Annotated in this window: 50 protein-coding genes and 4 pseudogenes (2 of these 54 running past the window's edge); 27 read left to right on the top strand and 27 right to left on the bottom strand. The window is 60.6% G+C overall.

Annotated features, from left to right (window positions below; genetic code table 11):
- On the bottom strand, positions 1–359 hold the beginning of the coding sequence (locus MHM37_RS07920) for a patatin-like phospholipase family protein (RefSeq protein ID WP_176558202.1). 658 nt of this gene lie to the left of the window's left edge; only the first 359 of its 1017 coding nucleotides appear in the window; it begins with the start codon at positions 357–359; its stop codon lies off the left edge, out of view.
- 60 nt (positions 360–419) lie between these two features.
- A complete protein-coding gene (locus MHM37_RS07925) occupies positions 420–1292 on the bottom strand; it encodes an alpha/beta hydrolase (RefSeq protein WP_239296219.1) in 873 nt (290 codons plus the stop codon).
- A gap of 80 nt (positions 1293–1372) precedes the next feature.
- Here MHM37_RS07925 and MHM37_RS07930 point away from each other — a divergent pair, with 80 nt between their 5' ends.
- The 3 genes from MHM37_RS07930 (at position 1373) to MHM37_RS07940 (ending at position 3473) form a co-directional block, all read left to right on the top strand.
- Positions 1373–1555 carry a hypothetical protein gene (locus tag MHM37_RS07930; protein WP_139525529.1) on the top strand — a complete coding sequence of 61 codons (183 nt, stop codon included), beginning with the start codon at positions 1373–1375 and terminating at the stop codon, positions 1553–1555.
- 89 nt (positions 1556–1644) lie between these two features.
- Complete coding sequence (umuD, locus tag MHM37_RS07935) at positions 1645–2088, top strand: translesion error-prone DNA polymerase V autoproteolytic subunit (protein ID WP_139525528.1); 444 nt, start codon at positions 1645–1647, stop codon at positions 2086–2088.
- On the top strand, positions 2085–3473 hold the full coding sequence (locus MHM37_RS07940; protein ID WP_139525527.1) for a Y-family DNA polymerase: 1389 nt from the start codon (positions 2085–2087) through the stop codon (positions 3471–3473). The genes umuD and MHM37_RS07940 overlap by 4 nt, the downstream gene beginning before the upstream one ends.
- Here the strand turns inward: MHM37_RS07940 and MHM37_RS07945 are convergent.
- From MHM37_RS07945 to MHM37_RS07985, 9 genes are all read right to left on the bottom strand, one after another.
- Entirely contained in the window at positions 3396–4859 is a 1464-nt protein-coding gene (locus tag MHM37_RS07945; protein WP_239296218.1) for a sodium-dependent transporter, read from the bottom strand. The two genes, MHM37_RS07940 and MHM37_RS07945, sit on opposite strands and share 78 nt — an antisense overlap.
- A 134-nt stretch (positions 4860–4993) precedes the next feature.
- The gene (locus MHM37_RS07950; protein ID WP_239296216.1) at positions 4994–6376 is read right to left on the bottom strand and encodes an L-serine ammonia-lyase; all 1383 of its coding nucleotides are present in this window, start codon (positions 6374–6376) and stop codon (positions 4994–4996) included.
- Between the two features lie 183 nt (positions 6377–6559).
- Entirely contained in the window at positions 6560–7426 is an 867-nt protein-coding gene (purU, locus tag MHM37_RS07955; protein ID WP_239296214.1) for a formyltetrahydrofolate deformylase, read from the bottom strand.
- A gap of 58 nt (positions 7427–7484) precedes the next feature.
- Positions 7485–8117 (bottom strand): sarcosine oxidase subunit gamma family protein, encoded by a 633-nt coding sequence (locus MHM37_RS07960; RefSeq protein WP_139525523.1) that lies wholly within the window; start codon positions 8115–8117, stop codon positions 7485–7487.
- A complete protein-coding gene (locus tag MHM37_RS07965) occupies positions 8110–11160 on the bottom strand; it encodes a sarcosine oxidase subunit alpha family protein (RefSeq protein ID WP_239296212.1) in 3051 nt (1016 codons plus the stop codon). The genes MHM37_RS07960 and MHM37_RS07965 overlap by 8 nt, the downstream gene beginning before the upstream one ends.
- Positions 11157–11498 (bottom strand): sarcosine oxidase subunit delta, encoded by a 342-nt coding sequence (locus MHM37_RS07970; protein WP_139525521.1) that lies wholly within the window; start codon positions 11496–11498, stop codon positions 11157–11159. The genes MHM37_RS07965 and MHM37_RS07970 overlap by 4 nt, the downstream gene beginning before the upstream one ends.
- A gap of 24 nt (positions 11499–11522) precedes the next feature.
- On the bottom strand, positions 11523–12773 hold the full coding sequence (locus MHM37_RS07975) for a sarcosine oxidase subunit beta family protein (protein ID WP_239296210.1): 1251 nt from the start codon (positions 12771–12773) through the stop codon (positions 11523–11525).
- A gap of 47 nt (positions 12774–12820) precedes the next feature.
- Positions 12821–14134, bottom strand: coding sequence for a serine hydroxymethyltransferase (glyA, locus tag MHM37_RS07980; RefSeq protein ID WP_275437300.1), 1314 nt, complete (start codon positions 14132–14134; stop codon positions 12821–12823).
- A gap of 383 nt (positions 14135–14517) precedes the next feature.
- A complete protein-coding gene (locus MHM37_RS07985) occupies positions 14518–15624 on the bottom strand; it encodes a hybrid-cluster NAD(P)-dependent oxidoreductase (RefSeq protein ID WP_153842383.1) in 1107 nt (368 codons plus the stop codon).
- Positions 15625–15985: 361 nt separating this feature from the next.
- On the opposite strand from MHM37_RS07985, the gene MHM37_RS07990 reads away from it, so the two are divergent.
- Positions 15986–17272, top strand: a complete 1287-nt coding sequence (locus MHM37_RS07990) for an aromatic ring-hydroxylating dioxygenase subunit alpha (protein WP_153842382.1) — start codon at positions 15986–15988, stop codon at positions 17270–17272.
- Between the two features lie 215 nt (positions 17273–17487).
- Here MHM37_RS07990 and MHM37_RS07995 read toward each other — a convergent pair.
- From MHM37_RS07995 to MHM37_RS08005, 3 genes and pseudogenes are all read right to left on the bottom strand, one after another.
- Positions 17488–17964 (bottom strand): annotated as a pseudogene (locus MHM37_RS07995) (formaldehyde dehydrogenase, glutathione-independent); the annotation flags it as partial.
- A gap of 89 nt (positions 17965–18053) precedes the next feature.
- Positions 18054–19334 (bottom strand): group II intron reverse transcriptase/maturase, encoded by a 1281-nt coding sequence (ltrA, locus tag MHM37_RS08000; RefSeq protein ID WP_023006382.1) that lies wholly within the window; start codon positions 19332–19334, stop codon positions 18054–18056.
- Positions 19335–19947: 613 nt separating this feature from the next.
- A pseudogene (locus MHM37_RS08005) lies at positions 19948–20661 on the bottom strand (alcohol dehydrogenase catalytic domain-containing protein); the annotation flags it as partial.
- A 243-nt stretch (positions 20662–20904) separates the two neighbouring features.
- On the opposite strand from MHM37_RS08005, the gene MHM37_RS08010 reads away from it, so the two are divergent.
- The 3 genes from MHM37_RS08010 (at position 20905) to MHM37_RS08020 (ending at position 25383) form a co-directional block, all read left to right on the top strand.
- Positions 20905–22485 (top strand): BCCT family transporter, encoded by a 1581-nt coding sequence (locus tag MHM37_RS08010; RefSeq protein ID WP_239296208.1) that lies wholly within the window; start codon positions 20905–20907, stop codon positions 22483–22485.
- 166 nt (positions 22486–22651) lie between these two features.
- Positions 22652–24397, top strand: coding sequence for a sodium:solute symporter family protein (locus MHM37_RS08015; protein WP_239296206.1), 1746 nt, complete (start codon positions 22652–22654; stop codon positions 24395–24397).
- Between the two features lie 98 nt (positions 24398–24495).
- Positions 24496–25383 (top strand): DMT family transporter, encoded by an 888-nt coding sequence (locus MHM37_RS08020; protein ID WP_239296205.1) that lies wholly within the window; start codon positions 24496–24498, stop codon positions 25381–25383.
- A gap of 77 nt (positions 25384–25460) precedes the next feature.
- Here the strand turns inward: MHM37_RS08020 and MHM37_RS08025 are convergent, their stop codons facing one another.
- The 7 genes from MHM37_RS08025 to MHM37_RS08055 form a co-directional block, all read right to left on the bottom strand.
- Positions 25461–26291, bottom strand: a complete 831-nt coding sequence (locus tag MHM37_RS08025; RefSeq protein WP_239296204.1) for an electron transfer flavoprotein subunit beta — start codon at positions 26289–26291, stop codon at positions 25461–25463.
- Positions 26281–27549 (bottom strand): electron transfer flavoprotein subunit alpha/FixB family protein, encoded by a 1269-nt coding sequence (locus MHM37_RS08030; protein ID WP_239296203.1) that lies wholly within the window; start codon positions 27547–27549, stop codon positions 26281–26283. The genes MHM37_RS08025 and MHM37_RS08030 overlap by 11 nt, the downstream gene beginning before the upstream one ends.
- Entirely contained in the window at positions 27546–29549 is a 2004-nt protein-coding gene (locus tag MHM37_RS08035; RefSeq protein ID WP_239296202.1) for a (Fe-S)-binding protein, read from the bottom strand. Before MHM37_RS08035 ends, MHM37_RS08030 begins: the two co-directional genes overlap by 4 nt.
- Before the next feature lie 200 nt (positions 29550–29749).
- Positions 29750–31822: a dimethylglycine demethylation protein DgcA gene (gene dgcA / locus MHM37_RS08040; RefSeq protein ID WP_239296201.1), complete on the bottom strand. Its 2073-nt coding sequence runs from the start codon at positions 31820–31822 to the stop codon at positions 29750–29752.
- A 23-nt stretch (positions 31823–31845) separates the two neighbouring features.
- Entirely contained in the window at positions 31846–32391 is a 546-nt protein-coding gene (locus MHM37_RS08045) for a DUF5943 domain-containing protein (protein ID WP_139525508.1), read from the bottom strand.
- Positions 32392–32570: 179 nt separating this feature from the next.
- Positions 32571–33548 carry a dipeptidase gene (locus tag MHM37_RS08050; protein ID WP_139525507.1) on the bottom strand — a complete coding sequence of 326 codons (978 nt, stop codon included), beginning with the start codon at positions 33546–33548 and terminating at the stop codon, positions 32571–32573.
- 231 nt (positions 33549–33779) lie between these two features.
- The gene (locus tag MHM37_RS08055) at positions 33780–34922 is read right to left on the bottom strand and encodes a GlxA family transcriptional regulator (RefSeq protein WP_239296200.1); all 1143 of its coding nucleotides are present in this window, start codon (positions 34920–34922) and stop codon (positions 33780–33782) included.
- A gap of 599 nt (positions 34923–35521) precedes the next feature.
- Here MHM37_RS08055 and MHM37_RS08060 point away from each other — a divergent pair.
- Positions 35522–36781: a M20/M25/M40 family metallo-hydrolase gene (locus MHM37_RS08060; RefSeq protein ID WP_239296266.1), complete on the top strand. Its 1260-nt coding sequence runs from the start codon at positions 35522–35524 to the stop codon at positions 36779–36781.
- A 389-nt stretch (positions 36782–37170) separates the two neighbouring features.
- Entirely contained in the window at positions 37171–37374 is a 204-nt protein-coding gene (locus tag MHM37_RS08065; RefSeq protein ID WP_139525505.1) for a hypothetical protein, read from the top strand.
- A 419-nt stretch (positions 37375–37793) separates the two neighbouring features.
- Here MHM37_RS08065 and MHM37_RS08070 read toward each other — a convergent pair.
- The 3 genes and pseudogenes from MHM37_RS08070 to MHM37_RS08080 all read right to left on the bottom strand — a co-directional run.
- A pseudogene (locus tag MHM37_RS08070) lies at positions 37794–38375 on the bottom strand (type 1 glutamine amidotransferase domain-containing protein); the annotation flags it as partial.
- Positions 38376–38393: 18 nt separating this feature from the next.
- Positions 38394–39556 (bottom strand): IS3 family transposase gene (locus tag MHM37_RS08075; RefSeq protein WP_239296199.1). Its coding sequence is split into 2 segments (ribosomal slippage): positions 38394–39298 and positions 39298–39556, totalling 1164 coding nucleotides; the frame shifts between segments, so codons are not numbered across the junction.
- A 59-nt stretch (positions 39557–39615) separates the two neighbouring features.
- Positions 39616–39735 (bottom strand): annotated as a pseudogene (locus MHM37_RS08080) (type 1 glutamine amidotransferase domain-containing protein); the annotation flags it as partial.
- Positions 39736–40234: 499 nt separating this feature from the next.
- On the opposite strand from MHM37_RS08080, the gene MHM37_RS08085 reads away from it, so the two are divergent.
- Positions 40235–41014, top strand: a complete 780-nt coding sequence (locus MHM37_RS08085) for a CLCA_X family protein (RefSeq protein ID WP_239296198.1) — start codon at positions 40235–40237, stop codon at positions 41012–41014.
- Positions 41015–41151: 137 nt separating this feature from the next.
- Here MHM37_RS08085 and MHM37_RS08090 read toward each other — a convergent pair whose 3' ends face one another.
- Positions 41152–42033 carry a GGDEF domain-containing protein gene (locus MHM37_RS08090; RefSeq protein ID WP_239296196.1) on the bottom strand — a complete coding sequence of 294 codons (882 nt, stop codon included), beginning with the start codon at positions 42031–42033 and terminating at the stop codon, positions 41152–41154.
- A gap of 1190 nt (positions 42034–43223) precedes the next feature.
- On the opposite strand from MHM37_RS08090, the gene MHM37_RS08095 reads away from it, so the two are divergent.
- Positions 43224–43982 carry a BRO family protein gene (locus MHM37_RS08095; RefSeq protein ID WP_239296195.1) on the top strand — a complete coding sequence of 253 codons (759 nt, stop codon included), beginning with the start codon at positions 43224–43226 and terminating at the stop codon, positions 43980–43982.
- 25 nt (positions 43983–44007) lie between these two features.
- Complete coding sequence (locus tag MHM37_RS08100; protein WP_239296194.1) at positions 44008–44769, top strand: antA/AntB antirepressor family protein; 762 nt, start codon at positions 44008–44010, stop codon at positions 44767–44769.
- Between the two features lie 45 nt (positions 44770–44814).
- On the opposite strand, the gene MHM37_RS08105 is transcribed toward MHM37_RS08100, so the two are convergent.
- A complete protein-coding gene (locus MHM37_RS08105) occupies positions 44815–45885 on the bottom strand; it encodes a phage portal protein (RefSeq protein WP_239296193.1) in 1071 nt (356 codons plus the stop codon).
- Positions 45882–47660, bottom strand: a complete 1779-nt coding sequence (locus MHM37_RS08110; protein ID WP_239296192.1) for a terminase family protein — start codon at positions 47658–47660, stop codon at positions 45882–45884. Before MHM37_RS08110 ends, MHM37_RS08105 begins: the two co-directional genes overlap by 4 nt.
- A gap of 146 nt (positions 47661–47806) precedes the next feature.
- Between MHM37_RS08110 and MHM37_RS08115 the strand changes: the two genes are divergently transcribed.
- From MHM37_RS08115 to MHM37_RS08185, 15 genes are all read left to right on the top strand, one after another.
- Positions 47807–48619: a GPO family capsid scaffolding protein gene (locus tag MHM37_RS08115; RefSeq protein ID WP_239296191.1), complete on the top strand. Its 813-nt coding sequence runs from the start codon at positions 47807–47809 to the stop codon at positions 48617–48619.
- A gap of 9 nt (positions 48620–48628) precedes the next feature.
- A complete protein-coding gene (locus tag MHM37_RS08120; protein WP_239296190.1) occupies positions 48629–49675 on the top strand; it encodes a phage major capsid protein, P2 family in 1047 nt (348 codons plus the stop codon).
- A 9-nt stretch (positions 49676–49684) separates the two neighbouring features.
- The gene (gpM, locus tag MHM37_RS08125; protein ID WP_239296189.1) at positions 49685–50365 is read left to right on the top strand and encodes a phage terminase small subunit; all 681 of its coding nucleotides are present in this window, start codon (positions 49685–49687) and stop codon (positions 50363–50365) included.
- A 147-nt stretch (positions 50366–50512) separates the two neighbouring features.
- Entirely contained in the window at positions 50513–50998 is a 486-nt protein-coding gene (locus MHM37_RS08130) for a head completion/stabilization protein (protein WP_239296188.1), read from the top strand.
- A complete protein-coding gene (locus MHM37_RS08135) occupies positions 50995–51219 on the top strand; it encodes a tail protein X (protein ID WP_239296186.1) in 225 nt (74 codons plus the stop codon). The genes MHM37_RS08130 and MHM37_RS08135 overlap by 4 nt, the downstream gene beginning before the upstream one ends.
- 23 nt (positions 51220–51242) lie before the next feature.
- Positions 51243–51446 (top strand): hypothetical protein, encoded by a 204-nt coding sequence (locus MHM37_RS08140; RefSeq protein ID WP_239296184.1) that lies wholly within the window; start codon positions 51243–51245, stop codon positions 51444–51446.
- Entirely contained in the window at positions 51436–51921 is a 486-nt protein-coding gene (locus MHM37_RS08145; RefSeq protein WP_239296182.1) for a lysozyme, read from the top strand. Before MHM37_RS08140 ends, MHM37_RS08145 begins: the two co-directional genes overlap by 11 nt.
- Positions 51918–52340, top strand: coding sequence for an Rz-like lysis system protein LysB (lysB, locus tag MHM37_RS08150; RefSeq protein ID WP_239296180.1), 423 nt, complete (start codon positions 51918–51920; stop codon positions 52338–52340). Before MHM37_RS08145 ends, lysB begins: the two co-directional genes overlap by 4 nt.
- A 107-nt stretch (positions 52341–52447) precedes the next feature.
- On the top strand, positions 52448–52942 hold the full coding sequence (locus MHM37_RS08155; RefSeq protein WP_239296178.1) for a phage tail protein: 495 nt from the start codon (positions 52448–52450) through the stop codon (positions 52940–52942).
- Positions 52932–53390, top strand: a complete 459-nt coding sequence (locus tag MHM37_RS08160; RefSeq protein ID WP_239296176.1) for a phage virion morphogenesis protein — start codon at positions 52932–52934, stop codon at positions 53388–53390. Before MHM37_RS08155 ends, MHM37_RS08160 begins: the two co-directional genes overlap by 11 nt.
- A 76-nt stretch (positions 53391–53466) precedes the next feature.
- Positions 53467–54018, top strand: a complete 552-nt coding sequence (locus MHM37_RS08165) for a phage baseplate assembly protein V (RefSeq protein ID WP_239296174.1) — start codon at positions 53467–53469, stop codon at positions 54016–54018.
- Positions 54018–54359, top strand: a complete 342-nt coding sequence (locus MHM37_RS08170; RefSeq protein WP_239296172.1) for a GPW/gp25 family protein — start codon at positions 54018–54020, stop codon at positions 54357–54359. The genes MHM37_RS08165 and MHM37_RS08170 overlap by 1 nt, the downstream gene beginning before the upstream one ends.
- Positions 54356–55246, top strand: a complete 891-nt coding sequence (locus MHM37_RS08175; protein WP_239296170.1) for a baseplate J/gp47 family protein — start codon at positions 54356–54358, stop codon at positions 55244–55246. The genes MHM37_RS08170 and MHM37_RS08175 overlap by 4 nt, the downstream gene beginning before the upstream one ends.
- Entirely contained in the window at positions 55239–55775 is a 537-nt protein-coding gene (locus tag MHM37_RS08180) for a phage tail protein I (RefSeq protein ID WP_239296168.1), read from the top strand. The genes MHM37_RS08175 and MHM37_RS08180 overlap by 8 nt, the downstream gene beginning before the upstream one ends.
- 1 nt (position 55776) lies before the next feature.
- A protein-coding gene (locus tag MHM37_RS08185) for a tail fiber protein (protein WP_239296166.1) crosses the window boundary here: on the top strand, positions 55777–57671 show its 5' portion. Its footprint extends 160 nt past the window's final position; only the first 1895 of its 2055 coding nucleotides appear in the window; it begins with the start codon at positions 55777–55779; the stop codon falls past the right edge of the window.

A 57671-nucleotide genomic window follows, 5' to 3' on the forward strand; every position in this document is an offset into this window, starting at 1 on the left:
GTCACCGGAATGGGCAGGTCTTCGATCAGCCGATCGCCCACCAGCTCTTCGAGCTTGCTCATCACTTTGTTGGCGCGCATCGCGCCCATGGGGCTCCAAGTCACGTCGACCAGCTTGAGCACGTCTAGGTAATCGAGGTTACACACCCAGTCGCGATACTCCGGCAGCTTACCCGACGCGTAAATGCCGCCGATCAGCGCGCCCATGGAGCATCCGGCTATCGAAATGATCTCGAAACCTCGGGCTTCTAGCGCCTCGATCACGCCGATGTGTGCATACCCCCTTGCGCCACCGCTACCTAACACCAGAGCGACTTTATTGCCGCCCCCCAGTGCTCTCTGCGTCAATTGGCTAACCACGTTCCGACCCTCCTTGTTGGCCTAGCGACCCATGGGTGTGCGTTGGCTTTTCATGCACCATCAACTGGCCAAGCAGTGTTCACGAGAGATCACGTCGGCCACGCGTTCGACGGCCTGCGGCTCCAAATGCAGATGATGACCGCCTGACAGCACGTGCCGGGCGAGCGTCGGCACTGTTTGCCGCGCCTGAACGGCCCATGCCCGCTCGCCCAAAATACCTCGTTCTCCTTCTATCAATAGCACCGGTGCGCGAATCTCGCTCAGTACGGCCAGCACCTGCTGGGGCGTAAAGCGTACCAGCGAGGGTTTGAGCAGGCGGCTATCGGTACGCATCTGCACCTTACCATCGGCGGTGATTTGAGTATTGCGCTCGACCAAAGGCATCGCGGTGATACTGTCCAACGGCGTGACACCGCCCGCCACCCGGGCCGCCACGGCGCTTTCCAGGTCAGGATAACGCGGCGTGCGTGAAGAACTGCGCCGATGAGCGATGACGCCTTTGCGCAGCTGGCTAACCGTCTCTTCTGGCGGCGTATTGAGCGCGCCCAAGCCGTCCAGCAGCACCAGTTGCGCGACCTTTTCTGGCAAAGCAGCCGCGATCAAACAGGCGACCGCCGCGCCCATGGAGTGCGCCAGCAGTGTGGCCCGTTCGAGGCCTAGGGCGTCCATGGTATCCAGCACATCATGGGTGTAGTCCCAGAGCGCGTAGTCGCTGCCCGCAGGTGCATGGACGGAGTGCCCGTGGCCACGAAAATCGATCGCCACGATGCGAATGCCCAATGTACTCACCAAGTGCGGGGCTAGGCGTGTGAAGCTCGCGGCGTTATCCAGCCAGCCATGCAGCGCCAGCCAAGTGGGCGCGTCACGCTGTCCCCAGCTCAGGGCCGCTAACCGCCCATCGGCCAACGAAAGCGGCTGAGGCGCCGCACTCATTCGAGAAGCGTCCTTCATAAATCAGTGTCTCACAGCGAAAATCCGGCGCGTCAGATGACGCTATGGATGCAAACATTAGGATGCAAACGTTACCATGCTCGACGCAGCGCTTGCGCTGCTTTTACGCGGCCACGGGCCACGACGCCGATTATTTTTTGATGGAGATTGCCATGAAACCTCGCCGCGATACCCGCGTTCGCAACCTTGTGTTCTTTATCACGGTCATTAGTGCCCTGGTCGTGGGGCTGTGGCTGGCCCGCTAAGAGGCGAGCTTGCAATTTTTACCTCGTGGATAAATACTGTTTATTTATACTGTATATAAACACACCATTCATTCTCGAGGATACCGACGATGCCGTCTCAACTCGCCCCCGTTGCGACAGCCTTGCCGTTAACGTCTCAGCCGCTGCCGTTTCCTCCCTTGCGAGGCCGCGCAGGCTTTAGTGGCTTTCCTTCTCCGGCACAAGACTATGAGCCGCGCACCCTCGACCTCAATGCGCGGCTGATCAAACATCCCACCCAGACGTTTTACCTCACCGCCGCTGGCGACAGCATGGAGGGCTGGGGCATCTTCGAGGGAGATTTACTGGTCGTCGACCGCAGCGTAACGCCCCGCTTAGGGCATATCCTCGTGGCCATGTTCGATAACGAAGTGCTGATCAAACGCTACGCGCTGTATCGCGGCACGCCACACCTCTGCTCTGCCCACCCCCACTACCCGCCGCTGCCACTGGAAGACACCGACTGTCAGCACTGGGGCGTGGTGCGTGCCGTCATACACGAGTACCTGCCATGATCGGGCTGGTAGATGCCAATAACTTCTATGTCTCCTGCGAGCGGGTGTTCAACCCAGCGCTAGAAGGCAAGCCGGTTGGCGTGATGTCGAATAACGATGGCTGTGTGATTGCCCGTTCGGCGGAGATGAAAGCCATGGAGATCGCCATGGGCACGCCCGCCTACCAGTTAGAGGGGCTGCGCCGCCGTGGCGTGATTCATCTGCTCTCTTCCAACTACGAGCTGTATGGCGATATGTCGGCAAGGCTGGCCCAGCTACTGCGCGATGCCTGTCCCGAGGTCGCCCCCTACTCCATCGACGAGATGTTCATCTACTTGGACGGCTTCGACGATGCCCAGTGCCAAGCCATCGGTGCAGCACTGCGCCGCCGTATTCGTCGCCATTTAGGGCTGCCCGTGTGCGTGGGCCTTGCGCCGACACACACGCTGGCCAAGCTGGCGAACCACGTAGCGAAAAAGCAGCCGCATTATGAAGGGGTATGTTTACTTCAAGGCGATAGCGCGACTACCCATGTGCTGCTCAAACAGCTCGCCGTTAGCGACGTGTGGGGGGTCGGGCGACGCTTGGCGGAGCGGCTAGCGGTGAGCGGTATTCGCACCGCCTGGGACCTGCGTGAGTGCGACCCGAAACTGCTGCGTAAACGCTTTTCCGTGGTAGTGGCACGCACCGCACTGGAACTACGCGGTACGCCCTGCCTGGAGATGAACGCCGTGGAGCAGCCCCGTCAACGCATCATGACTTCACGCTCGTTCGGTCAAGCCACCGGCGTCAAAGCGGACCTGCACGCGGCGCTGCGCCGCCACGCCCAGCGCAGCGCCGAAAAACTGCGCCAGCAGGGCAGCCTGGCCCGCGCGGTGATGCTGTTTTTGAATACCAACCGCCACCGCAAAGATCAGCCGCAGCGCTCGCCCAGCGCGATGATTCCACTCGACGCGCCTACCGACGATACCCGTATCCTCTTGGAGGCCGTTCGCGAAGGGCTCGACCAGATGTACCTGCCCGGCTTTCAGTTCATGAAAGCGGGCGTGATGCTGCTGGATTTGGTGGATGCGCAGCAGTATCAACTCTCGCTGCTACAGCCTGCCGCCAAAGCACACCCGCACTTGATGAAGACGGTCGACGCCATCAACCAGAAGATGGGGCAAGGTACGCTACGCTTTGGTATGACCGATGCCGACGCACCTTGGCAGCTGCGCTGTGCGCATCGCTCCAAGCGCTATACCACGTGTTGGGATGAGTTAATGGAGGCAGGCACTCACCCTGGCGCCATCGCTGAGGCCAGGGCGAGACGAGAAGCGCAGCAGCGCTTAGCGGGAAGAAAGCGCTCGGCGAAGACGCGGGCTAATGGCTTCGCCCACCACGGCCACGAGCACCAACAGCGCTAGCAGCACCGGCCAGTGGGCCGCAAACGACACCTGGTACAGCCCGAGAGCATCGACGAAGATCACCAGAATGCCCAGCGGGCTCACATAGCGCACCATGGCCAGCCACAGTGCATAGGGCAGTGGCGCAAGACCCAGCTCGTCGCGGAAGGTCTCGCTGTTCAGCACGAAGCCCGCCAGCAGCACCATACCCAGGCCACCCAACGGCATCATCCAGCGCGAGGTGAGGTAGTCCAACCAGTCGAAGAAGTGCTTGCCCGCCAGCGTCCAGTCTGCGCCCAGGTTGAACGACAGCATCGCCAGCGTGCTGATCAGCCACAGCACGATGCCGGTGGCCAAAGCTGCCGACCGACGGCTCATGCCTTTGTTATCGCACAGCCAAGAGACCGTCGCTTCCACCATGGAGATCGACGAGGTGAGCGCGGCCATGGAGAGCATCAAGAAGAACAGCACGCCAAACAGCGACCCCAGCGGCATGGCCTGAAACGCCAACGGCAGGCTCATGAAGAGCAGGCCCGGGCCTTCGCCGGGGTTCATGCCGTTGGCGAAAATCACCGGGAAGATCGCCAGCCCCGCCATCAGCGCCACCACGGTATCGGCCACGGCCACGCTCAAAGTGGTGCGGCCAATGGAGGCACCTTTGGGCAGGTAGCTGCCGTACGTCAGAATCGCTCCCGACGCCAGCGAGAGGGTAAAAAACGCGTGGCCCAGCGCCGCCAGCATCCCTTCGCTGGAGAGGCTGCCCGCCTTGAAGGAGAACAGGAACGCGACCGCATCGCCGAAGCCGCCAGAAAATATCCCGAAGGCGATCAGCAGCAAGAGCATCAGCACGAGGCCAGGCATCATCCAGCTGACGTTTTTCTCGATACCCTCTTGAACGCCTTTACCGACGATGAACATGGTCAGCAGCGTGACCAGGGTGCTCCAGCCGCCGAGCGCAAAGGGGTTCGCGTTGTTGGCGCCGAACACGGCCGCCATGTCGTCCACGCTGGACCCCGCCAAACCGCCGGTGAGCATCTTCCATAGGTAGGAGAACGACCAGCCCGCCACCACGACGTAGAACGACAGAATCATGAAACCGCAGAGCATGGCCATCCAGCCCAGCAGCGACCAGGCCGACGACCCTCCAGATTCGGTGACCACGCGACGTATGGCATCGATGGGGCTACCACGGCCACGACGACCGAAGGCGATTTCCGTCATCATGACCGGCACGCCCACCGCCAAAATACACGCCAAGTAGACCAACACGAAGGCCCCGCCACCGTACTCGCCGGTGATGTAGGGGAATTTCCAAATATTGCCCAGCCCCACCGCCGAGCCGGTGGCCGCCAGCATAAAGCCCCAGCGGCCCAGCCACTGAATGCGAGGTTGTCCCGAAGACGCCATGACCATCTACCCTGTCGGAAAAAAGCGCCTATCCTAGTGGATTTTGTCGCGAATGCCCACGATGCCTGTGCAATACGCCTTTAACGCTCTTTCCCCAGCCCTTTCTCCGACCCTTTCTCTAGCCTTTTGCGGTATCAGCATTCGATGGCATTGACGGCCAGCCCGCCTTTGGAGGTTTCCTTATATTTATCGAGCATGTCTTTACCCGTATCACGCATGGTGCGGATCACTTTATCCAGCGAGATGAAGTGCGAGCCATCGCCCCGCAGCGCCATCTGCGCGGCATTGATGGCCTTGACCGTGGCAATCGCATTGCGCTCGATACAGGGGACTTGCACCAGCCCGCCGACGGGATCGCAGGTCAGCCCCAAGTTGTGCTCCAAGCCAATTTCGGCGGCGTGTTCGACCTGCTCGGGCGTTGCCCCCATCACGTCGGCCAGGCCAGCGGCCGCCATGGCACAGGCGGAGCCCACCTCACCCTGGCAGCCCACTTCAGCCCCAGAGATCGACGCATTCTTCTTGCAGAGAATGCCGATGGCGCCCGCGGCCAGCAGAAAGTCCACCACCTGCTTTTCACAGGCGTTGGCCTGAAACTTCATGTAGTAGTGGAGAACGGCGGGGATGATACCCGCCGCGCCGTTGGTAGGCGCCGTGACCATGCGCCCGCCAGCCGCGTTCTCCTCGTTGACCGCCAGAGCGAAGATGTTCACCCACTCCATGGCCGAGAAGGTCGAGGCAATCAGGCAGTCGTTCTGCTCTGCGGTTTGCAGACGCTGATAGAGCAGCTTTGCCCTACGCTTCACTTTCAGGCCGCCCGGTAGAATGCCTTCGTGGGTCAGCCCGTTGTCGATGCACTCACACATCACTTGCCAGATACGCCATAGCTCGTTTCTGATTTCCTCTTCGCTGCGCCACACCTTCTCGTTCTCCAGCATCAGCTGGCTGACCCGCAGCCCGTGATGCTTGCAGAGCGACAAGAGCTCATCGGCGGTATCGAAGTTATAGGGCAGCACGAGGCCCTCGAGGTCGTCCAGCGGCTTGTCTACCTGGGACTGCTCCACGACGAAGCCGCCCCCCACCGAGTAGTAGGTATTGTCGTAGAGCAACGCGCCTTCCGACGTGTACGCAGCCAGCCGCATGGCGTTAGGATGGTGCGGCAGGCTCTCTTCGTGGAAATGAATGTCCGCGTCCCAGTCGAAGGGCACCTCTTTCTGACGACCTAGACTCAACGACCGAGATGCTTTCAAGCGCTCGATCGACGGCTCGATCACTGCAGGATCGATCGTGTCGGGCCTCTCACCCAGCAACCCCATGATGATGGCGTGATCGGTCGCGTGCCCGACCCCCGTGGCTGAGAGCGATCCGTAGAGATGTACGTCCAGATGCCCGACGTCGTTGAGCAGCTGTCGATCTCTTAGCTGGGTCACGTACGTATAGGCGGCCAGCATGGGCCCGACGGTATGCGAACTGGAGGGACCGACTCCAATCTTAAAGAGGTCGAAAACACTGATAGGCATTGGAGCACCTCTTTACCTATGCACGGGAGGACATCAGGCCGTGCCTGATACCTAGGATGAGTGAACGAACGATGGTTAAAACGACGGTCGGTGTCGAACGGCGTGTACGCCGTTCGACGTCTTGATTGGGCAAGGTGTCACTGGCAAGCCAAGACGGGGGCTCGGCGAGCGCCCGTCAACGTATCAGTTACCGAACACCACCGTGCGACCCGAGTAGAAAAACACGCGGCGCTCCAAGTGGTAGCTAATCGCCCTTGCCAGGGTCAAACACTCGATATCACGCCCCTTGGCCACCAGGTCTTCGGGATAGTGCGTATGATCGACCGGCTCGACCCCTTGGGCGATGATCGGGCCCTCGTCGAGGTCGTTGTTGATATAGTGCGCCGTGGCACCCACCAGCTTGACGCCTTTTTCGTAGGCCTGGTGGTAGGGTTTGGCCCCTTTGAAGCCGGGCAGCAGCGAGTGATGGATATTGATGGCGCGTCCCGCCAGCAACTCGCACATGGTGGGAGACAGCACTTGCATGTAGCGGGCCAGCACCACGAGTTCGGCGTCGGTCTCGGCGATGATGTCGCGTATCTGGGCTTCCTGCTGTAGCTTCGTTTCGGGCGTGATCGGCAGATAGTAGTAGGGCAAGCCGTGCCACGCCGCCAGCGGCTCCAGGTCAGGATGGTTGGAGACCACGGCTTTGATATCCAGCGCCAGCTGCCCCGTGCGATAGCGGTAAAGCAGATCGTTCAGGCAGTGATCGGCTTTGGAGACCATGATGACGGCCCCAGTGCGCTTGCCCGGCGCGGTCAGTTCGAACTGCATGTCGAATTCCCGCGCCCTGGCCAGGAAATCAGCGTCGAAGCGCGCTTCGTCGAACGCATCGCACTCCGGACGAAACTCGGCGCGGATGAAGAAGCGTCCACCCAACCGATCATCGAACGAGTTCAACTCGGTGATGTAGCACTGCTGCTCTTTCAAAAAGCGCGTCACGACGTCGACCGTTCCCAAACGGCTCGGGCACTGGGCGGCAAGAATCCAGGTATCGCTCATTCGGCTCATAATGTGTCTCTCGATGGGGCAGACGATCACCGCCGGAACACCGTTCCGGCGGGTCCGCTCATTGTTCTACGTGAACGCCATACTCGGCGGCTGCATCCAGCAACCAGCGGTAGGAGTAGTCGGCGAAGCTACGGCGTATCACGAGCTCCCAGCACTCTTCACTGGGGCGACGTAGATTGACGGTCGCCTTGGCGAAGACGGTCGTCACCCCCTTGCCGACAGGAAAATGGCTGGGATGGACGTCGTAGACCACCGTTTTCATCAACAGCTCTCGGGCCGCCTCGCCGGTGAGTTCGAGCAGGGTCTGCCCGCCGCTGACGTCGCTGATGGCGAAGTGCGCATCCGCCAGACGCTCGCGCAGCTTGGTTTCCAGCGGATACTCCTCGCCACCGGGCACGATCACCAGCCACTCGTCCGGGGAGAGCCACTGAATGGAGCGCTCGCCGCTGGCATCGTGCACTAGCGCCTGCGGGCGCCCCGGCAAGCCAATGCCTAGCACGTCGCGCACCGCTTCGTCGAGCACGATGGCACCTCCGCGCAGCACCAGATGGCCGAGCATTGCACGTTCGCGTATTTTCAGCCGATAACTGCTGCCCCGTGGGGCGCCGCTGCGCCGGTAGCTGTAGGCGAGCGGAGACTCCACTGGGACAGCGGTATCGGTACGGGTGTCAAAAGTGGCCGCATTAGACATTCTGGCGCTCTCCCTTCGGGTCGTAGAAAACGGAGCTGACGATTTCGGCTTCGTGGGTTTGGCCGTCGGCCATGGGGAGATAGACCGTCTCTCCCATCTTCCTAAGGCCGCCTTTGACCACGGCAAGGGCAAACCCTGCGCCCAGCGTCGGACTGTAGTAGCTGGAGGTCACGTGCCCTGCCATGGGCATGGGGATCGCGTGATTCGGATCGAACACGATCTGCGCCCCTTCTTCGAGGACGACCTTGGGATCCTTCGGCCTGAGCCCCACCAGCTGCTTACGATTCTCACGCTTGGTGTCGCTACGCGTCAGCGCCCGCTTGCCAATCCAGGAAAACGGCTTGTCGTAGCCGACGCACCAGTGCATGCCCAGATCTTCTGGCGTCACCGAGCCATCGGTCTCCTGCCCCACGATGATGAAGCCCTTTTCAGCGCGCAGCACGTGCATGGTTTCGGTGCCGTAGGGCGTCAGGCCATACTTTTCACCATGTTTGAACAGCGTTTGCCATACGTGCATGGCGTAGTTGGCCTGGACGTTGATCTCGAAGGTCAGCTCGCCGGTGAAGGAGATGCGGAATACCCGCGCCGGTACGTCGGCCACCTTGCCAGAGCGCCACTCCATGAACTTGAAGCCGTCCCGATCGAGATCGATGTCGGTGATCTCGGAGAGCAGCTTGCGCGCCTCGGGACCGGTGACGGTCATCGTGGCCCAGTGGTCGGTCACCGAGGTGAAGTAGACGTCCAGCTCCGGCCACTCGGTTTGATGCCACAGCTCCAGCCACTCGAGAATGGCCGCCGCGCCGCCGGTCGTGGTGGTCATCAGGAAATGGTTCTCGGCCAGACAGCTCGTGACGCCGTCGTCGGTCACCATCCCGTCGTCTTTACACATCAAGCCGTAGCGGCACTTGCCCACCGCCAGTTTTTCCCATTTGTTGGTATAGACCCGCGCCAGAAACTCACGGGCGTCGGGGCCTTGAATGTCGATCTTGCCCAGCGTCGAGGCGTCGAGGATGCCGACCTTTTCGCGCACCGCCAGGCACTCACGCGCCACGGCCTCATGCATCGTTTCGGTTTTGCCATTGACCTTCTGCGGGTAGTACCACGGCCGCTTCCACTGGCCGACGTCCTCGAATTCGGCGCCGCGCTCGACGTGCCACTGATGCAGCGCCGTGTAGCGCTCAGGATCGAAGAGTTCGCGGCAGTGTCGACCGACGATGGCGCCAAACGTCACCGGGGTATAGTTGGGACGGAAGACCGTGGTGCCGACCTCAGGAATCGAGCGTCTCAGGCAGCGGGCCGCAATCGCCATGCCGTTGATGTTACCCAGCTTGCCCTGGTCGGTACCGAAGCCCATGGCGGTGTAGCGCTTGACATGCTCGATGGACTCGAAGCCCTCGCGGGTCGCCAGCTCGATACCGGCCGCCGTCACGTCGTTCTGCAGATCGACGAACTGCTTCGGCGCACGCGTCGTCGCTTTCTCGTGGGGCACTTGGAACAGCGCCACCGCCTGGCCCTGCTGCAACGGCTCGACGCTGGGCGCATTGACGACCTGGGTGGTTTTACCCATGGCCGCCGCTGCCTTGATGCCCGCTTCGATGCCCGCCGCGAGCACGTCACCCAAGGCATAGGTGCCGTTGGCACCGCCGCAGGCCTGGACGCCTTTCACGAGCCCCGGCACGAAACCGATGATCTCGTCACGCCAGGTCGGCCGCGCGCCCGTATGAGACGCCAAGTGAATCACGGGGCTGTACCCGCCGGAGCTGGCGATGGTATCGCAAGCTAGCTCTTGCACCGCGCCGTTCACCTTGAACGCGTCGATATCGATAGGGGCGACGCGCGCCGCGGTGACCCGGTTGCTGCCTTTGGCCTCGATCACGGCACTGCCGGTGACGATCTTGATACCCTGGGCGCGAGCAGCGTCGATCCAATCGCCCTTCGGTGCTTCGCGAGCATCGACGATCGCTACCACGTCATGGCCCGCCTCTTTCCAATCGAGAGCCGCGCGATAGCCGTAGTCATTGCTGGTGGAGAGCACCAAACGGCGACCGGGCACCACGCCATAGCGACGGATATAGGTGGACACGGCCCCGGCCAGCAGGTTGCCGGGAATGTCGTTACCGGCATAGACCAGCGGCCGCTCATGGGCGCCCGTGGCCAAGATGACCTGACCGGCGCGTACGCGATGCATGCGCGAGCGCACCGGGCGATGGCCGTGGACCACCGGCGCGGTCTCCCCCAGATGCTCGGTACGCCGCTCGTGCAGCGTGACGAAGTTATGGTCGTGGTAGCCGTTCGCCGTGGTGCGCGGGAGCAGCGTGACGTTGTCACAGCCCGCCAGTTCGTCGAGTACCTGGGCGACCCACTGATCGGCGGGGTTGCCTGCCAGCATCTCACGGGTATCCAGCAGCGATCCGCCCATTTCCTCTTGCTCGTCGGCGACGATCACTCGCGCACCGCTGCGTGCCGCTGCCAGGGCGGCCGACAGGCCTGCCGCACCGGCGCCCACCACCAGCACGTCGCAGTGCTGGTGGAGGTGGTCGTAGCTGTCCGGATCGTTCTCCAGGGGGCTGCGGCCCAGTCCCGCCGCCTTGCGGATGTACTTTTCATACGTCATCCACATCGACGCCGGGGCCATGAAAGTCTTGTAGTAGAAGCCGGGCGGCATGAACTGACCGCCGATCTTGCCCACCAGCCCCATCATGTCGCGCTGCACGTTCGGCCAGCCGTTGGTGCTGCGGGCGGTCAAGCCGTCGAACAGCGCCTGCTGGGTCGCACGCACGTTAGGCACCTGGGCCGCTTCGCTGCTGCCTAGCTGCACGATGGCATTGGGCTCTTCGGCTCCCGCCGCCACGATGCCGCGGGGCCGTGAGTATTTGAAGCTGCGATTGACGATATCGACACCGTTGGCCAACAGGGCTGACGCCAGGGTATCTCCTGCCTGGCCTTGATAACGCTGGCCATTGAAGGTGAAGCTCAGCGTGCGTGAGCGATCGATACGGCCGCCAGTGTCAAGGCGGTAGGCTTGTTGCTTGGACTGGCTCATGCCCGCACTCCTTCTGGACGACTCTCCGCGACCGCTTCGCGAGGCGCTGTCTGGCTCTCGGCCGTGATCGACGGCTGCTCACCCATCTTGTAGGTCTCGAGAATTTCGTAGCTCACCGTGTGACGCGTGACGTTGAAGAACTTACGGCACCCCACTGCATGCACCCACATTTCGTGGTGCACGCCGCGCGGATTGTCGCGGAAGAACAGATAGTCTCCCCACTCTTCGTCGCTGCACTCCTCGGGCTGTTTGGGACGCTCGATGTGCGCCTGACCCTTGGGGTGAAACTCCTCTTCTTCACGGTGTTCGCCGCAGTAAGGGCAATAGATATAGAACATGCGAATTCTCCTCGCTTACAAACCCTAGTGGGCCACACCGGCAGCGCCGTGTTCGTCGATCAGTGCACCGCTGTGGAAGCGGAACATGGAGAACGGCTCGGCAATCGGATGCATCTCCCCTTTGGCGAGGCTGGCAGCGAAAACGTGCCCCGACCCCGTGGTCGCTTTGAAGCCGCCGGTGCCCCAACCGCAGTTGAAGTAGAGGCCTTTGACCGGCGTCTTGGAAATGATCGGGCAGGCGTCCGGACAGGTATCCACGATACCGCCCCACTGACGGTTCATGCGCACCCGAGAGAAGATCGGGAACATCTCGACGATCGCTTGGAGCGTATGCTCCACGGTCGGGTAGCTGCCGCGCTGGCCGTAGCCGTTGTAGCCGTCGATACCCGCACCGATCACCAAATCCCCCTTGTCGGATTGGCTGACATAGCCGTGGACGTGGTTGGACATCACGACGGTGTCGAGAATCGGCTTGATCGGCTCGGAGACCAACGCCTGCAGCGGATGGGACTCCAGCGGCAAGTTGAAGCCCGCCATCTTGGCCAACACGCTGGAGTTACCGGCGGCCACGCAGCCCACGGTCTTGGCCTCGATGTCACCACGATTGGTGTGCACGCCGTAGATCTTGCCGTCACGGATCTTGAAGCCGGTGACTTCGGTCTGCTGAAGGATGTCCACGCCGTGAGCATCGGCACCCCGGGCGTAGCCCCAGGCCACGGCATCGTGGCGAGCCACACCGGCACGCGGCTGCCAGGAGGCACCCATGACCGGATAGCGGGCGTTCTTGGAGCAGTCCATGATGGGCACCAGCGCTTGCACGCCCTTGGCATCCAATACTTCACCGTCGATACCGTTGAGGCGGTTGGCATTCACCCGGCGCTGGATATCGCGCATGTCCTGCAGCGTGTGCCCCAGGTTGAGCACGCCCCGCTGCGAGAACATGACGTTGTAGTTGAGATCCTGGGAGAGCCCTTCCCACAGTTTCATGGCGTGTTCGTAAAGCGCCGCCGCCTCGTCCCACAAGTAGTTGGAACGCACGATGGTGGTATTACGCGCGGTATTGCCACCGCCCAACCAGCCTTTTTCGATCACCGCGACGTTCTTGACGCCGAACTCTTTGGCTAAGTAGTAAGCCGTGGCCAAACCATGGCCGCCGCCACCGACGATAATCACATCGTACTGTTTCTTGGGCGTGGGATTGCGCCATTGGCGCTCCCAGTTCTCATGCTGGCTCAGCGCGTGCTTGACCAGGCCGAAGCCGGAATAGCGTTGCATAGTGGTCTCCTTAGTTCAGCCGCGCCGGGCCCTGCCGGCAAGCCGATTCAAGCAATGGATTCGACGGATTCAGTAACGGCAGCGCCATACACCGGGTGACGAGCACCCACCTCGGCCACGTTGGCACGCACCCGGCTTTCGATATGAGTGGTATCCACGCCGGCGGCCAGCTCATCGAGAATGTCGCAAATCCATTCCGCAAGTTCGGCACACTCGTCGGCATCGAATCCGCGCGTAGTGACTGCGGGCGTGCCAATACGCAAGCCAGAGGTCACGAAGGGGCTTTGCGGATCGTTGGGAACGGTGTTTTTATTGACCGTAATGTGCGCACGACCCAAGGCCGCATCCGCGTCTTTACCGGTGATGCCCTGGCGAATCAGCGACACGAGGAAGAGATGGTCGTCGGTGCCGCCAGACACCACGTCGTAGCCGCGCTCGACGAATACGGCCGCCATCGCTTTGGCGTTATCGATCACCTTCTGCTGGTAGCGCACGAAGTCCTGATTCATCGCCTCTTTGAAGGCCACGGCCTTGGCCGCGATCACGTGCATGAGTGGGCCGCCTTGCTGGCCGGGAAAGACGGCGCCATTGAGCTTCTTGTAGAGTGACTCGTCACCGTCTGCCGAGAGAATCAGCCCGCCGCGGGGGCCGCGCAGCGTCTTGTGGGTCGTCGTGGTCACGACGTGAGCGTAGGGCACGGGACTGGGATACAAACCCGCCGCGACCAGACCCGCCACGTGGGCCATATCGACCATCAGGTAAGCGCCCACTTCGTCGGCGATGGCGCGAAAACGCCGCCAGTCCACCACGCGGGAGTAGGCCGAGAAGCCTGCGATGATCATCTTGGGGCGGTGCTCGCGGGCCAAACGCTCCATCTCTTCGTAATCGATCTCGCCGGTCTCCGGTTTGAGACCATACTGCACGGCGTTGTAGTGCTTGCCGGAGAAGTTGGGCGCGGCACCGTGGGTCAGGTGGCCGCCGTGGGCCAGGCTCATGCCCAGCACGGTATCACCCGGAGAGACCAGGGCCATGAAGACCGCGGCGTTGGCCTGGGCGCCGGAGTGCGGCTGAACGTTGGCGTAGTTGGCGCTGAACAGATCACAGGCACGCTCGATGGCGAGCGCTTCGACTTTGTCGACGTATTCGCAGCCACCGTAGTAGCGGCGGCCCGGATACCCCTCCGCGTACTTATTGGTGAGCTGAGACCCCTGGGCCTCCATGACGACCTTGCTGGTGTAGTTTTCGGAGGCGATCAATTCGATATGCGCTTCCTGGCGTGCCGTTTCTTCGGTCATGGCTTCGGCGAGCAGCGTATCGTACTGGGCTAATCGGGCACGGGGGGAAAAATTATTCTGAAGCATCATCGCCTCCTCATTCGTCACTTGTTATTCACTATCATGCAGTGCGTTCAATACTGATGAGCCTTTGGCCACCATGGGCTAGAGCGCTATCACGTGTTGTTACGGCGATACTATCGCTGGTTGGTACCGCCAAGATGCTTACCGACGTCACCAGGGGATGCATTTGCGACATGCTCGGCATTTAGCCAGACGAGCTGCATCGGCCCCTACACATCGTCTTGTCCAGCGCCTTTTACGCAGTGGGCATCCCCACCTCGAACGTCGCCAACACGCCAATTACCGGCCACTCCCCGCCATCGCCAGGCTCGTAAAACAAGCAAAACGCCCCGAACGGTCAGTAGCCGTTCAGGGCGTTAGAAGCACATCAAAGCGTCGCGCGATGGCTAGAAATCGACCACCAAGTTGCCTTTCGGGCGACTGCAGCACGACAAGATATAACCCTCTTCGACATCCTCCTCGGTGATGCCGCCGTTATGCTCCATCTCGACGTCACCGGACTTGAGCGCCACCCGACAGGTGCCGCAAATACCCATACCGCACGCCTTGGGTATGTGCAGACCGAGCTTCGCGGCCGCTTCATGAACCGTCTCACTGGGTTGGATACGAACGCTTTTCCCGGAGCTGGCGAACTCGATACTGTGTAGCTCGCTGGTGTCGATCTGCTCGGCCGCGACCTCGGCCTGCTCGGCAAGCTCGAGCACCTCTTCGCGCACCTCCACCGGCGTGGCACCGAACGACTCTTCGTGGTAGTGGTTCATGTCGAAGCCGTTGGCACGAAGAATATTCTTGATGGCATTCATGTAGGGCGTCGGGCCACAGCAGAAAATCTCTCGCTCCATGAAGTCCGGCACGATGAGTTCGAACAGCGGCTTGGTCAGGTAGCCACGGTAACCGGCCCAGGCTTCACCGATATCGTCTTTGTTCTCACAAATGATGTGCAGCTTGAATTCAGGAATGCGCGAGAACATGTGCACCAGCTCGCGATGGTAGATGACATCGCGAGGCGCGCGGGCGCTGTGTACGAACTCGACGTCGACGCTGGCGTTGGTATCGAACAGCCAGCGGGTCATGGACATTAGCGGGGTGATACCCACACCGCCGGAGAGGAACAGGACTTTCTCGGCGGGAAAATCGATGGAGTTGAAGTTACCGACCGGCCCGTGCACCACCAACTCATCACCCACCCTCAGGTTGGCGTGCAGCCAGTTGGAGACCTTGCCACCCGGCACCTGCTTGACGGTGATGGAAAAACTATAGGGAATGGAGGGCGAGCTGGAGATCGTATACGAGCGCATGACGGGCTGGCCGTCGATCTCTAGCTCAAGCGTGACGAACTGACCGGGCTTGAAGAAGAACATCACCGGCTGCTCGGCCATGAAACAGAACGTACGCACATCCTGCGTTTCCTGTATCACCTTGACGCAGCGCACCTGGTGACGGCCGTTGGTCCAGGTTTGGGTCGTGACCGGATTGAAAAAATTGGTTGTCATTATCGCCTCTGCCTGACCGGCCTTCATCGCTGTGCATCACCGGATCGTGTCGCTGCACGACCAGTACCGTTGACGAGCATTCTGGGGATGCCCAACCCAGCAGACTTACCTGACAGCGACGCGCACTTACCTCGCGCCACTCTCTCTCGTTTAGAAATCACTTTTTTAGTCGCCACTGCGTCACCGTATGTCGCGGCTGGATAACTCGCCCACGGTCGTCTGCAACACAATCAGCCACAGACATCGCACCACAGTCGAACAAAACGCCAGGTTACGCAGCACAACAACAAGACAAACGATCTTGACTAACGGCCGACTCGCAGCCCTCAACAGGAAAGCGGTGGTTCACGAGGATACTGGTATGCAAAAAAGTGTGTTGAACATGATGGAAGACCCGCTGGCAGCGGCGCGCGAGGCAACGGCCCAAATGCTGCGAACCCGCGAAACGACCTATTCGCTCCCGCAGCCGTTTTACAACGATGCCCGGCTGTTTGCGCTCGACATGCAAGAAGTGTTCGAGAAAGAGTGGCTGTTTGCGGGCATGACCTGCGAAATTCCCGCCAAGGGCAACTTCATGACCCTGGACATCGGCGATAACCCAATCGTCATCGTCCGTGGCGACGGCGGCACCATTCACGCCTTTCACAACGTCTGCCGCCATCGCGGCTCGCGTCTGTGTTTGAAAGAAAAAGGCAAGGTCGCCAAGCTGGTCTGCCCCTACCACCAGTGGACGTACGAGCTCGACGGCCGCCTGCTGTTCGCAGGCAGCGAAATGGGCAGCCAGTTCGATCTCAAACAGTTCGGCCTCAAGCCGGTCCACGCAGAGACGGCGGGCGGTTTCATCTTCATCAACTTGAGCGAACAACCGCCCGCGTTCGATGAGTTCCTCGCCACCCTGGATCACTACCTCGAACCCTACCAGATGGATAACGTCAAGGTGGCCGTCGAGTCCACCATCGTCGAGCAGGCCAACTGGAAGCTGGTGATCGAAAACAACCGTGAATGCTACCACTGCAACGGGTCGCACCCTGAGCTACTCAACTCGCTGCAGGAGTTCGACGATACCGACGACCCCCGCGCCACCCCCGCCTACAAGGCGCTGGTGGCCAAAAAGCAGGCGGACTGGGATGCCGAGCGCGTTCCTTATCAGCTAAAGCGGCATGGCAAGCGCAATCGCCTCACCCGCACACCGCTGCTGGACGGTATCGTCTCCATGACCATGGATGGCAAACCGGGTAGCCAGAAGCTGATGGGACGCCTACAAAGCCCCGACATGGGCTCGCTGCGCATTCTGCATCTCCCGAACTCCTGGAACCACTTCATGGGCGATCACGCGGTGGTGTTCCGCGTGCTGCCCATTGGCCCTCAGCAAACCATGGTGACCACCAAGTGGCTGGTGCACAAAGATGCGGTAGAGGGGGTCGACTACGATCCCGAGCGGCTGCGCCAAGTATGGGATGCCACCAACGACCAGGATCGCCAGCTGGCGGAAGAGAACCAGCGTGGTATCAATTCCAAGGCCTACCAGCCCGGCCCGTACTCGGAAACCTACGAATTCGGCGTGATCGACTTCGTCAACTGGTATGCCGCGCGCATGCTAGAGAATCTCGAAAACGACCAGCCGTCGCTCAAGCTCGCCCAGGGTTGATCAATAGGCGTGAGCCACACGGCACCCAGCAGCTGGCCCGCAAACGCGGGCCAGCTTTTTGATGGGCACTCAACAACTCTCTCAACAACTCTCTCAACGGCCTCGATACGCGCTAAGGAAAGAGTGCCGGGCTCACACCATCCACGACAAAAACGGCACTCCGTGGAGTGCCGTTCGTGATCGTTGCCTTAGCCGATGCTATGGCGTTGCTGCGATCAAGCCACGCTGCCGTGGGGATCGATGACGAATTTCTTGGCCGCACCGCCATCGAAATCGGCATAGCCCTGGGGCGCCTGATCCAGATCGATCATCTGTACGTTGACCGCATCGGCGATCTTGACCTTACCGAAAAGGATCGCCTGCATCAGCGGACGGTGATACTGCATCACCGGGCACTGCCCCGTATGGAAGCTGTGGGACTTGGCCCAGCCGAGGCCAAAGCGCATGCTCAACGCGCCCTGCTTGGCCGCCTCGTCAGCCGCGCCTGGATCTTCGGTCACGTACAGACCGGGAATACCGATCTGCCCGCCCGCACGAGTCAACGACATGGCCGAGTTGAGCACCGTGGCGGGCGCCTCTTTGCCGTGATTACAGCCGCAGGCGTGGGCTTCGAACCCCACGCAGTCGACGAAGGCATCGACCTCTCGCTCGCCGAGAATCGCCTCGATCTTGTCGGCCATGTCACCGTCTTGGGGTCGGGTAGACCGGACGATTGCTCGTTCCGGCCCCCCACAGATCCGAGCGTGCGCGATTGACGCACTCGGCTCCTCAACCGTCAGGTTCACACGAAGGACGCTCGGTGCACGATTCTCGCTCGCGGTAACGGGAGTGTCAGCAACAGTTGCCTTGCCTTCTCCCACGGGAACCATCCTCTCTGTGATCGCCTCCTGAGCCACTTGATCCAGGTTGTCTGAACCCTGTATTGGAAGCGTTGCAGAGACTCGATGTTGTGGGTTATCCCGTAGTACGCATAGTGCCCCATAACCTTTCGACAGAGTTGGCGGTGCTGATCACGCAGGGGCAGGTGGCGGTTGGCTCGGCACCACAGCGAAATTCGCTTCAGGCCTCGCTTGAACCGGTCCTTGGCCGTTTTCTGCTTGATGATCCAGCGTCCACGCAGGGACTTCCCCCAGTAATAGGTAAAGCCCAGGAAGTCGAAGGTCTCGGCCCGTAGCTCGCGATGTGGCCGAAACCGTACCAGCCGAGTCTTGGTCGGGTGCAGGGTAAGGCCGAAGCGCGCAAAGCGCTTGGCCAGTACCTCCAGCACCTTGCGGGCATCAGCTTCGTTGCTGAAGGCGAGCACGGCATCATCGGCGAAGCGCACCGAGAATGCTCGTCCGCGCAGGCGTGGTTTGACGTCTTGCTCAAACCACTCATCCAGCACGTAGTGGAGGTAGACATTCGCCAGCAAGGGGGAAATCACACCCCCTTGTGGGCTGCCTATCTCGCCCTTCTGCCATTGCCCGGCGTCCAATACCCCGGCCTTGAGCCACTTGCCGATCAGGCGGAGGATCACGCCGTCCTTCACTCGTTGCTGCAGAAACGCACGCAGGTGCTGGTGGTCGATCGTGTCGAAGAAGGCTTTGATGTCCAGATCAATGACCCAGCCTCCGCCCATCGACATCAGGCCATTCCTCACCGTTCCGATGGCCTGATGCGCCGAGCGCCCCGGCCGGAAACCATACGAGCACTCGTGAAAATCATGCTCATAGAGCGGCTCCAGCAGGGCCACCACGGCACGTTGCAGGACCTTGTCTTCGAAGGTAGGAATGCCAATCGGCCGTGTGGAGCGCCCGTCTCCCTTGGGAATATTGACGCGCCGCACCGGCGGCGCCCGGTAGCGACCGCTCTTGGCCGCTTCCAGCAGACGCTGGACGTTAGCCTCGAAGTCGCGCGCGAAGTCGTCCGCCGTCTGGCCGTCGATCCCGACGGCGCCGTCACGGCGCGTCATCAGGTAGGCCGTCCTCAGCCACTGGGCGTCGATATGATGCGCCAGTGACGTGAAGGCACGCTGCGGAAAGCGCTCTGCCAGCGCTGCTATCCGCACTTGTTTCGTGGACATGACCTCAGGTTCCTGTGCACCTGTCATGTTGCCCTCGTGCAGTTCTGATGATTGGCCGCCCCTTCCCTCCAGCGGGTCCCGTCGAGTAGGTTCCCCGCCTTCTTCGGTACTATGAGCGACTCCGACTCCCGCCCTTCCATCCGGCTGGCTCCTTATGGTCGCCTGGCCGTACCCCCTGAGTGCCTGTTGTTTGCTTCCGGTACCGTCAGGCACGACAGCACCGGACCGGGAGCTTTCGCCGCAGGCAGCCCCATGCCTGTACCTTTGTCGTTCAGAGGAGAAGGACGGGCCTCCCAGGTTCCTGGGAAACCCCTGTATGGACATGCCCTGCTCTTCGACCCCGGCGGCCCTTCCCTGCCAAGCCATACGGCAGGGTCGTGTTGCCTTCCAGCATTTGAAAACTGTCGGCGACTGCCACTACCACAATTTCGGGGCTCTATCACACGGCCTATCCACTCGCTGTGTACGCTTCGCAGCGGCGGTTACCCGACACCACGCAACACTCGCTGCCGGCTGGTGGCTAGCCTTGGCCGGGTGGGACTTTCACCCACTGGGTTTCACGACATCCTTTCCACCTTCTCGGTTTCCCGGATGTCCAGGCTTTGCCTGGCGCACTCAAATCGATGGTTTCACAACCGAAGCTGCGGGCCTGAGCCAAGCGCTCTTCGATCATGTCGCCAACGATCACGCAGGCCGCGCCCAGCAGCTGAGCGGATACCGCAGCGGCGAGCCCCACCGGTCCCGCGCCCGCGATATAGACGGTACTGCCCGGGCCGACGCCGGCCGTTACGCAGCCGTGAAAACCGGTAGGGAAGATATCGGAGAGCAGCGTCAGATCCTTGATCTTCTCCATGGCCTGATCGGCATCCGGGAACTTCAACAGGTTGAAGTCGGCATAGGGCACCATGACGTACTCCGTCTGGCCGCCTACCCAACCGCCCATGTCCACGTAGCCATAGGCAGCGCCTGGACGCGACGGATTGACGTTGAGGCAGATGCCGGTCTTGCCGGATTTACAGTTACGACAGCGGCCGCAAGCGATGTTGAACGGCACAGACACCAAGTCGCCCGGCTTGATGAACTCGACGTCGCGACCGGTCTCGATCACCAGCCCGGTGATTTCGTGTCCCAACACCAGGCCCGTAGGCGCCGTAGTGCGCCCCCTAACCATGTGCTGGTCACTGCCACAGATGTTGGTGGTCACGACTTTAAGAATGACACCGTGCTCACATTTGCGATTCCCCAGCGCAAGCTCAGGATATGCAATAGATTCGACGGCGACTTCACCTGGGCCCTTATAGACGACTCCGCGATTGGCTGCACTCATGGATGACTCCTGTCGCTGCTTGTTGTTGTGCATAGCGTGAATGGCGCTTTTTCACACTATCCCTTCGCCACCCCGAGACTTGCTCCAAAAAGGCATCCACATGTCTATTCGAGACATGCCCGTCAGGATGAATAGGTAGAGGTCGCTTTCGAGATACTTCCCGCTGCGAACACGCTCAACAATTTCTGACGTCGGCGGTGCCTATCCTGCTCGACGCACTACAACAACCTAAAAGGAAACGCGATGAACAACGACGATGATCCCGTTCTGTCGCCTGGACAGGACAACACACAGATACTGGGGTTGGACTTCCATAACCCCGTCTTCCCACTCTCCGCTCTCGCCATCCTGCTCTTCATTATCTATGCGCTGGTCTATCCAGACGCAGCGAACGCACAATTGGGTCTCGCCAAGAACTGGTCGATCGAGCATTTCGACTGGCTCTTCATGGTGGCGGGTAACGTTTTCGTGGTCTTCTGCCTGATACTGATCTGCTTACCCCTCGGCCGAATTCGCTTGGGCGGCAAAGATGCCAAACCGGAGTACTCACGCACCTCCTGGTTTGCCATGTTGTTCGCAGCGGGCATGGGGATCGGCCTGATGTTCTGGAGCGTCGCCGAACCGGTGGCCTATTACACCGACTGGTACGGCACCCCCCTCAACGCGCCCGCAGGCACGCCGGAGGGCGCCAGCGCCGCCATGGGCGCGACCATGTTCCACTGGGGACTACATCCGTGGGCCATCTATGCCGTCGTCGCGCTTTCGCTGGCGTTTTTTGCCTATAACAAAGGACTGCCGCTGACGCTGCGCTCCGCCTTTTACCCCATTCTGGGCGAGCGTACCCGCGGCTGGGCTGGCCATGTCATCGACATTCTCGCCGTACTGGCCACCATCTTCGGATTGGCGACCTCGCTCGGGTTTGGCGCGACCCAGGCGGCAGGCGGCCTCACTTACCTGTTCGACGTGCCCAATACCATTGGCACCCAGCTGGCGATCATCGTCGTGGTCACGGTCATCGCGCTGATCTCGGTATGGCGGGGCATCGATGGCGGTGTCAAGCTGTTTTCCAACATCAACATGGTCATTGCGGCGGCGCTACTGCTGTTCGTGGTCGTCGCGGGCCCGACCCTGATGATCCTGACGGGTATCGGCACCACCGCAGTGGACTACGCCAGCTATCTTCTGCCGCTGTCGAACTGGATCGGCCGCGAGGATGACACCTGGTACCACGGCTGGACCATCTTCTACTGGGCGTGGTGGATCTCCTGGTCACCGTTCGTCGGCATGTTCATCGCTCGCGTCTCCAAGGGACGCACGGTTCGTGAGTTTTTGATTGCGGTACTGTTAGTGCCAACGCTGGTCACGCTGGTCTGGATGAGCACCTTTGGCGGCACGGCGCTCTCGCAAGCGACCAACGGGGTCGGCGAGTTGGCCAACGGCATCAGTGACGTTTCGCTTGCCATGTTCCACATGCTGGAGCAGTTGCCCCTGACCAGTATCACTTCGACGCTGGCCATCGTGCTGGTGCTGGTGTTCTTCATCACCTCATCGGACTCCGGCTCATTGGTCATCGACAACATCACCGCGGGCGGCAAGACCGACGCGCCCAGGAGCCAGCGTGTCTTTTGGGCCACGCTGGAGGGCGTCATTGCAGGCGCCCTGCTCTATGGTGGGGGAAGTACTGCCCTCACGGCACTGCAGGCGGGTGCAGTCGCCACCGGGCTCCCCTTCACCATCGTGCTGCTGCTGATGTGCTTCAGCCTCTACAAAGGACTTCACAAAGAGTGGAAACAGACGCAAGCGGTGCCTAACGCCGCCGTCTGATCGGGTCAAGTCACCGCCAACGACGGGGCGCCATGCAGATGGCGCCCCGTTCGTTTTGCGGACAGCGTGTCGTGATTTCGGCACTATAGGACGCTACTGGCTATGAGACGCCAAAACACGCGCGGCACTATAACGACACAACATCAACGACTTCATGGCGACCCTCATGATCTACACCATCGCAATACTGCTAAGCCTGGTCGGCTATTTCGTAATCGGCCACCTGGCCGGACGTCGCGTCCAGGGGCTGGACGACTATCTGGTCGCTGGCCGCAATGCGCCTACTTTCTTCATCCTCGGCACCCTAGTGGCCAGCTACCTGAGCACCAGCGCCTTTCTGGGCGAAACGGGGTTTGCCTATCAGGGCTACCCCTTCGTCATGCTGATCTTTGCCGCGGTCAGCACGTCGGGCTGCCTGCTGGGCGCGCTGGTGTTCGGCCGCTACCTGCGCCGCAGCGGCGCGCGTACCGTGCCAGAGTTCTTCGGTAAGCGCTTTGCGTCTCGCCGGGTACAGGCCATTGCCGGGCTGACTACGATCATTGGCCTAGGGGCTTACCTGCTGGGCGTGATGCAAGGCGCGGGCATCATGTTCGCCGAGCTGACTGGCATGCCCTACTGGGTGGGGCTGGTGCTGGTATGGGCGACCTACACCGGTTTCATTCTCTACTCCGGCTCGCCGGGGGTGATGCTCACCGATACCATCATGTTCGTGATCTTCTCGCTGGCCGCCGTGGGCGGGTCGCTCTACGTGATCCACGACCTAGGCGGCTGGAGTGGCGTCGTCGAGGGGCTGCTGATCCAGACCGACAAACCCGGCATTGCGCTTTGGCATGGGGTGGTCGACGGGCCGGAGGCCAGCTTCTCTTCTCCTGGCGAGGCGCTGGTCTGGGGCCTCACCCTGGGACTCGTATGGGCGGCAGTGCTGGCGGCAAGTCCCTGGCAGTCCAGCCGCTATCTGATGGCCCGCAACGAGCATGTCGTCATGCGCTCGGCCATGCTCACCGCCGTGGCGCTGGCCGTGTTCTACGCGCTGATGATGATGACCGGCGCCGCGATCAACCTTTACGACTCGACGCTCGACCCAGAGCGTTCGATGGTCTGGGTGGCGCTCAACGTGCTGCCGACCTGGCTGGGGGTGGTCATTCTGACCGGAGTATTCGCCGCAGGGCTCTCCTCCTGCTCGACCTTTCTATCGATCATTGGCTTCAGCCTCTCCAACGACATTCTGCCCGCCTCGACGGATGAGCGGTCGGCCATGCGCAAGAGCCGCATCGCGGTGCTCGCGGCTGGGTTGATCGCGCTGCTGCTGGCCCTGTTTCAGCCCCCCGCCGTCATGTCGGTGGTGTGGTTCGCGGCGACCCTGTTTGCCTCCTCCTGGGGGCCGGTGGCGCTGATGAGCATCTGGAGCCGTCGCATCACCGCGGCGGGCGCAAGCTGGGGCTTGGTCGTAGGCTTTGCCGGTAATGTCGCGCTCTCGTTGATGGTGCAGGCCGAATGGATTAGCCTGCCCGTCTACCTGCATCCGGTGCTGCTCAGCACGCTCTTGGCCCTGGTGGCTATTACGCTGGCCTCGCGAGTGACCCAGGTGAGCGAGGCCGAGTCGGCGTATCGGGCCTTCCTGCACGAATTCGATGCCAGCGCGATGAGCGGCTGGGTATCCGGCACCCGCTGGATCGCCCTGTGCACCATGCTCTCGGGCGTCGCCATCGGCGTGTTTCTATGGCAGCAGTACGCCGCCATACTGGCGGGATTCGCCGAGCGCTTCGCGCTCCCCACCGGCGCGGTTCAGGGCAGTTATCTGCTGGCCATCGGCTGCGGCAGCATGCTGCTGATCGCAGGTGCCGTGGGCGCCTGGGTGGTGCGCGACCGCCACGCAAAGAGGCCGGCGATAGCGGGCCACCCCAGCCAGTGACGATCTCCATGAGGCCGCTCGCCTCATCGGCCTGAGGTCGTCCATCGCCCGCCTACTCGGCGGGCGCTTCACTTCATGACTCACAAGGAGACGAGATCATGCAGCTCAGCACCTATCAACGCGGCCTGCTCATCGTGGTACTCGGTGTGGTATTTCTCAGTTTCGACGGTCTGCTGATCCGGCTCGCCGCCACCGACGGCTGGACCGTCATCTTCTGGCGCGGCCTGTTGATGTTCTGCGTACTAGGGCTCATATGCACTGTCGGCCAGCGGCTGACGGCCTTGAGAAGGCACCCCGTTGCGTCACTGGCTTCGACCGTGCTGCTGGGCCTGATCTCCAGCCTGTTCGTGCTGGCGGTGATGAACGCGAGCGTTGCCAACGTGGTGGTGATTCTCAGCACCGCGCCGCTGTTCGCCGCGGTGTTCTCACGGATGTTCCTGGGAGAAAGGGTCGCCCGGCACACGCTGGCGGCCATCGTGGCCTGTATGCTGGGCATGAGTCTGGTCTTCATGGGCCACGGCGCCCACGGGATGCTGCTGGGTAACCTGTATGCCCTGGCAGCCTCCGCCGCCATCGGTGGCAACCTGACGCTGCTGCGCCGTTTTCCAGCCGTCGATACCATGACGGTGGTCGCCGGTGGTGGGCTGCTATCCGCCGCGGTGGCACTCTCCATGGCCACGCCGCTGGCCCTCGATGCCCAGCGCTACGGCGTACTGGCCTTGATGGGGCTAGTGCAAATGCCCTTGGCGACGGTACTGATCAACAGCGCCACTCGCTACCTGCCCTCCACCGAAGTGGCGCTATTCTATCTGGTCGAAACCGCCCTGGGCACGGCGTGGGTGTGGTGGTTACTGGGGGAAGCGCCCAGCGTCTCGACGCTGATCGGTGGCGGCTTGGTGATCCTGGTGCTAATGCTGCACGCCTGGATAGGCCTTCGCCTCGAACGCCAGCGGCTACGGATATCTCCCGCCTTTTGCGCCAAGTAGCCAACGCCCCCACATGCGCACGCAATGAAAAGCCCGCGGGAGTGCGGGCTTGGTAGGTAACGCTAGAGGGATAGACGTCAGCGTAGCACCTCCTCCTCCTTGAGCAGCTTGTAGATCGCCTCGGCGCCCTGCTCAGGCGTCACGTCGGTGAGCACTTGACCGCCCTTGCCCTCGGACTTGGCGGCCGCCGCCTTGAAGCGATCCCTGGCCGACGCAGCCTTGACGATCTTCAAACGCTTGGGCCGTTTGCGGGCGGGGGTCAGGTGCCACTCGGCCAGTGCCGTATCGGCTTCGGGCTGGGTCGGCTCGACGGCCAGTTCCCCGCGCCGCGCCGGACCAAAGGCACTTTGACGCGCCACCGGCGCCGCCTCGTCCACGCTGATAATGGCCGGCAGGCGCACCTTGAGGCGACGACGCTGTCCGCGCGGCAGCGCCTGCAGCAGGGTCAGCACGCCGTTCTCCACGCTTTCGACGGCCGCCAAGCCATTGATCAACGGCCAGCCCAGGCGTTCTGCCAGCGCGTAGGGCAACAGCCCCGAGCCCTCACCGCGCTCCGCGCGGGTGCCGGTGATCACGAGCTGGGGTGACGTCGCCGTCAGGTGCTCGGCCAACGCCGGAATGGCGTCGCTGCCTTCGGGCTGCTCCAATAGAGTCATGGCATCGAGCCCCATCCCCAAGTAACCGCGCAGCGCGGCGTCGCTCTCATCGTCCTTCGGACCGGCATGCAAGACGCTTAGCCGCGCGCCCGGCTGCTCGGTCTGCATGGCCAGCGCCAGCTCCAGCCCGCGGGCATCCTGCTCGGCACGCCGCGGACGACCGGTGGTCGGGTGGCGACCAACGGAAACCAGCACCGCGATGCTCAACGCCTGCTGGGATGGCTGCTTCTGCTGCGTTGAATCAGGCCGCATCGCGCTGTCCTCCTCGCTGCCGTTCGACCATGGCCACCAGGGCGGCCAGAATCTGCGTACTATCACCAATGACGGCCAGATCGGCCCGCTTGATCATGTCGCACCCAGGATCGACGTTGACCGCCACCACCTTGTCGCAGCGCTGAATGCCCTGCAGGTGCTGGATCGCGCCTGAGATGCCGACGGCCATGTACACGCGGGCCGTGACCCAGGTGCCGGTCGCGCCTACCTGACGGTCGCGGGCCATGAAGCCATCGTCCACCGCCACCCGGGACGCCCCTTCGGTAGCACCGAGCACTTTGGCAGCGTGGTGGAAAGCCTCCCACTCTTTGACACCGTTGCCGCCGGAGAGAATGAACTCCGCCTCGGCCAGCGCCACGCCCGCCGGGTCCACGGCCACCTGCCCCAGATCTTCGATCCGCGACAGCGTGGTGGGAATCGACGCCGCCAGGCTCACCGGCTCCGCCGCGTGGCGCGTCTCGTCCACTGGCTCGGCGCACTCGGCCAGCGCCAGGGTGACGCGGGGTAGCGGACGCTGAATGTCTAGGCTGTCGGCGGCACCGCGTGCGGTACAGCGCCAGCCCAGCGAAGCGTTTGGATCGGTCTCGACCTGCCAAACGCCGGTGGCGGCGCGCTCGCCCAGGCGCACGGCCAGCCGCCGCCCCAGGTCGGCACCGCCCAGCGGCGAGTCCGGCAGCAGCCAGAAGCGCGGTGCCATCTCCCGTTCGACGGCGTTTAGCGCCGCCAAGCGCGCTTCGGGCGCGAACCCAGCGTAGTACTCATCGTCCAGATGCACGACCCGGTCGATACCGGCTTCACCCAGCGCTTCCTCTTTGTGCTCGCCAAACAGCACCGCCACGACCGCACCAGGGCGCTCGGCGTCGGCATCCGCCAACCGCCGAGCCAGGCCCAACAGATCTTTGTCGTGACCGGATAGGCGTCCGCCGGTCAGATCGGGCACCACGGCGACCAGGAAGGCCGGTTGCTCGATGGTCACCGTGCGACGGCTATCACGGCTGGCCGTGGCGGCCGCCGTGGATGCCTCGCCCTGCTGGAGACCGCTGCGGTCGATACGCTTCACGCCATTGGGGCCGATGAAGCCCATGGCGTGGGGGTTCTTGCGCATCACACCGTTGGGGCCCAGCCACTCGCTGACAGCAGCGCCATTCATCTCGGACGCCACGCTGGCGTGCTCGGGGTGCAAGCGGTTGCGGGCAATCCATTCACGACGCGGGTCGCGGCGAATGATCTCACTCATACGGTCACCTCCTCGGCGGGCGTGGTGGTAGCAGAGCGACGGGCCGCCTCGAGCGCAGGGTCAGTAGGGCGCTCGACCAGCGCATCCGCCACCAGTTCGGCAATGTCACGCACCTCGGCAGTGGCATCCACCACGCCTTCCAACATGGCGGTACACTGCGGGCAGCCCACCGCCACCAGCTCGGCACCGCTCTCTTTGACGTCGTTCATGCGCATATCGGGAATACGCTGCTTGCCGGGAATATCGGTAATCGGCGCGCCGCCACCGCCGCCGCAGCAGCGCGAGCGGAAGCCGGAGCGTTCCATCTCCTTGACCTCGACACCCAATGCCTTGAGCACGTTGCGCGGGGCATCGTATTCACCGTTGTAGCGCCCCAGGTAGCAGGGGTCGTGATACGTCACGCGACCGCCCTTCCAAGGTGCGAACGCCAGCCGTCCGGCCTCATACAGCTCGGCAATGAAGGTGCTGTGGTGGCGAACCTTGTAGTGGCCACCCAGCTCACCATACTCGTTGCCCAGTACGTGGAAACTGTGCGGATCGCAGGTGACGATCTGCAGGAAGTGATACTTGGACAGCGTGGCAATGTTGCGCTTGGCGAGCGACTGGAACGTGGCCTCGTCACCCAGACGACGCGCTACGTCGCCGCTGTCGCGCTCCTCGGTACCCAGCACGGCGAAGTCCACCTCGGCGGCGCGCAGCACTTTCACCAGGGCGCGCAGGGTACGCTGATTGCGCATGTCGAAGGCGCCATCCCCCAGCCACAGCAGCACGTCGACCTGCTTGAGATCGGCCATCAGCGGCAAGTTGAGATCCGCCGCCCAGTGCAGCCGCGAGCCTGGATCGAAACCGCCGGGGTTGTCAGTGGCGATCAGATTGTCGAGCACCTCGGCGCCTTTGTTGGGCGTTTTGCCCCGCTCCAGCGTCAGGTGGCGACGCATATCGACGATGGCATCGACGTGCTCGATCATCATCGGGCACTCTTCGACACAGGCGCGGCAGGTGGTACAGGACCATAGGGTCTCGGCATCGACGAGCGCCTTGCCCTCCAGCGCCACGATGGGTGCATGGGGCGCACCGGCGTGTTCGCCGACCGACTTGCCCGGGTAGGGAGAGCCGGCATAGCCCGCGTCGCTGCCCCCGGCCATGCCCACCACCATGTCTTGGATCAATTTCTTGGGGTTGAGCGGCTGGCCTGCGGCAAACGCCGGGCACACCGCTTCACAGCGACCGCACTGGACGCAGGCGTCGAAGCCCAGCAGCTGATTCCAGGTAAAGTCGGCAGGCTTTTCTACGCCCAGCGGTGCCTTGGCATCGTCGAGATTCAGCGCTTTGAGGCCCGTCGAGCGACCGTTGCCGCCCTTGTGCGTCGAGAATCGTTCGGCACGGCGGTGAAACGCCAGATGCAAGGCTCCCGCAAACGCGTGCTTCATCGGCCCGCCCCAGGTCATGCCGAAGAACATCTCACCCAGCCCCCAGGCGACGACGCCCGCCAGCACCAGCGCCAACAACCAGCCGCCACTGCTTTTCAGCAGCCCTTCGGGCAGTAGGCCCACCGTGGGCAGAGTGATCAGGAAAACGCCTAGCGAAAACGCCATCAAACTCTTGGGCAGGCGCATCCAGGGCCCCTTAGAGAGCCGCGCGGGTGGATCGAGACGCCGACGCGCCACGAAGAGGCTGCCGATGAACATCGAGGTGCTGGCCAGGAGCAGTAATCCGCCCAGCACGGGGTTGGCGACCCCAAGACCGTGCACCAGGATCATCAGCACGGCGGCGGCCACGAAGCCACCGGCGGTGGCCACGTGGGTGTTGGAGATCATTTTGTCGCGCCCCACCACATGGTGCAGATCCACCAAGTAGCGGCGCGGCATGGCGATCAGCCCCTTGAGCAGATCGACCTGCGACGGGCGCCCCTGGCGCCAGAGACGCACGCGGCGCACGGCGCCGATGACGGCCAAGGCCAAAGCGCTAAAAATCAGTATCGGCAAGAGCGTTTCGAGCATGGTACTCACCTCATCTTTCGCGGCGGGGCTGCTCCGGCGGCAGACCTCGGCGAGGGCGCTGTCAACCCATCCCTGGGCGCTACTTTCGACATATGACCGCCATGGATGGCGGAAATGCCGTAAACGTACGGAACTGTTTTACGGCCCTGTCAAAAGACCCTCGCTACGGTCTTCCACTGGCGCCCCGGCTCTCGCTCGGGTCAAAAATCCTTGCAGATTCGCAGGGCATCGTAGATGGCCGCGTGGGTATTACGCGGTGCCGTGCAGTCGCCCAGGCGGAACAGCATGAAGCCATCCCCCTCTTCGCTCAGGCAGGGCTGAGGCTGAATCGCATAGAGCGCTTCCAAATCCACCTGCCCTTTGTTGCGAGACTGCTCCTTGAGGGCGTAGTAGAGCGATTCATCGGGGCGCACGCCGTTCTCGACGACCACCTGATCCACCACGCGCTCTTCCAGGGCGCCGGTGTACTCGTTTTCGAGCACCGCCACCAGGCTGCCGCCCTCGCGGTAGACCTTGTGCAGCATCAGGTCGGAGGACATGATCACCTCCTTCTCGTAGAGGCTGCGGTAGTAGGTCGGGAAGGTGGTGCCGCCCACCGCTGCGCCGGGCTTGATGTCGTCGGTGACGATCTCCACCTTGGCGCCCTTGTCGGCCAAATAGTCGGCCGCCGAGACGCCGGAGAACTCGCAGATGGCGTCATAGATCAGCACGTTCTTGCCCGGTTCGACCTTACCGGAAAGGATGTCCCAGGTACTGACGACTAGGCTTTCCTCGGGATTGTCCGAGTAGCCCCACTCGGGGTGCTGGCTCAGGAACGGCTGACCGCCGGTGGCCAAAACGACGATGTCCGGGCGCAAATCGAGCAGCGTTGCCTCGTCGGCGCGGGTACCGAGGCGCAGGTCGACCTTGAGACGCGCCAGTTCGAGCTGATACCAGCGGGTGATACCGGCAATCTGGTCGCGCTGCGGTGCCTGGGCGGCAATGGTGATCTGGCCACCCAGGGCGTCCGCCGCTTCAAACAGCGTGACATCGTGACCGCGTTCGGCCGCCACCCGCGCCGCTTCCATACCGCCAGGGCCACCACCGACCACGACGACCTTACGCTTGCCACCCTCGCTCTTCTCGATGATGTGCGGTAGTCCCATGTACTCCCGCGAGGTCGCCGCGTTCTGGATACACAGCACGTCCAGGCCTTGGTATTGGCGGTCGATGCAGTAGTTGGCGCCGACGCACTGCTTGATCTGGTCGACCTGCCCCATTTTGATCTTGGCGATCAGGTGGGGATCGGCGATGTGGGCGCGCGTCATGCCGACCAGATCGACATAGCCCCCTTCGAGGATACGCTGCGCCTGGTTGGGATCCTTGATGTTCTGGGCATGGATCACCGGCACGCTGACCACTTCCTTGATGCCCGCCGCCAAGTGGAGGAAAGGCTCCGGCGGGTAGGACATGTTGGGAATGACGTTGGCCAGGGTATTGTGGGTGTCGCAGCCGGAACCGATGACGCCGAAGAAGTCGACTTGGCCGGTGGCGTCGTAGTAGGCGGCGATCTGCTTCATGTCATCGTGAGAAAGACCGTCGGGATGGAACTCGTCGCCGCAGATACGCATGCCGACGCAGAAGTCGTCACCCACTTCGGCGCGTACCGCCTTGAGCACTTCCATACCGAAGCGCATGCGGTTTTCGAAGCTACCGCCCCACTCGTCGGTACGCTTGTTGACTCTCGGACTCCAGAACTGGTCGATCAGGTGCTGGTGCACGGCCGACAGTTCGACCCCGTCGAGGCCGCCCTCTTTCGCTCGCCGCGCGGCCTGGGCGAAGTCGCCGATGATGCGCCAGATCTCTTCGACTTCGATGGTTTTACAAGTAGAGCGGTGCACCGGCTCACGGATACCGGAGGGTGAGACCAGCGTCGACCAGTCGAAACCGTCCCAGCGGGAGCGGCGGCCCATGTGGGTAATCTGGATCATGATCTTGCCGCCATGCTTGTGCACGGCATCGGCAAGGTTCTGAAAGTGCGGAATGATGCGGTCGGTGGAGAGGTTCACCGAGCTCCACCAGCCCTGGGGACTGTCGATGGAGACCACCGAGGAGCCGCCGCAGATACATAGACCGCAGCCGCCTTTGGCCTTCTCCTCGTAGTACCTGACGTAACGCTCGGTGGTCATACCACCGTCGGTGGCGTGCACCTCGGCGTGGGCAGTGCTGACCACGCGGTTACGGATCGTCAGTTTGCCGATTTCGATCGGCTGAAAAATTGCGTCGAATGCCATGTGCGTCTCTCCTCTACCTCTGGCTATCGGGCGGCGTCGTTCAGCGGCTGGACGGTAAAGAGCCCAACGTCACAGCCCTCTTCGGCAGCACTTTGGGTCTGCTCGGCCACGGTGCGCAGCGAGCTTCCCCGCGCGGCGAGGATTTGATCCATGGCACCAGCAAACCAGCCAGTGAACATGTACTCCTCTTTTTTACCGGTCTTGCCGAGTTGGTAAACGAACGCGCTATGCTCGAGACGCACCTGGGCGGTACCCGAGTCGAGATCGATCTGCTCGGTGAGGAAAAGCCCCCAACCGCGCTGAGAGAGACGATTCATGTAGTGCTCGAAGACGGCCTCGCCCTCGATGCCGTGGCATTCGGCTTCCTTTTCGCACCAGTGCCAGGCGCTTTTGTAACCAGCGTGATAGAGAATCTCGGCGTACTTTTCGGCACCCAGCGCCTCTTCGATGGCCACGTGGTTGTTGATGAAAAAGTGACGCGGCACATACAGCATCGGCAGGGCATCACTCGTCCAGACGCCGGTTTCGCTATCGACTTCGATGGGCAGTGCGGGGGCCAGTTTGGTCACGGTTGTATTCCTCAAATCTTTGTTATGTCAGGTTATCGACGGGGCTACCCCGGGAGCATGCCTACGATGAGGCGCTATGAATCCATCCTTGGACGCTACCGACGCCATCCCTGGCGTCGGACCTCCTCTACGGCATGCTCCCGGCGCCCCTCGCTTCGGAGGCAGTCATCTGCTCGGCGTCAGGCGCCCCAGACGTCCTTGAGCACGCGCACCCAGTTCTCGCCCATGATCTTGCGCACCTGTTTTTCGCTCATGCCGCGTTTGAGCAGCGCTTCGGTGAGATTGGGGAACTCTCCCACGGTGCGGATTCCCTCGGGATTGATGATCTTGCCAAAGTCCGTCAGGCGGCGTGCGTAGCCCTTGTCGTGGGTCAGCCACTCGAAGAACTCCTGACCGTGTCCCTGGGTGAAGTCGGTACCAATGCCGATAGCGTCCTCACCGACGATATTCATGATGTACTCGATAGCCTCGCAGTAATCATCGATGGTGGAGTCGACGCCTTTCTTGAGGAACGGGGTGAACATGGTGACGCCGACGAAACCGCCGTGATCGGCGATGAACTTCAGCTCTGCGTCGGACTTGTTGCGGGGATGCTCTTTCAAGCCCGAGGGCAGGCAGTGGGAGTAGCAGACGGGCTTTTTGGACTCGAGGATGACTTCCTCGGAGGTCTTGGCGCCGACGTGAGAAAGGTCGCACATCATGCCCACACGGTTCATCTCGGCCACGATCTCGCGGCCAAAACCGGACAGGCCACCGTCGCGCTCATAGCAACCGGTACCGACCAAATTCTGGGTGTTGTAACACATCTGCACGATGCCCACGCCCAGCTGCTTGAAGATCTCGACATAGCCGATCTGGTCTTCGAAGGCATGGGCATTCTGGAAACCGAAGATGATCCCAGTCTTGCCCTCCTCCTTGGCGCGGGTGATGTCGGCGGTGGTGCGCACCGGACGCACCAGATCGCTGCACTCTGCCATCAGCTGATTGGATTTGACGATGTTGTCGACCGTGGCCTGAAACCCCTCCCACACCGAGACGGTGCAATTGGCAGCGGTCAAACCGCCGCGACGCATGTCTTCGAGCAGTTCGCGGTTCCATTTGGCGATGATCAATCCATCGATGACGATGGCGTCATCGTGCAGTTCAGAGGGGGTCATGGCTAAGCTCCAACATGGGTGAATGAAGCGAGCATAGCGCCGACGCTGGGCAGGGCGACGCTTGGAAACGACCGTGGAAATTCCAAAAGCGTCATTCTGTCGCTAAAACGACGCGGCCCGATTCCCCGCCAATGGCGCAGTAGCCGACCGACCAAAGGGGAGTCATGCCCATAAAAAAAACGTGCCGCTCTCAGTGAGCGGCACGTTTTAGAGGGACCTTCACACGTCACATCAGCTCAATACCGGTACGCTAGCGAAGGTGGGCTCCCCCTGAGCGTAGGCCAACGCCTGCTGGGCACTCGACAACGGCTCGTTCTTGTAAGGCTTGATTCCCAACCGCTTGATCAGAGACGCAGATTTATCGGGGTGGCCCTCCTGGCGGTCGGAGACACCGAGGCGCTCGTTGCGGGGCGGCACGCCAAAGTACTCTCGATAGCATTTCGAAAAGTGCGGCGTAGAGACGAAGCCACAGACCGACGCAATTTCGATGATCGACAACGGCGTTTGCTTGAGCAGCTGTCTCGCCCGGGTCAACCGCAGCTTGAGATAGTAGCGGGAAGGTGAACAGAGCAGATAGCGTTGAAAAAGCCGCTCTAACTGGCGCCGTGAGACGCCTACGTAGCTCGCCAATTCGTTGAGTTCGATAGGCTCTTCTAGATTGGCTTCCATGAGCGCCACGATTTCCAACAGCTTGGGCTGAGTCGTCCCCAGCACATGCTTGAGGGGCACGCGCTGCTGATCCTGCTCGTTACGCACGCGCTCGTAGATGAACATTTCGGAGATACCCGCCGACAGCTCTTTGCCATGGTCGTGAGCAATCAGGTTGAGCATCATATCGAGCGGGGCGGTACCTCCTGAGGCCGTGAACCGATCGCGATCGATAGAGAACAGGTGCGGGGTCAGAATCACATTAGGGAACGCCTCCTGCATGGAGGGCAAACACTCCCAATGCACGCTGGTTTCGTAATGATCCAGCAACCCCGCCTGGCCCAATGCCCAACTACCCGTGCATACCGAGCCAAGCCGCTTCACCTGACGCGCCTGTGCCTGCAGCCAGCGGAGGTGTTCACGGGTCACACTATGCTGCGGGCCCACTCCGCCACACACGATGACCCACTCGAGCGACAGCGGCGTATGAATGGAAGCGTCTGGCGTCACCTGCAAGCCGTCACTGGCACGCACCGGCAGGCCATCCTGGGTCAGCGTGTACCAGCGATAAAGCTCACGACCGGCCAACTGGTTGGCCATACGCAGTGGATCGATGGCGGATGCCAGCGAAATCAGGGTGAAATTGTCCAACAGCAGAAAGCCAAGGGTCTGTGGTTCGCACGCACGGTTAGTCGTGGCCGAGTCTTTTACTGAATGTGATGTCATGGTCCTACCCTCACTCACCTTTTTAAACCATTCGTCTTTTTTATTAGAGTTTTTTGGTATCCCTGGCGTTTCATAGCCTCCCCTGATGCAGTATGCCTGAATGCTAACTCATCCAAGGGGGCGTCTTGCTCCGTCGTCGTATACTGGCACGAATAGAGCGGTTAGAGACAAGACTATTACACTCATCTGCTCGCAAAAGTCGCAAATAACATGTTGTAAGTCGCATTGGGACCTCTAGAGGTGTATTGAGCGAAAAAATGTTAGTTCCAGACTTGAGGATGAGACGCTGATAGAGGAGCACACTGAAGGTCGCCTTGTGTAGACCGCGGAAGGTTAGCTCTCGTCATCGCTGACTAATACGTTGAATTAATTACTTTTAAGAATATTCATATCGATAAAAATTGCCATTCAGGTATCCATGGACAGTAGCCACTGATACCGCCAGCATGACGTGCCCTAGCCGTTCATGCTGATGAGCAATTGACCAGCGACCCAAATGATACTTAATCAACTAACTTCAAGTACTGGCGAACGCTATACAGCCAGCCACAATCTGGCAGACTAGTGTGTTTATACCTCCTCAGAAGTGAGTAAGCATGATGAGCGATACCGCAAAACCCTGGACGCAACCGATGCCCGATGCGCAGTTCAAATTGATGCGCGACATTTTGGCGGCCCCCAGCCCAGTGGGCTTGGAAGGCGCGATGACCTACGGCGTACTAAAGCCCTACTTCGAGAGCTTCGCGCCCAGCGACTGGCACCTGCATCAGTTCAAAGGCAACGCAGGCGTGGTGCTAGACACACATCCAGGCCGCGATGACATGTTCAAGTTGATGATCATCGGCCATGCGGACAAAATCCGTATGCAAGTTCGTTCGATTGGCGAAGACGGCAAGGTCTGGATCAACACCGACTCTTTCTTGCCCGGCGTATTGATCGGCCATGAAGTCACGCTGTTCAGCGAAGATCCAAACGCCCCAGGCCACTACCGCAGCATCGAAGGCGGCACAGTAGAAGCACTCGGCGCTATCCACTTTTCTGATCCCGCTCAGCGCGATGGCAGCAAAGGGATCAAAAAGGAACAGATCTATCTTGACCTGCAAATCCACGGCGAGAACAAAAAGCAGCAGGTACTGAACCTAGGCGTGCGTCCAGGCGACTCGATTATCTTCAACCGCCCTATTCGCCCTGGCTTTAGCCCGAATACGTTCTATGGCGCGTATTTAGATAACGGCCTAGGCTGCTTTGTCACCGCCGAAGTGGTGCGCCTAATCGCTGAAGCGGGCGGCACCGAGAAGGTACGCGTGATGTTTGCCATCGCCAGCTACGAGGAAATCGGCCGTTTCGGCAGCCGCGTGCTGGCTGGTGAGCTCAAGCCCGATGCGCTCATTGGCGTGGACGTTAACCACGACTATGTGGCCGCCCCTGGCATCGGCGACAAGCGCATGCAGCCGCTGGAAATGGGTAAAGGGTTTACGCTGTCGGTGGGCTCGATTGCCAGTGAACAGCTCAACCGTATCATTGCCAGCGCTGCCAAAGAGCAAGACATCCCCTTGCAGCGGGATATCGTGGGGGTGGATACCGGCACCGATGGCATGGCTGGCGTTCTGGCCTCCATCGATAGCGCAGCAACGTCTATGGGGTTCCCAATCCGCAACATGCACACTATTTCGGAAACCGGTAACACCCATGACGTGCTGGCGGCAATTCACGCGCTACACCACACCATTAAAACGCTGGATACCCTGCCCAATCCCAAGCAGGCATTTTTGGATAATCATCCGCGTCTCGATCAAGCCAGCCCACTAACCCATCAAGGCAGCGCCAAACCTGAGAACGATGACGAAAAATCCACTTGATCCCTATAAAAAAACCCCGGCCATTGCTGGCCGGGGTAGTAGTAATTCCTCCGTAATCCTTCTTCACGAACCTCCTGTTCGTGCATCCCTGGTCTGACAAGCGTTCCATGCTTGCTCTCGCTCCTTAACACCTCTCCCTGTGTTGCTACTTACCTTGAACCTTCTATGTGTCAAAAACATTAACCTGAGATAGAAAATAGCGCACTTTTGATAAATTTTACCTTTTGGCATACCGAGCCCCCTTCAGGCGCGCAGCATGCTTTTCTTAGCGCTTTACCAGGCGACCGCCTATACTTTTTCTGCATCCATCGTGATGTTTCTCTACACGGACGTTACCACGCCTGAACCCATTCATTCCCTAGCGGTAGGAGGTCAGCGTGAGACATATCATGATCAGTTCGACCGTCCACGGTGTGGATATCATGTGCCGCCACTGCGGCAATGCAGAATCCGCCACCACATCGTACCTCAATCGGTTCCGGTTGGAAGGCACCGGTAAGGACAGCGTGCTGCTTCGCTGTTTGAGTTGCCAAACGTCGGTGTCGGCCCCCATGAGCCAGCTAAGCGCTCTGTTCTATCACTACGCCTGTTAATGGCTTAGATGAACTCGAGCACACAAGTACGGCTCGCAAAAAAAACCCCGACCATCGCTGGCCGGGGTTTCATCAGGTCCTCCCTAATCTTACATCACGAACGTCCTGTTCATGCTTCCTTGTGCGCCGCAAGAACTCCCTACTTGCACTTCCTTGTAACGCCTTCCTTGCGTTATGTGCACACAGTGCGCCCTATAAAGCTCGAGTTATCTAACCTGGGATATGAAACGCGAAAAGTTTTTCGTTTCGTGCGCGCACCATCTACGCGTGCTTACGCAGGTCGGCATCAAAAACGTCCCACGCTTCGCTGGCCACTCATCGATGAGTGAGACCACGGCGCTTTAACGACCGATGGGCTGCTTACCTACGCAAAAGGCGGGCTCGAAGGCCCGCCTTGTCGATGGAATTACATCAGCGTACTAGCGTGTGAACCATGCCATCAGCGCCTCTGCCGTAGGAGCAGAAGAGGGCGGGTTTTGGCCGGTGATCAACTGACCGTCCTCGCGTACGTAGGGTGTGAAGATATCGGCTTTGCTGTAGATACCGCCACATTTCTGTAACGCATCTTCTACTAAATGCGGTACGACATGAGTGAGACCCACCGCCTCTTCTTCACCATTAGTAAAACCGGTCACTTGACGACCTTTCACCAGCGGCTCGCCGCTTACGTCTTTGGCATTCACCAGCACGATAGGTGCGTGGCATACCGACGCCACCGGTTTACCTTGGGCGATAAAAGTTTCGATCAAATGGATAGAGTCTTCATCGTCCACCAAATCCCATAACGGCCCATGGCCACCAGGGTAAAACACCGCGTCGAAATCGTCTGCGCTCATGTCGCTCAGGCGATGCGTATTCGCCAATTCGGCTTTAGCTGTCTCGTCTTGCTGAAAGCGTCGGGTTTCGTCGGTTTGGCTCTCTTCCACATCGCTTTTAGGGTCCAGCGGCGGTTGCCCACCTTTAGGTGAGGCAAGCGTTATGTCAGCGCCTGATCTTACCCAGCATTGGTGGACACCGGTCTAAGCGATCATTCGGGCCTCGAAGGCCTCCGGGCTGATCAGCCCAATCGCACTGTGCCGGCGTTGCCGGTTGTAGTCCAGTTCAATGTACTCGAACACCTGCCGCCGCATGGCCTCCCTGGTCTCGAAGCGTTCGCCATGGATCGCCTCGACCTTGAGGCTGTGGAAGAAGCTCTCGGCACAGGCATTGTCGTAGCAGTTGCCTTTGGCACTCATGCTGCACCGGAGATGGTGCCGGGTCAGCAGCGACTGGTACAACGTCGAGCAATATTGGCTGCCACGGTCACTATGCACGACCACTCCCTTGGGCATCTTACGGCGCCACAAGGCCATTTTCAGGGCATCACCGACCAAGTCGGCGGTCATCCGCTCACTCATCGCCCAGCCCACCACCTTGCGTGAGTACAGGTCGATCAATACGGCCAGATAGAGCCACCCTTCGCCGGTTGCCAGGTACGTAATGTCGCCGACCCACTTCTGGTTCGGCGCCGTCGCGGTGAAGTCCTGCTCCAGCAGGTTCGGTGCCACTGGCAGCGTGTGCCGAGAGTTCGTCGTGGCCTTGAACTTGCGGGCTGCCTTGGCACGTAGGCCTTGCCGCTGGAGGCTGGCGGCGACGGTCTTGCGGTCTACTGGCAGGCCATCGTCACGTAGGTCCAGCGCCAATCTGGGGGCGCCTGAGCGCCCCTTCCGATGGTGATAAGCCTCGGCCACACGCTGATCGAGAACCGCCTGCTGACGGCGTCTGGATGACGGCGCGGCATCGCGCTGTCGCCAGGCGTAGTAGCCGCTGCGGGCGACGCCGAGGACCGCGCACATGCGCTGGATGCTGAATGCCTGACGATGCTGATGGATGAAGGCGTACCTCACTTCAGGCTCTTGGCGAAGTACACCGCGGCTTTTTTTGCGATTTCAAGCTCTTCCGACTTCTCGGCCAGCTGTCGCTTGAGCCTCGCGTTCTCTTCAGCCAGGGCCTGCTCGCGAGCCGAGACGTTCTGCTGCTGCTGGGCCTTGGCTCGCCATTGATAGAGCTGGCTGGGCTGAAGCCCTAGCTCACGAGCGGCGGCACTGGACCCGACACGGTCAGCGAGTGCCAAGGCCTCATCCTTGTAGGCCTGGGAGTAACGGGTACGGGTCTTCTTCATCGACGTTGCTTGCCTTGCCATGGGTCACCTCGTTCAGTGTACTGCCTTAACGGGGTGTCCACTGCTGCTGGGCAAGATCAGCCTGCATCTTTGAAGACGTAGTAAGGTGCCGCCAGCTCTTCCAGCCAAAAGCCGGTTTTCTCTCCTGTATCACCTAGCTGATCGTGCGAGGTCAACACCATTAGAATACGCTTACTCATCTCGATGCTCCTATTGGTCACGCATGGGATAGCATTTGCACTTCTAGGTCTACCTTGGGGCGCTCATCGAGGCTTACAAGCCCTACCTCCTGATATTGTATAGCAAATTCATCGCGAACAAACGAAAAGTAACTCTTTGTTTTATATAAATTAAACGACATAAATCATCATTTCGTACTATTCAGGTACAATAAATATACAATTTAATCTTGTACATTATTTATCCCTAACCTATAGTTTGAAGGGTCGGCGGCAGGGATACCGCGGCACAAAGGAATGTACGCTAAGGAATAGCGACACCAAGCTCACGGAAAAGAGCGTGCTCAGGAAGAGCCATGTAAAGCCACGGAAGGAGCTAGTCAAGGAAGAGCTAAGCGATGACCATGGAAGGTAAGGTACTAGAAGCATCGGTGCTTAAAAAAGCGTCCTCAGTTTTGAGGGCGCTTTTTCATGGGTGAAAGGTAGCTAACGCGATGATTTCCACCGACATAGGTGATACGTGAGCTTTCATGAACGACCATTTTTTCGGAACGGCCCTCCACATCGCGCAGACTCCGCCAGTAGCTTTGGCGCAATTCGCCGCCAATTTGACTTCCGCTCTATCGAAATTGGCCGCTGGGTAACGCGTGAAGAGCGCGATCGAGCGGCAGCGCTGTTTCATGATGCGCTCTGCGACCTCATGCTCATTTTACAAGGCAACGAAACGCTGATTTCACTTAGAGGCGCACTAGCGCTGCAGTACGGCACCGGTGGACGTCCTGGCGTGTCGGCACACTATGATCCCAGCCAGCGTAGCTTTGCGCTTGCCAAAAACGCTGGCCCCGGCAGCATCGCTCATGAGTGGTTTCACGCATTCGACCACTTCATTGCCCCCAAATGTTTTCAAGACCTGCCTAATAACGCCTTCGCCTCAGCCGCCTGGTTGACCAATGCCGCGCCCATTCGCCACCCCCTCAACCAGCGATTACTCGCCTGTTTCCGGGCCATTCTGCTTCAACCGGACGGCCAGCAGCCTAGCGCGCTGTTTTTTAACGCTGCCGCAATGGACAAAGCGCTGGGGCAGCTTTACTACAGCAAACCCGAAGAGATGTGCGCTCGCGCTTTCGAAGCTTTCGTTCAAGATGCTCCGATCAAAAACCACTTTTTGGTCAAAGGCACCCAGTGCTCTTCTGACGCCGAACGCGGCTTGTACCCGGTAGGTGAGCAGCGCGCAGCGATCAACCGCGCATTTAACGACTACTTCTCTAGCCTTGGCGCAGCGCTGAGCCTTGAGCAATAGCGATGTGCAAAATCTTTTGCTAGCGACTAGGCTGTAGGCTCACTTATTTCTCAGAGGACGAGAGCATGCCATCTACTACTACTATCGTGGTCGTCGTTGTCGTGGTTGCCGTGGTGATCTTTGGTTTTAGCGGTGGCCTACCGTTTTGACGCACCGGAGTATGCACGAACACGCTGTTTTTTCATCCGGTACATGTTGACATCGGCATGGCGAAGCAGTGTGTTGGCATCTTGGCCGTCTTCGGGATAGACGGCCACACCCACGCTGCAAGACGGCATACCCATGCAGAGTGTACTCACACTCTCGTTCGAGGATAACTCGTCAAGCAGTTGAGCCGCTTTTTCCATCGCGGCTTCTTTGGAGTGAAGATCGGTCAAGAGTATCGTGAATTCATCCCCACCCATGCGTGCCACCGTGTCGGTATCACGAACACAGCTACTCAAGCGGCGGGCTATCTCACACAGCACGGCGTCTCCTGCCGCATGACCGTGCACATCGTTGATACTTTTAAAGTCATTCACATCCAAGAATAGAAGTGCCAAACGGGCTTGATAACGCCTAGCGGTAGTCAACGCCGAGGCTAGGCGGTCATAAAACAGCGAGCGATTGGTCAGCTTCGTCAACGGGTCGTGGTGTGCGAGAAAACGCAATTCCTCTTCCGCTTGAACTTGGGGGGTGATGTCACGTGCGACGCCAATACGCACCTGCTCCTCCTCGGACCAGCGCGCAGACCATAATATATGCACCACGCTGCCACTCTTGTGCAGGTAGCGGTTACGAAAATCGAGATGAGGCTGTCCATTCATTACTCGCTTGATGGAAGCATGCGTCATCGCCACATCTTCTGGGTGCATATAGCGGGTAATTAGGGTGCCTATCAGCTCATCAGCGCGATACCCCAACAGCGACTCGCAGGCATCACTGACGAATAGAATGCGATGCTCTGCATCTACCACGAACACGGTATCGAGCATCAGGTGAATCAGCTTGGGGTAAAGCGCCTGCAAATCGACGGTCATGGGCAGCCTGGTGGGGTGACTTTCTCCCGAGTATAGACGGATCAAGAGCTGTATGAGTACCGTCTGTCTCGACCCTTCCATCGAAATTAACACTATGAACTCGATGAAGTTTCCAGCCAACCTTGTTTCACGGAGATCTCACCAGAATGTTCCCAAAATCGCTCCCAAAGCCCAGAAACGACGAAGGGGAATCAACATAAGGTTGATTCCCCTTCTATATTTCGTGGCGGAGAGGGAGGGATTCGAAACCACACTGACCTCCCTTCTACTGCCTAACTGACTGATTCTATTATGACCTATCGCGACTGACAGCACCAAAGCATTCCCAGTTTGTTCCCGTGCGTTTGGCAGCAACGTCATTATCACGTACGTGTGCACGTCACATGTGGAGGATTGGCGGGAATGTTTGGGGGTCTCGGAAAAAGGTAACAAAGGTAATCAACCTCACGATAAATCCCTAAGCCTATGAAAATAATGAAATTAAAACAGTCGTTCAAAAGGTAATAAAAAGGTGATCAATAGGTAACCGCATTACCTTTTATAAAGGTGAATTATTCATTTATAAAAATCATTTACTATCAATAAGTTACTCAAAAATTACCTTTTACATCACCTTTTATTACCTTTTTGGGGTAATCGATAATCAACATAAAATCAGTGGCTTATGAAGAAAAAAGAGGCAGATCACCCAGGTTACCTTTTTCCGATACCCCCTTGCTTCTATGCCCTACTCCCTCTGTAAAGTCACACCATCCTCTGTTTGAAGAAATTCGCATGATTCCGCATGAAAATGGGCGTACAGAATATGGCCGCAGGCCCCAGTAACGGCGCGGTTTAGCGGTATGTGCATGGGTGCATAAAAACACACATGTTTAGCGCGCAGGCGGGGCGGGGAGTCGATCGCGCGCCAGGGGGTGCGGGCGGCTTGATTGACAGCCGGGGGCGGTGCCGCTAGAGTCGTGGGTACTAGAACTATCAAGCGGTACCCGCACCCGACAGCTTTGCGGTTTTTTTGTGCCTGAAAGACGGCGCTTCCTGCCATACACAGGTTTATGGCCGGGTCGAGAGGCGTAATACAATACCGCATCGCGGGAATAGGCCCGGAGCTTCTTGATAGGCTCTAGTTGAGACCCGGCTTCCAGTTACTACCTGGAAGCTGTTCATACTAAAACTATCAAGGAGGCCATCACATGGCTGCTCACATCATTCCTTTCCAATTCGATACCCAAGAAGTCCGCACGCTGTTGATTGACGAACAGCCGTGGTTTTTTGCCATGGATGTATGCGCTGCGTTGGATCTGCGTGACACCAACAAAGCGCTGATCGGGTTGGACGACGACGAGAAACGTAAACACGAACAGTATTCGGGTTCGGGTAGAAAACCCATACTAATCAATGAGTCTGGTCTGTATTCCCTGATACTACGCAGCCGTAAAACCGAAGCACGCCGGTTCAAGAAGTGGGTGACCGCCGAGGTGCTGCCCGCTATCCGCAAGTATGGCTACTACGATATTTCTTCGACCACTATCGGTACCGATGGCCTGCATATCCTGCATGAATTGATTGGCAAAAAGCTCAAACGTTTGCCTAGCGCTCAACAGCGCCAAGCGCGTTCCCAGCTATGGGGATTGGTACACACACGCTTCAACGTGCCCAGGGCCGAACTGATCCCAGCCGATGAGTTAAACAACGCCTGCAACTTTATTGCCGCCTGTGCCCCACTTCCCGCCATACCCACCGCCAGCCCGCTGGACAGCAGCGACTGCACCAACCTGTATGCCCTGTGCCACCATATGCAGGCGTTGCGGCAGCTTGACCGCCAGTACCATCTTTACGAGGCGCTTAGCCAGCTAGGTTCCCCGGCAGGCAAAGCGATGTACAGCCACATGGTAGACGGTGCCGCGATTGCGGGCCGCTATCTTGAGCGCCTACAGCAGCAAGTCCACTAATCGATTGTTAGCAAAGGAGAAACCCATGAACGATATGATGATTCCGGTGTTTCAATCGGAGGAAGCGCTGCTGTGCAACGCCCGTGACCTACATGAGTTTTTGGAAGTGGGGCGCGACTTCTCGACTTGGTTTCGCAATCGAATTGCGCAGTATGGATTTATAGAGGGCGAGGACTACATCACTGTTGAGATGATGGCTGGCAAAGGTCATAAAGCTACTCACCAAAATTGGCGAGCCCTGGAATCAAACACTTATGAAAAAAGCGACTTTTCCCCAAATTTGGGAGAAAGTCAGGATGAGGAGTTTGATTCCTCAAATTTGAGTAATCAAACAGCCGCCACTTTTGATTCCCCCGATTTGGGGAATCAAAAATCTGGGCGCGGTGGTGACCGCCGATCTATCGACTACCACCTGACGATTGGAATGGCCAAAGAACTGGCGATGATCGAAAACAATGCCATGGGCCGCAAGGTGCGGCGCTACTTTATCCATCGTGAACGCCAAGCCGTGGCGCTGTTAAAGCAGCAGGCGACTGAGGTGCAGCCACTGGAACAGGTGCGGAAGCGCATCAAGGACACGCCGAAGTTCCGCTACCTGCTCATTTTGCAGGAACAAAGCCGCACCCTAGCGCGGGAGCTTGCCAGGAACGAAGACCCACGGGAGCGGTTCAACCTGCACTGCGCTCTGCGGCAGGTGAATGATGCGATTGGCCTGCCCACTGAACCATTAGAGGTGTGGAACGCCACACACCTCCCACCGGCACCGCCACAGATTGCTTCCACCTAACGAAAGCGCCGCCCCATTGGGCGGCGTTTTTGGTTGGATGTGTGGTTAATGAATCGGGGCAGCGGGTGGCTCGCTAGCAGAAGCCAACGAATACTCCCGAAACCGAATCACCTCCTCCCCCAGCACGTCGTTGATCTCACTGAACACCGCCTGCACCGGCTCCAGCTCGTTGGTGACAAACACCTTGGCGGCTTTCTCCACGTCGCCGAAGCCACCAGTGTTGTTGGGGATAATGCCCATCAGCTGCGGGGGGATGCGGTGGCCGGCGAGCTGGTCGTCGCGGGTGATGTTTTTGATCGCCGCGAAGTCGTCCTTTGCGGCCACCTCAGAGATCGGGATGATCTGGATGCCGTCTTTCTTGCCGTTCGGGCTGTATAGGAACAGGTTGCGGAAGTTACCCACGCCCTTCGACTCCTTCAGCGCGGTACGCATCGCATCGATGTCGGACATATCATGGGCAGGGTCGGAGACGTACATCACGAACCCCGCGTGGGAGCCGTTCAAGTAGTACTTGCGCCGAAACAGCGTGGCGTTCTCGTTCAGGAAGATCGACTGCAGCGCGCCCAGGTAATCCGGCACGCCGTACACCTCCTGATTAATGTCCGGTTCCAACAAGTGGATGATGCTGCCCTCGTCGAACTCGCTGCGCTCCGACCAGTTGGGCACCCAGAAGTAACGTTTGAGATCCGCCCCGCGGCGAACGTACTTCGCCCGCGCGGGCTTCAATGCCAGCAACCTCCCCAAGCGGCCGAAGATCCGCTCCAGGTAGCAGTTGCCAAACACCAGATAGTCGGTGGCCAGCGCGCTAAATGCCTGGCGGCTTAACAGCGGGTGGGGAATGAACGAGCGCACCAGAATATTGCGCTTCACCTGAATCGCCGAGCCGTGGTGCGCTGTTGAACGATAGGTTTGAGCCAGCGCGGGGAAATCCACCGGCGGCTCGTACCACTCGTTGCCCAGCATCCAGCAGCCGGTATAGAAAAAATCATACCCATCGATCACCGGCGTCGGCTCACCAAAGCTAAACGCCTCCGCTTTAGCAGGCGCGGCCGTGGTGTCGGTGTCTGTTACGTAAGCGGGCACGCGCACCCGTGGCTTTGCTGCCGCGTCGCTCATCCGTACATCTCCATTAGGGAACGGCCCGTGCCATGGTCGGCGGGGCCATCAAGAGGCTCATTGTGTAAGGCGTGCATGGTCGCCCACGCCAGATCAGCGTGGCCGGTCTGGTTATTGCGCCCTGCGGTGTAGGTCATCTGGCGTCCGGAGGCAGTCAACTCCCGGCGAATCGCCATAAACGACTGGGCGAGATCCACCCAGCCAGCATCAAATTCAAGCCGCCCCTTATTGATGATCTGCTGCGCCTGCATCACCAGGCGCGACTTCATTTCCGGGGTATAGCGGTAGCGGGTCACGGTGGGGAAGAACTTCGCCACCAGCTGGGCCACGGCTTCCCCGAGGCCCGAGGTATCAATGCCGATAAAAGTGACGTTATAGCGGCGGGTCACACTGCGGATAAATTCCGACTGGGCTTCATAGTCGCGCCCTTTGAGGCGATGGCGTTCAAGAATGCGGTGCTTACTGTCAGCGGTTTTCGGCGGCGCTACCACCACCAACCCTGCCCCATCGCCATCTTCACCATCCCCCGCCGGGTCGTAACCAATCCATACCGGATGCTCGCCATACGGCCGTGGCGCGAAGGGTTTCAGATCCCGCCAGGCATCCCAGCTATCTACCATGCAGCGCTGCATCATCGCCAGCGGGAAGGCGCTTTGCGTATCGTCCACGAACTCGCACATCAGCAGGTTCGCAAACTCGTCGTCGCTGTACTCCAGGCGCAGCTGGTCGATGTCGAACAGATCACAGCCCCCGGCAATCGCATCCTCGATGGTCACGATCTGCCGCCACTGGCCATCCGGCCCACGCGCTCCGTCCTTCAGCGCCGCGTGGCTCACATCGATCTTCACCCGGTCGGCTTTCTTCTGACGTTTGTTGAACCGGTCGCCAGTCCAGAACGGGTACGCCTCATGGGCCACCGAGGAAGGCGTGCTGAAGTAAGTCTGTTTCCACTTCTTGTGCATGGCCATGCCCGACGTCACCTTGCGGAACGTCTCGAAGCCATGAATCCAGAAGTATTCGTCCAGGTAGGTATCGCCGTGGTAGCCCTGCGCCGTCTTGGCGTTGGTACCGAGAAAATGCAGCTCCGCGCCGTTGGCGAGAATGATCGGGTCGCCCTTGAGCTCCACCCCGGTCACTTCCTTCACGAACTGCACAATGTAGTGGCGGAAGATATGCGCCTGGGCCTTACTCGCGCTCATGAAGATCTTGTTCTTACCGGTCTCCATGGCATCGGCAATCGCCTCACGGGCGAAGTACCACGTCGCGCCGATCTGCCTAGACTTCAGCAGGTTACGAATGCGCTCATGCTGCCCCGCCCGGTACCAGCCCCGCTGGTAATCGAACAGCGAGGCCTCGAACGCCTCGACAATCTGAATTACCCCTTCATCGCCCACATCGTTACGGGCGGGCTTTTTCTTCGGCCCCTCGTTGCGGCGCTCGATGTTGGGGTTCAGGTCAGCTTCCTTCCCGCTGCACTGGTACTTATGCACCCGGGCTAGCCGCTCAATCTGGCGGCCCAGCAGGTCGATCTCCTTAAAATCCTTGCCCTCTTTCTGCTCCTTCCAAATCAGTTGCACCAGGCGCGCTTCCAGCGCCCCTTCTACCCGCTGGGTCGGCGTAGCCTCGTCCCAGGCGTCGCGTTTCTTCCACGAATCCACGGTGGCCCGTGGCAAATCCAGGAACTCAGCAATGCGCGCAATCCGCCACCCCATCCAATAGAGATGGCGGGCAGAAAGGCGGTGCTGGTCGTCGTCAATCAGGGCTTGGGCTGTCATGCCGCCAGCGTACCCGCGCAGGCACAGCCACGATTGCCCCGCCCGATGTAAGTCACACCACTTACACCCAGCCCTCATTGAGCCAAGGCCCCACTGCGGGGAACCTGACCGCAGCCAAACGCCCACCCACTCACCGAGGCCCGACCATGCCCTGGCACCGTATCGCAAAAGAAGGCGCAACCACCGATGGCCGCACCATCAGCGCCGAATGGCTCACCCAAATGGCCGCCAACTTCGACCCCGCCAAGTACGGCTGCCGGGTCAATATGGAACACATCAAAGGCCTGCTGCCGGATGGCCCCTTCAAAGCCTACGGCGACGTGACCGCGCTCAAAACCGAGGCAGACGACGACGGCAAGCTCGGCCTGTACGCCGAGATCGACCCCACCGACGAACTCAAGGCGCTCGTCGAAAAACGTCAGAAGGTCTACACCTCCATGGAAATCGACCTCGACTTTGCCGACACCGGCGAAGCCTACCTCGTCGGGCTGGCGGTCACAGATTCTCCCGCCTCGCTCGGCACCTCCATGCTCAAGTTCAGCGCCTCTGAGGGCAAAAACTCCCCGCTGGCCGCCCGCAAACAGCGCCCGGAGAACCTCTTCTCCGCAGCGCTGGAAACCGACCTCTCGTTTAGTGATGAACCTCAAGAACAAGGCCCTTCGCTTGCCGAGCGGGTCAAAGCGCTGTTCAAAAAGCAGGATGCCAAAAGCGCCGCCGGTTTTGAGGCCTTCCGCAGCGAGCTGGAAGAGACCCTTGGCCTGTTCGTGGAAAAACACCAGGCACTCAGCGACGCCCTGAAAAAGCGCCCCACGCAAGCCGCCTTCCACGAGCTCAAAAGCGCCCACGAGACCCTGAAAAAAGAGTTCGACGCGCTCTACACCCAGCTCGACAGCACCCCCAATCGCCCGGCCCGCACGCCCGCCACCGGCGGCGACACCGACATCGAAACCGACTGCTAAGAGACGCCCATGCGCAACGATACCCGCAAGCACTTCAACAACTTCGCCGCCCAAGTGGCGAAGCTCAACGGCGTCCCAGACGCTACCCAGAAATTCGCCGTCGATCCCAGCATTCAGCAGCGGCTGGAAAAGCGCATTCAGGAATCCAGCGACTTCCTCTCGCGCATCAACATGGTCGGCGTCGATGAGCTGAAAGGCGAAAAGCTCGCCCTCGGCGTTACCGGCCCCATCGCCGCCCGCACCAACGTCGCCAACCAGGATCGCAAAACCCGCGACCTCACCACGCTGGATGCCCAAGGCTACGAGTGCCGAATGACCGAATTCGACACCCACCTGGGCTACGCCAAGCTGGATGCCTGGGCCAAGTTCCCCAACTTCCAGGCCATGGTGCGCGATGTCATCGTTCGCCAGCAGGCGCTGGACCGCATGATGATCGGCTTCAACGGTACCTCCGCCGCCGCGCAAACCGACCCGGTCGCCAACCCGTACCTTCAAGACGTCAACATCGGCTGGCTGCAGCACTACCGCACCCAGTCACCGGCACGCGTCATGGCGGGCGGCAAAACCAACGGAAAGGTACTGATCGACCCCACGGCTAACGCCAATGAACCCGGTATCGTTGGCGACTACGCCACGCTCGATGCGCTGGTCTACGACGTGGTGCACAGCCTCATCGCCCCTTGGTTCCGCCGCCTACCGGGGCTGGTAGTCATCCTCGGCCGCAACCTGATGTCAGATAAGTACTTCCCGCTGCTCAACCAGCTACCGCCCAGCGAGCAGCTCGCCGCCGATCTGGTCATCAGCCAGAAGCGCATCGGTGGGCTGCAAGGCATGGATGTGCCCTTCTTCCCCGATAACGCGCTGATGGTCACCACCCTGGATAACCTCTCGGTCTACTGGCAGAACGGCGCCCGCCGCCGCTTCGTCACCGAGAACCCCAAGCGTAACCGCATCGAGAACTACGAATCCTCCAACGACGCCTACGTGGTGGAAGACTTCGGCGCGGGCTGCCTGGTGGAAAACATCGAACTCTCTGAAAAAGCCATCAACGGTTAAGGAGACACGATGACCAGCCCAGCCCGCCGCCACTTTGAACGCGTCAGCGCCGCCCTCGCCGCCGCTGACGCGGGAGAAGCCCCCATGCAAGGCGAAGCGTATGAGCTGATGCAAGCCGCGCTGTTTGAAGACTATCGCCTGCTCAAATCCACCCAATCCATGGAGCGCAAAGCCGAGATCAAGCGCGAGATCCTGCCCAAGTACGCCGAATACATCACCGGCGTGCTGGAAGCGGGCCAGGGCGCGCAAGACGACGTGCTGATGCGCGTGATGCTCTGGCGCATCGATGCCGGCGACCTCGCTGGGGCCATTGCCATCGCCAAGTACGCCACTAAACACGGCCTCACCCCGCCGGATCAATTCGAGCGCGGCACCGCCGCCATCATCGCCGAAGAAGTCGCCGATCAGGCGCTGAAGCAGCTGGATGAAGAAGGCGCAGACACCACCGCCCTGCTTATCCACCTAGTGGATGTGGAAGCCCTCACCCGGGATGCGGATATGCACGATCAGATCCGCGCCAAGCTGCACAAAGCGCTGGGCTACGCCTGCCGAGCCACCGGCCAGCGAGACGACGCCCAGCACCACCTGGAACGCGCCCTCGCGCTCAACGACCGCATTGGCGTGAAGAAAGACCTCGAACGCCTGGAACGTGAACGCAAACAGAACGCTGCCGCTGCGCCCACGGGCTAGCGGCCAACCGAGTCGACCGCCGACGTCAGGGGGCGCGACGTAAGAGCCAGGTGTTTTAACGCCCACGCTCGAACGCCGCCCACCCCCTTTTTGATTCATCGCGCCCGACCCCGCGCGAAACACGTTTACCCGCTACCAGGAGGCACGATGAGCAGCTTTATCTCGGCTGGCACACCTAAAAGCAACACCACCGAGCAGCCGCTGGACAGCCTGCTCGAAAACAACGGCTTCTGGCCAGACATCCAGCCCAGCGATTTTCGCGCCACCCACCGGCTAGACAGCACCATCACCCAGCCGCGCATTGAAAGCGCCCTGAAGGCCGCCATGATCACGGTCAACCGCGTGCTGCGCCACTGGCAGCAGGCCAAGGTCGAAGCGGGCTACCCCACCATGGCCTCGCTGCCCATTCCCGTGTGGCAATCGCCGGAAGTGTTCAACGTGCTCTACCTGCGCGCCGTGTACTCCACCGCCCACGCCAGCCTGCTGGAGCACTACGCCGATTATGACGCCACGAACAGCGCTCGGGAGCGCGGCGAACAGCTCCAAGCCCCTGCCGATGGCTACCGCCGCGACGCCGCCTGGGCGATCAGCGAGATCGAAGGGCGGCCACACAGCACGGTCGAGCTGATATGAACCGCTCTCCATCCACCACCGTGCGCGCCCAGCAGCACGACACCCTGGATGCTATTTGCTACCGCGTCTACGGCACCACCCGAGGCGTCACCGAGCAGGTGTTAGCCGCTAACCCCGGGCTAGCAGAACAGGGGCCGCTCCTGCCCCACGGCACGCCGGTCAACCTGCCTGCCATTCCCCAGGCCACCCAACGCGCCCCCACGGTGAACCTGTGGGATTAACGTTCTAAACCGCCGAGGCCCGAATGAGCCATCACTTTGAAATCACCACCGAAAGCGCCAAAGCCGCGCCCCCGGCCATCGTCTCGCTGCTACACGTGGGCGGTATGACACCCGCCGATTGGGTCACGGTGCTAACGCTGCTCTACCTGGCGCTACAAATCGGGCTGCTGGTACCGCGCTACCTCACCCGCTTACGTGACTATTGGGAGAACCGCCGTGGGTCTTAAAACCAAGCTCGGCGTCAGCCTGGCCGCCGGGGCCATCAGCATCGCCACCGCCGTCGTCTCCTACTACGAAGGCTACAAGCCCAGCGCCTACCGCGACCCCGTGGGCATCCCGACCATCTGCTATGGCCACACGGAAACCGCTCGCCTGGGGCAAACGCTCAGCCAGGCAGAATGCACCGCCCTGCTGCAGCAGGATCTCGGCGAGGCCTTCGCGGTGGTGGATCGCCGCGCCCAGGTCGAGCTACCGGAACCTACCCGCGCCGCGCTGGCCTCGTTCGTTTACAACGTCGGGGCCGGCAACTTCGCCCGCTCCACCCTGCTGCGCAAGCTCAACCAAGGCGACCTACGCGGTGCCTGCCACGAGCTCAGCCGCTGGGTCTACGCCGGGGGAAAACGGCTCAACGGGCTGGTTAGCCGCCGCGCCACTGAGAAAGAGATCTGCTTGGCAGGCTTAGCACAGGAGACCACGCCATGACCCGCCTACTCGCCGCTCTTGCCATCCTGGTGCTCGTGTTGCTGGTCACCTGGGCGCTGTGGCAACGCACCCACGCCGCCGAAGCCCGTGCGGATCTTGCCGAACAGCAGCTCGCCCACTCACAGCAGCGGGAAGCAGAAAGCAAAGTGGTCATCGATGCGCTCTGGGAGAACGCCATGCGCCTAGAAAGCCAGCGCCGCGCCCTCGCTCAGCAGCAGGCCACACTCACCCGCACAGCGGCCAACCGCCTGGCCACCATTGAGGAGCTACACCGTGAAAATGCAGAACTTCGCGCTTGGGCTGGTTCTCGCCTGCCTGATGCTGTTATCCGGATGCGCCGCCGCCCCGCCGTCACCGGTGCCGACGCTTATTATCAATCAGTGCGCGACCCCCAGCCCCTGCACGCTCCCCGCGAGTAATCCCGAAACCAACGGCGAACTCGACCTGCAGCTAGAACGCACCGAAGCCGCCTGGGCACAGTGCGCCGCCGAGGTCGATGCCATCATCGCCTGCCAAGAGGCCAACCATGCAGAAACTTCACCTGCTACGCGCTCACCTGATTAACGCGGTACCCACCCTGGCGAAAGACCCCGAACGGCTGCTCACCTTCGTGGAAGAAGGCAGCATCGCCTTTCGCCGTGGCCCCAACCTCACCCACGAATACCAGTTCACCGCCCAGCTCGTGCTCACCGACTTCAGCGCGAACCTAGACACCATCATCGTGCCGCTGCTGCAGTGGCTGGCCGAGTACCAGCCCGACGCCGACCCCGCCGAGGCCATCCGCTTCGAAGCCGAGATCCTCAGTCATCAATCGGTGGATGTCGCCCTGCGGGTAACGCTTAGCGAACGGGTGCTCGCCAAGGTGGAATGCGCGACCGGGCACATTAAGGTCGACCGCGCCCTGCCACGGTTTGAGAGCAATGGCTGCCAGGATACCCGCTGGCAGTTACTGATCCGCGATAGCGCGGCCCAGGAGGAGTACACCCTGGTAGCCGAATGGGACGGCCCCCATGGCGGATAATATGGAAGCACTAGAGGAGTGGGTCGGCCCGCTGCTCGCCAAGCTGGACGACCAACAGCGCCGCGCCCTGGCCCGCAACGTGGCGCGGGATCTTCGCCGCCGTCAGCGCGAACGCATCCGCGCCCAAACCAACCCGGATGGCACACCCTACGCCCCGCGTAAGGAACAGCGCCTGCGCGCCCAGCAAGGCAGCATCAAGCGCCGCGCCATGTTCAGCAAACTCTCCACCGCCAAATGGCTCAAGGCCACCGCCCAAGGCGACACCGCCGTGGTGGGCTTCTTCGGCAGCGTCGCCCGCATCGCCGTCACCCACCAGCGCGGCCTCAAAGACCGCGTCACCCGCGACGGCCCCCGCGTGGAGTACGCCCAGCGGGAGCTGCTCGGTTTCACCGCGCTGGATCAAGAGCACATTATGGATTCCGTGCTGAAGCATCTCAGCCCCGGCTAAGCGGCTCAGTGTAAACCGCCCCATTCACACCCGCCGCCACTTCGCCTACGCCAAACGCCGCCGCAGGATAGCGGCTATGAACATTCCCGAACTCCTCCGCCTGCTGCACAACCTGATCCGCCTCGGCACCATCGCCGAGGTGGACCACCGCGCTGCCCGCGTGCGCGTCAAAACCGGCGAGCTTTTAACCGACTGGCTGCCCTGGCTGGAAAGCCGCGCAGGCACCACGCGGGACTGGGACCCGCCCACGCAAGGCGAGCAAGTCATCCTCTTTTCACCCGGCGGCGACCCCGCCGCCGGTGTGGTGCTGTGCGGACTGTGCTCAAACGCGCACCCCGCTCCGGCGGAAGTCGCCACGCTGTGGCGCAGGCTCTTCCCCGATGAAGGGCTGTTCGAGTACGACCACGCCAACAGCGTGCTGCGCATTCGCCTGCCCGGTGCCATCGAAATCAGCGCCCCCGGCGGCACCACCTGGCAAGGCAACATCCAGCACACCGGCGAGCTCAACCGCCACGGCGGCTACCAGCAGCAAGGCGGCGGCCTGACTCACAACGGCAAAAACGTGGGGCACGACCACGCCCATAGCGGCATCCAGCCCGGCCCCGCCAACACCCAGGGGCCAGTGTAATGGCAGGCATGAACGCACACACCGGCCGCCAGTTGGATTCGCTGGCCCATATCCAGCAATCGGTGGAGGACATTCTCACCACGCCCATCGGCTCCCGGGTGATGCGCCGGGAGTACGGCTCGCTGCTGCCGGAACTGATCGACCAGCCCTTGAATGGCCCCACCGCCCTGCGCGCCTACGCCGCCACGGTGGTAGCGCTAATGAAGTGGGAACCGCGCATTCGCGTGCAGCAAGTCACTCGGCAGGTCTCCACCCAACGCCCTGGCCGGTTCGATCTGATCATCACCGCTCAGCGCGTGGATAACGGCGAGCGTATTAGCGTAGAGGTGCCCGCCCCATGAGCGTCGCTATCGACCTTTCGCAGCTACCAGTTCCTACCGTCGTCGAAGCCATCGACTACGAAGTCATACTGGCCGAACTCATGGCCGACCTGCAGCAGCGCTACCCCGCGTTTGATGTACCGGCCGAATCTGACCCCGTCTATAAAATTCTGGAGGTAGCCGCCTACCGCGAGCTGCTCGTTCGTCAACGCGTCAACGAAGCTGCCCGAGCGGTGATGCTAGCCTATGCCGCTAGGAAAGATCTCGACAACCTGGGCGCGCTGTTCAACGTCAAGCGCTTGCAGACCCACCCTGGCGATCCTGACGCTATTCCCCCAGTACCGCCCACGTATGAGGAAGACCCGGATTTTCGCCGCCGTATTCTGCTCTCCCTTCAAGGGCTTTCCACTGCTGGGCCGGAAGGCGCGTACATCTACCACGCCCTCTCCGCTTCCGGGCAAGTGCTAGATGCCAGCGCAACCAGCCCGCAGCCGGGCGAAGTGGTGGTCACGGTTCTCTCAAGGGAGGGTAACGGCACCGCCAACCAAGCATTGCTTACCACCGTCGACCAAGCCGTCAGCGCCGAGGAAGTACGACCGCTGACCGACTTTGTGACGGTACAAAGCGCCGAAATTCTCCCCTATACCATTCAGGCCACGCTGTTTTTCTACCCCGGCCCCGACAGCCAGGTCGTACTGGCCGAAGCACAGCAAATGGCCCAGCGCTACGCCAACGAACAGCACCGGCTGGGTAAAGACATCACGCTCTCTGGGCTATACGCCGCGCTGCATCGCCCTGGTGTGCAGCGGGTAGAGATGGCCAGCCCCACCGCCAGTATCACCGTCAACCGGCAACAAGCGGCGTACTGCACTCAGCTCCAACTCACCGATGGAGGCATCGATGAGTGACCAAAGCCTGCTACCCCCTAACGCCACCCCACTAGAGCGCAGCACGGCGGAAAGCACCGTGCGGATAACGGACATACGCACGCCGCTGCGCGAGCTATGGAACCCAGATACCTGCCCCGCACCGCTGTTGCCATGGCTCGCGTGGTCGCTCGGCGTCGCCGCCTGGAAGCCCTACTGGTCTGAAGCCATCAAACGCCAGCGCATACGCCAGGCAGTAGAAATTCACCGCCGCCGGGGAAGCGTGCAATCCGTTCGTCGTGTCGTGGAGTCGTTTGGTGCGGGTGTCGCCATCCGCGAATGGTGGCAAACCGAACCCAAAGGCCAGCCCCACACCTTCGAGCTCGTGCTGACCGTGCGCGCCGATAACAACGCCGCCGAGCTACAGGAAGACATCGTTGAAGAAGTCATGCGGGTAAAACCGGTGCGCAGCCACTTCAATCTGGTCGCGGGCATTGCCGCCGAAGGCAGTATCGGCCTGTATGCCGCCGCCCGCCCCACGCTCTACCGTCGCCTTCAAGTCGAGGAATAACATGGCACTGAACATCACCGTTACGAATGCCGGGCGGGCCGAGCTCATCAACGCCGACCACACGGGCACCGGCCCGGTGACCATTACCCATGTCGCGTTTTCCGGCAGCGTCTTCACGCCCAGCAAAACCCTCACCTCACTCCCCGAAGAGATTAAGCGGGTCAGCAGCATCGCCGGCGAAGTCGTAGCCGACGACACCATCAGCGTGACCGCCAAAGATGAAGGCCCGGATGCCTACAGCGTGCATAGCATTGGCCTGATCAGCGAGTACGGCACGCTGTTCGCTGTGTATAGCCAGCCCGCCCCCATCATCGAAAAGTCGGGGCCCACCACGCTGCTGCTCACCATCGATATCATCCTGGCCGACCTGCCCAGCGCCTCGCTCACCATCGGCGATATCAGCTTTAGCAACCCGCCTGCTAGTATTACAACCCCCGGCGTGGTCACCCTGAACAACGCCACCGACAGCAGCGCGCAGCATCAGGCGGCCACCCCTCGTGCCGTGAAGGCCGCCAACGACAACGCTGAAACCCGCCTGGCCAAAAGCCAGAACCTGAGCGATCTTCCCAGCCCAAGCCAGGCGCGCAGCAATTTAGGCCTGGGTGCCTCCGCCACCATGGGCACCACCGCCAGCCGCACCTCCAGCAGCACCGCGACCGTGCTGCAAGCCAAGGCGATGAACGACCACCGCCAAAGCGGCGACCACGACGACCGCTACGTGCAACGCAGCGGCGACAGCATGAGCGGGGATCTCACCCTCAGCAAAAGCAACCCCTGGCTCACGCTCAACAGCACCACCAGCGGCGGCATAGGGTCCGACCAGGGTGCCGGGGTATCGATTGGGGAATCAGGCTATAAGGGAGGTGCTGCCATGCACCTCACCTACACGGGGGATGGCAAAGGTCACATCGGCATGGGCACGGTTGACCCCGATACTGGCATACCTGAATACAACGCTATGGAGCTGCACTACCGTGGCTACGACGTCACCTTCAAAGGCGCGCTTCAACTGCCAGGGGCTACCACGCTGGAAGGGGTCACCACCGGCCTCAGAATCGGTAATGCGGGCAACGGCTCGGTCGATATCGGCAATCGCAACACCGGCTACACCCATTACCAAAGCACCACGGGCAAGCACTACTTTTACGGTGATGTACATGCACAAGGTAGGTTCGCAGGCGATGGCTCGGGGCTAACCGGCACGGCGTCGTTACGCGCGAGAGGCACGACCAAAGACGACGTGGGGCTGTCACGAATCCCCAACGTAGAGGTCACGGCAAACCCCGATCCCTCTACCATCATGCAACGCAACACATCGGGTGATGTGTGGGCGCGGCTTTTTCGCTCCACTTATATCCCCAAAAACAGCAACGTCCAGGTCATCTACACCTCGGCCAGCGACGACGGCACCGACTTCATGCGGCCGTCTACGCCAGGCCAAGTGATGGATGCCATAGGAGCAACACGCAGAATTAATACCGGCAGTGGGCTAGCGGGCGGTGGCAATCTCAGTGGCGATCTCAATCTCAGCGTGGACAACTCGGTGTTGCGAACCAACGCCGACAGGGCCTCGGATCTACGACTCAACAAATACACCTACTTGAACGACTACGATGAACCGTTCGGCTCCGATCACGGGCTGCGCTTCTACGTCCGTGATGGCGTCATCGTCATGCTGAAAACCGGCGGTGAAACGCGACACCCTGAATTAGACCTCGACGGCGATAGGGTCTATCACCAGGGCAATCTTGATAGCGCCTTTGCCTCGAATCTCGGCCCTTCCGGCAGTGCCCGCCTGCCTGGGGGATTGATCATCCAATGGGGGCAAACGGGTCTAATGGGTATCGACTCGAATGCCGCTGTAAATTTTAACGTCACCTTTCCCAACCGCTGTCT

It is taken from the genome of Halomonas sp. MMH1-48 (assembly GCF_022348105.1).
In the GTDB taxonomy this organism is placed as follows: domain Bacteria; phylum Pseudomonadota; class Gammaproteobacteria; order Pseudomonadales; family Halomonadaceae; genus Vreelandella; species Vreelandella piezotolerans.

Excerpts from the sequence above, each read along its gene's own strand:
- MHM37_RS07925 (WP_239296219.1), bottom strand. The coding sequence starts at position 1,292 with ATGAGTGCGGCGCCTCAGCCGCTTTCGTTGGCCGATGGGCGGTTAGCG.
- MHM37_RS08160 (WP_239296176.1), top strand. The coding sequence starts at position 52,932 with ATGGCGGATAATATGGAAGCACTAGAGGAGTGGGTCGGCCCGCTGCTC.
- MHM37_RS07930 (WP_139525529.1), top strand. The coding sequence starts at position 1,373 with ATGCAAACGTTACCATGCTCGACGCAGCGCTTGCGCTGCTTTTACGCG.
- MHM37_RS08010 (WP_239296208.1), top strand. The coding sequence starts at position 20,905 with ATGAACAACGACGATGATCCCGTTCTGTCGCCTGGACAGGACAACACA.
- MHM37_RS08165 (WP_239296174.1), top strand. The coding sequence starts at position 53,467 with ATGAACATTCCCGAACTCCTCCGCCTGCTGCACAACCTGATCCGCCTC.
- MHM37_RS08175 (WP_239296170.1), top strand. The coding sequence starts at position 54,356 with ATGAGCGTCGCTATCGACCTTTCGCAGCTACCAGTTCCTACCGTCGTC.
- glyA (WP_275437300.1), bottom strand. The coding sequence starts at position 14,134 with ATGCTTCAGAATAATTTTTCCCCCCGTGCCCGATTAGCCCAGTACGAT.
- MHM37_RS08025 (WP_239296204.1), bottom strand. The coding sequence starts at position 26,291 with ATGCGGCCTGATTCAACGCAGCAGAAGCAGCCATCCCAGCAGGCGTTG.
- umuD (WP_139525528.1), top strand. The coding sequence starts at position 1,645 with ATGCCGTCTCAACTCGCCCCCGTTGCGACAGCCTTGCCGTTAACGTCT.
- MHM37_RS07950 (WP_239296216.1), bottom strand. The coding sequence starts at position 6,376 with ATGCCTATCAGTGTTTTCGACCTCTTTAAGATTGGAGTCGGTCCCTCC.
- purU (WP_239296214.1), bottom strand. The coding sequence starts at position 7,426 with ATGAGCCGAATGAGCGATACCTGGATTCTTGCCGCCCAGTGCCCGAGC.
- dgcA (WP_239296201.1), bottom strand. The coding sequence starts at position 31,822 with ATGGCATTCGACGCAATTTTTCAGCCGATCGAAATCGGCAAACTGACG.
- MHM37_RS08135 (WP_239296186.1), top strand. The coding sequence starts at position 50,995 with ATGAACCGCTCTCCATCCACCACCGTGCGCGCCCAGCAGCACGACACC.
- MHM37_RS08100 (WP_239296194.1), top strand. The coding sequence starts at position 44,008 with ATGAACGATATGATGATTCCGGTGTTTCAATCGGAGGAAGCGCTGCTG.
- MHM37_RS07960 (WP_139525523.1), bottom strand. The coding sequence starts at position 8,117 with ATGTCTAATGCGGCCACTTTTGACACCCGTACCGATACCGCTGTCCCA.
- MHM37_RS08110 (WP_239296192.1), bottom strand. The coding sequence starts at position 47,660 with ATGACAGCCCAAGCCCTGATTGACGACGACCAGCACCGCCTTTCTGCC.
- MHM37_RS08120 (WP_239296190.1), top strand. The coding sequence starts at position 48,629 with ATGCGCAACGATACCCGCAAGCACTTCAACAACTTCGCCGCCCAAGTG.
- gpM (WP_239296189.1), top strand. The coding sequence starts at position 49,685 with ATGACCAGCCCAGCCCGCCGCCACTTTGAACGCGTCAGCGCCGCCCTC.
- MHM37_RS08030 (WP_239296203.1), bottom strand. The coding sequence starts at position 27,549 with ATGAGTGAGATCATTCGCCGCGACCCGCGTCGTGAATGGATTGCCCGC.
- MHM37_RS08020 (WP_239296205.1), top strand. The coding sequence starts at position 24,496 with ATGCAGCTCAGCACCTATCAACGCGGCCTGCTCATCGTGGTACTCGGT.
- MHM37_RS08130 (WP_239296188.1), top strand. The coding sequence starts at position 50,513 with ATGAGCAGCTTTATCTCGGCTGGCACACCTAAAAGCAACACCACCGAG.
- MHM37_RS08170 (WP_239296172.1), top strand. The coding sequence starts at position 54,018 with ATGGCAGGCATGAACGCACACACCGGCCGCCAGTTGGATTCGCTGGCC.
- MHM37_RS08105 (WP_239296193.1), bottom strand. The coding sequence starts at position 45,885 with ATGAGCGACGCGGCAGCAAAGCCACGGGTGCGCGTGCCCGCTTACGTA.
- lysB (WP_239296180.1), top strand. The coding sequence starts at position 51,918 with ATGACCCGCCTACTCGCCGCTCTTGCCATCCTGGTGCTCGTGTTGCTG.
- MHM37_RS08035 (WP_239296202.1), bottom strand. The coding sequence starts at position 29,549 with ATGCTCGAAACGCTCTTGCCGATACTGATTTTTAGCGCTTTGGCCTTG.
- ltrA (WP_023006382.1), bottom strand. The coding sequence starts at position 19,334 with ATGTCCACGAAACAAGTGCGGATAGCAGCGCTGGCAGAGCGCTTTCCG.
- MHM37_RS08015 (WP_239296206.1), top strand. The coding sequence starts at position 22,652 with ATGATCTACACCATCGCAATACTGCTAAGCCTGGTCGGCTATTTCGTA.
- MHM37_RS08065 (WP_139525505.1), top strand. The coding sequence starts at position 37,171 with ATGATCAGTTCGACCGTCCACGGTGTGGATATCATGTGCCGCCACTGC.
- MHM37_RS07990 (WP_153842382.1), top strand. The coding sequence starts at position 15,986 with ATGCAAAAAAGTGTGTTGAACATGATGGAAGACCCGCTGGCAGCGGCG.
- MHM37_RS07940 (WP_139525527.1), top strand. The coding sequence starts at position 2,085 with ATGATCGGGCTGGTAGATGCCAATAACTTCTATGTCTCCTGCGAGCGG.
- MHM37_RS08090 (WP_239296196.1), bottom strand. The coding sequence starts at position 42,033 with ATGACCGTCGATTTGCAGGCGCTTTACCCCAAGCTGATTCACCTGATG.
- MHM37_RS08050 (WP_139525507.1), bottom strand. The coding sequence starts at position 33,548 with ATGACCCCCTCTGAACTGCACGATGACGCCATCGTCATCGATGGATTG.
- MHM37_RS08140 (WP_239296184.1), top strand. The coding sequence starts at position 51,243 with ATGAGCCATCACTTTGAAATCACCACCGAAAGCGCCAAAGCCGCGCCC.
- MHM37_RS08180 (WP_239296168.1), top strand. The coding sequence starts at position 55,239 with ATGAGTGACCAAAGCCTGCTACCCCCTAACGCCACCCCACTAGAGCGC.
- MHM37_RS08055 (WP_239296200.1), bottom strand. The coding sequence starts at position 34,922 with ATGACATCACATTCAGTAAAAGACTCGGCCACGACTAACCGTGCGTGC.
- MHM37_RS08155 (WP_239296178.1), top strand. The coding sequence starts at position 52,448 with ATGCAGAAACTTCACCTGCTACGCGCTCACCTGATTAACGCGGTACCC.
- MHM37_RS07945 (WP_239296218.1), bottom strand. The coding sequence starts at position 4,859 with ATGGCGTCTTCGGGACAACCTCGCATTCAGTGGCTGGGCCGCTGGGGC.
- MHM37_RS07975 (WP_239296210.1), bottom strand. The coding sequence starts at position 12,773 with ATGCAACGCTATTCCGGCTTCGGCCTGGTCAAGCACGCGCTGAGCCAG.
- MHM37_RS07970 (WP_139525521.1), bottom strand. The coding sequence starts at position 11,498 with ATGTTCTATATCTATTGCCCTTACTGCGGCGAACACCGTGAAGAAGAG.
- MHM37_RS08115 (WP_239296191.1), top strand. The coding sequence starts at position 47,807 with ATGCCCTGGCACCGTATCGCAAAAGAAGGCGCAACCACCGATGGCCGC.
- MHM37_RS07985 (WP_153842383.1), bottom strand. The coding sequence starts at position 15,624 with ATGACAACCAATTTTTTCAATCCGGTCACGACCCAAACCTGGACCAAC.
- MHM37_RS08060 (WP_239296266.1), top strand. The coding sequence starts at position 35,522 with ATGAGCGATACCGCAAAACCCTGGACGCAACCGATGCCCGATGCGCAG.
- MHM37_RS08095 (WP_239296195.1), top strand. The coding sequence starts at position 43,224 with ATGGCTGCTCACATCATTCCTTTCCAATTCGATACCCAAGAAGTCCGC.
- MHM37_RS07965 (WP_239296212.1), bottom strand. The coding sequence starts at position 11,160 with ATGAGCCAGTCCAAGCAACAAGCCTACCGCCTTGACACTGGCGGCCGT.